The organism is Gemmatimonadota bacterium (assembly GCA_041390125.1).
GTDB lineage: Bacteria > Gemmatimonadota > Gemmatimonadetes > Longimicrobiales > Gaopeijiaceae > JAGQIF01.
In genome coordinates this window covers 1-57,671 of the sequence record JAWKQN010000009.1, presented here as the reverse complement: position 1 = coordinate 57,671, position 57,671 = coordinate 1, and the positions used below count along the sequence as shown (strand labels likewise).

The 57,671-nt window shown below is 71.6% G+C and carries 49 protein-coding genes and 1 tRNA gene (1 of these 50 running past the window's edge); 16 read left to right on the top strand and 34 right to left on the bottom strand.

Annotated features, from left to right (window positions below; translation table 11 throughout):
• The 3 genes in view from R3E98_10755 to R3E98_10745 are tightly spaced (at most 34 nt apart) and all read left to right on the top strand, a layout consistent with a single transcriptional unit that may run on beyond the window.
• On the top strand, nucleotides 1-1,088 hold the 3' portion of the coding sequence (locus R3E98_10755; GenBank protein ID MEZ4423883.1) for a fumarate reductase/succinate dehydrogenase flavoprotein subunit. It extends 724 nt beyond the left edge of the window; only the last 1,088 of its 1,812 coding nucleotides appear in the window; its start codon lies off the left edge, out of view; it ends in the stop codon at nucleotides 1,086-1,088.
• Nucleotides 1,089-1,122: 34 nt separating this feature from the next.
• On the top strand, nucleotides 1,123-1,872 hold the full coding sequence (locus R3E98_10750; protein ID MEZ4423882.1) for a succinate dehydrogenase/fumarate reductase iron-sulfur subunit: 750 nt from the start codon (nucleotides 1,123-1,125) through the stop codon (nucleotides 1,870-1,872).
• Between the two features lie 19 nt (nucleotides 1,873-1,891).
• Complete coding sequence (locus tag R3E98_10745; GenBank protein MEZ4423881.1) at nucleotides 1,892-2,392, top strand: hypothetical protein; 501 nt, start codon at nucleotides 1,892-1,894, stop codon at nucleotides 2,390-2,392.
• A gap of 95 nt (nucleotides 2,393-2,487) precedes the next feature.
• Here the strand turns inward: R3E98_10745 and R3E98_10740 are convergent, their stop codons facing one another.
• The 4 genes from R3E98_10740 to R3E98_10725 are packed head-to-tail and all read right to left on the bottom strand — an operon-like array spanning nucleotide 2,488 to nucleotide 6,240.
• Nucleotides 2,488-3,246: a ZIP family metal transporter gene (locus R3E98_10740; GenBank protein ID MEZ4423880.1), complete on the bottom strand. Its 759-nt coding sequence runs from the start codon at nucleotides 3,244-3,246 to the stop codon at nucleotides 2,488-2,490.
• Nucleotides 3,243-3,974, bottom strand: coding sequence for a ZIP family metal transporter (locus R3E98_10735; protein ID MEZ4423879.1), 732 nt, complete (start codon nucleotides 3,972-3,974; stop codon nucleotides 3,243-3,245). Before R3E98_10735 ends, R3E98_10740 begins: the two co-directional genes overlap by 4 nt.
• A gap of 5 nt (nucleotides 3,975-3,979) precedes the next feature.
• Nucleotides 3,980-4,726, bottom strand: a complete 747-nt coding sequence (locus R3E98_10730) for a hypothetical protein (protein ID MEZ4423878.1) — start codon at nucleotides 4,724-4,726, stop codon at nucleotides 3,980-3,982.
• On the bottom strand, nucleotides 4,723-6,240 hold the full coding sequence (locus R3E98_10725; protein ID MEZ4423877.1) for a D-aminoacylase: 1,518 nt from the start codon (nucleotides 6,238-6,240) through the stop codon (nucleotides 4,723-4,725). Before R3E98_10725 ends, R3E98_10730 begins: the two co-directional genes overlap by 4 nt.
• A 128-nt stretch (nucleotides 6,241-6,368) precedes the next feature.
• On the opposite strand from R3E98_10725, the gene R3E98_10720 reads away from it, so the two are divergent.
• Together R3E98_10720 and R3E98_10715 are read left to right on the top strand one after the other, a co-directional pair.
• Nucleotides 6,369-6,794 (top strand): hypothetical protein, encoded by a 426-nt coding sequence (locus R3E98_10720; protein MEZ4423876.1) that lies wholly within the window; start codon nucleotides 6,369-6,371, stop codon nucleotides 6,792-6,794.
• A gap of 173 nt (nucleotides 6,795-6,967) precedes the next feature.
• Nucleotides 6,968-10,381, top strand: coding sequence for a DNA polymerase III subunit alpha (locus R3E98_10715; GenBank protein MEZ4423875.1), 3,414 nt, complete (start codon nucleotides 6,968-6,970; stop codon nucleotides 10,379-10,381).
• Between the two features lie 181 nt (nucleotides 10,382-10,562).
• Here the strand turns inward: R3E98_10715 and R3E98_10710 are convergent, their stop codons facing one another.
• From R3E98_10710 to R3E98_10685, 6 genes are all read right to left on the bottom strand, one after another.
• Nucleotides 10,563-11,774 (bottom strand): zinc-dependent alcohol dehydrogenase, encoded by a 1,212-nt coding sequence (locus tag R3E98_10710; GenBank protein MEZ4423874.1) that lies wholly within the window; start codon nucleotides 11,772-11,774, stop codon nucleotides 10,563-10,565.
• Between the two features lie 284 nt (nucleotides 11,775-12,058).
• A complete protein-coding gene (locus R3E98_10705) occupies nucleotides 12,059-14,599 on the bottom strand; it encodes a serine/threonine-protein kinase (protein MEZ4423873.1) in 2,541 nt (846 codons plus the stop codon).
• A gap of 74 nt (nucleotides 14,600-14,673) precedes the next feature.
• Nucleotides 14,674-15,270, bottom strand: coding sequence for an ECF-type sigma factor (locus tag R3E98_10700; protein MEZ4423872.1), 597 nt, complete (start codon nucleotides 15,268-15,270; stop codon nucleotides 14,674-14,676).
• A gap of 133 nt (nucleotides 15,271-15,403) precedes the next feature.
• A complete protein-coding gene (locus R3E98_10695) occupies nucleotides 15,404-16,303 on the bottom strand; it encodes an MBL fold metallo-hydrolase (protein ID MEZ4423871.1) in 900 nt (299 codons plus the stop codon).
• A gap of 74 nt (nucleotides 16,304-16,377) precedes the next feature.
• Nucleotides 16,378-17,676 (bottom strand): citrate synthase, encoded by a 1,299-nt coding sequence (locus R3E98_10690; GenBank protein ID MEZ4423870.1) that lies wholly within the window; start codon nucleotides 17,674-17,676, stop codon nucleotides 16,378-16,380.
• A 98-nt stretch (nucleotides 17,677-17,774) separates the two neighbouring features.
• Nucleotides 17,775-17,858 (bottom strand) — tRNA-Leu (locus R3E98_10685).
• 180 nt (nucleotides 17,859-18,038) lie between these two features.
• Between R3E98_10685 and acnA the strand changes: the two genes are divergently transcribed.
• From acnA to R3E98_10670, 3 genes are all read left to right on the top strand, one after another.
• The gene (gene acnA / locus R3E98_10680) at nucleotides 18,039-20,780 is read left to right on the top strand and encodes an aconitate hydratase AcnA (GenBank protein ID MEZ4423869.1); all 2,742 of its coding nucleotides are present in this window, start codon (nucleotides 18,039-18,041) and stop codon (nucleotides 20,778-20,780) included.
• Between the two features lie 184 nt (nucleotides 20,781-20,964).
• Complete coding sequence (locus tag R3E98_10675) at nucleotides 20,965-23,220, top strand: 4Fe-4S binding protein (protein ID MEZ4423868.1); 2,256 nt, start codon at nucleotides 20,965-20,967, stop codon at nucleotides 23,218-23,220.
• The gene (locus R3E98_10670) at nucleotides 23,210-24,232 is read left to right on the top strand and encodes an FAD:protein FMN transferase (protein MEZ4423867.1); all 1,023 of its coding nucleotides are present in this window, start codon (nucleotides 23,210-23,212) and stop codon (nucleotides 24,230-24,232) included. The genes R3E98_10675 and R3E98_10670 overlap by 11 nt, the downstream gene beginning before the upstream one ends.
• Here R3E98_10670 and R3E98_10665 read toward each other — a convergent pair.
• Genes R3E98_10665 through R3E98_10650 form a run of 4 tightly spaced genes read right to left on the bottom strand, consistent with a single transcriptional unit; the run spans nucleotide 24,229 to nucleotide 28,057 of the window.
• Nucleotides 24,229-24,987: a hypothetical protein gene (locus R3E98_10665; GenBank protein MEZ4423866.1), complete on the bottom strand. Its 759-nt coding sequence runs from the start codon at nucleotides 24,985-24,987 to the stop codon at nucleotides 24,229-24,231. The two genes, R3E98_10670 and R3E98_10665, sit on opposite strands and share 4 nt — an antisense overlap.
• The gene (gene floA / locus R3E98_10660) at nucleotides 24,987-25,988 is read right to left on the bottom strand and encodes a flotillin-like protein FloA (protein ID MEZ4423865.1); all 1,002 of its coding nucleotides are present in this window, start codon (nucleotides 25,986-25,988) and stop codon (nucleotides 24,987-24,989) included. Before floA ends, R3E98_10665 begins: the two co-directional genes overlap by 1 nt.
• A 2-nt stretch (nucleotides 25,989-25,990) precedes the next feature.
• Nucleotides 25,991-27,319 (bottom strand): NfeD family protein, encoded by a 1,329-nt coding sequence (locus R3E98_10655; protein MEZ4423864.1) that lies wholly within the window; start codon nucleotides 27,317-27,319, stop codon nucleotides 25,991-25,993.
• Nucleotides 27,320-27,328: 9 nt separating this feature from the next.
• Nucleotides 27,329-28,057 (bottom strand): hypothetical protein, encoded by a 729-nt coding sequence (locus tag R3E98_10650; protein ID MEZ4423863.1) that lies wholly within the window; start codon nucleotides 28,055-28,057, stop codon nucleotides 27,329-27,331.
• Nucleotides 28,058-28,195: 138 nt separating this feature from the next.
• On the opposite strand from R3E98_10650, the gene R3E98_10645 reads away from it, so the two are divergent.
• From R3E98_10645 to R3E98_10635, 3 genes are read left to right on the top strand one after another with little or no spacing between them, the layout of a single operon-like run.
• Nucleotides 28,196-28,855: a TetR/AcrR family transcriptional regulator gene (locus R3E98_10645; GenBank protein MEZ4423862.1), complete on the top strand. Its 660-nt coding sequence runs from the start codon at nucleotides 28,196-28,198 to the stop codon at nucleotides 28,853-28,855.
• A 4-nt stretch (nucleotides 28,856-28,859) separates the two neighbouring features.
• Complete coding sequence (locus R3E98_10640) at nucleotides 28,860-29,660, top strand: enoyl-CoA hydratase/isomerase family protein (protein MEZ4423861.1); 801 nt, start codon at nucleotides 28,860-28,862, stop codon at nucleotides 29,658-29,660.
• Between the two features lie 2 nt (nucleotides 29,661-29,662).
• Nucleotides 29,663-31,111, top strand: a complete 1,449-nt coding sequence (locus R3E98_10635) for an aldehyde dehydrogenase family protein (protein ID MEZ4423860.1) — start codon at nucleotides 29,663-29,665, stop codon at nucleotides 31,109-31,111.
• A gap of 109 nt (nucleotides 31,112-31,220) precedes the next feature.
• On the opposite strand, the gene R3E98_10630 is transcribed toward R3E98_10635, so the two are convergent.
• The gene (locus tag R3E98_10630; GenBank protein ID MEZ4423859.1) at nucleotides 31,221-31,961 is read right to left on the bottom strand and encodes a carboxypeptidase-like regulatory domain-containing protein; all 741 of its coding nucleotides are present in this window, start codon (nucleotides 31,959-31,961) and stop codon (nucleotides 31,221-31,223) included.
• Between the two features lie 252 nt (nucleotides 31,962-32,213).
• Entirely contained in the window at nucleotides 32,214-32,831 is a 618-nt protein-coding gene (locus R3E98_10625; protein MEZ4423858.1) for a carbonic anhydrase, read from the bottom strand.
• Between the two features lie 149 nt (nucleotides 32,832-32,980).
• Between R3E98_10625 and R3E98_10620 the strand changes: the two genes are divergently transcribed.
• From R3E98_10620 to R3E98_10600, 5 genes are read left to right on the top strand one after another with little or no spacing between them, the layout of a single operon-like run.
• Nucleotides 32,981-34,180 carry a thiolase family protein gene (locus R3E98_10620; GenBank protein ID MEZ4423857.1) on the top strand — a complete coding sequence of 400 codons (1,200 nt, stop codon included), beginning with the start codon at nucleotides 32,981-32,983 and terminating at the stop codon, nucleotides 34,178-34,180.
• On the top strand, nucleotides 34,177-35,043 hold the full coding sequence (locus R3E98_10615; protein ID MEZ4423856.1) for a 3-hydroxyacyl-CoA dehydrogenase family protein: 867 nt from the start codon (nucleotides 34,177-34,179) through the stop codon (nucleotides 35,041-35,043). Before R3E98_10620 ends, R3E98_10615 begins: the two co-directional genes overlap by 4 nt.
• On the top strand, nucleotides 35,040-35,822 hold the full coding sequence (locus R3E98_10610; protein ID MEZ4423855.1) for an enoyl-CoA hydratase-related protein: 783 nt from the start codon (nucleotides 35,040-35,042) through the stop codon (nucleotides 35,820-35,822). Before R3E98_10615 ends, R3E98_10610 begins: the two co-directional genes overlap by 4 nt.
• On the top strand, nucleotides 35,819-36,022 hold the full coding sequence (locus R3E98_10605; protein MEZ4423854.1) for a hypothetical protein: 204 nt from the start codon (nucleotides 35,819-35,821) through the stop codon (nucleotides 36,020-36,022). The genes R3E98_10610 and R3E98_10605 overlap by 4 nt, the downstream gene beginning before the upstream one ends.
• Before the next feature lies 1 nt (nucleotide 36,023).
• Complete coding sequence (locus R3E98_10600; protein ID MEZ4423853.1) at nucleotides 36,024-37,481, top strand: sodium:solute symporter family protein; 1,458 nt, start codon at nucleotides 36,024-36,026, stop codon at nucleotides 37,479-37,481.
• A 61-nt stretch (nucleotides 37,482-37,542) separates the two neighbouring features.
• On the opposite strand, the gene R3E98_10595 is transcribed toward R3E98_10600, so the two are convergent.
• The 18 genes from R3E98_10595 to R3E98_10510 all read right to left on the bottom strand — a co-directional run.
• On the bottom strand, nucleotides 37,543-38,523 hold the full coding sequence (locus R3E98_10595; GenBank protein ID MEZ4423852.1) for a lytic transglycosylase domain-containing protein: 981 nt from the start codon (nucleotides 38,521-38,523) through the stop codon (nucleotides 37,543-37,545).
• Between the two features lie 74 nt (nucleotides 38,524-38,597).
• On the bottom strand, nucleotides 38,598-38,855 hold the full coding sequence (rpmA, locus tag R3E98_10590; GenBank protein ID MEZ4423851.1) for a 50S ribosomal protein L27: 258 nt from the start codon (nucleotides 38,853-38,855) through the stop codon (nucleotides 38,598-38,600).
• A 21-nt stretch (nucleotides 38,856-38,876) separates the two neighbouring features.
• Entirely contained in the window at nucleotides 38,877-39,188 is a 312-nt protein-coding gene (gene rplU, locus R3E98_10585; GenBank protein ID MEZ4423850.1) for a 50S ribosomal protein L21, read from the bottom strand.
• Between the two features lie 710 nt (nucleotides 39,189-39,898).
• Nucleotides 39,899-41,608: an Rne/Rng family ribonuclease gene (locus R3E98_10580; protein MEZ4423849.1), complete on the bottom strand. Its 1,710-nt coding sequence runs from the start codon at nucleotides 41,606-41,608 to the stop codon at nucleotides 39,899-39,901.
• Between the two features lie 135 nt (nucleotides 41,609-41,743).
• Complete coding sequence (locus tag R3E98_10575; protein ID MEZ4423848.1) at nucleotides 41,744-43,030, bottom strand: acyl-CoA dehydrogenase family protein; 1,287 nt, start codon at nucleotides 43,028-43,030, stop codon at nucleotides 41,744-41,746.
• An 80-nt stretch (nucleotides 43,031-43,110) separates the two neighbouring features.
• Nucleotides 43,111-44,589 (bottom strand): RecQ family ATP-dependent DNA helicase, encoded by a 1,479-nt coding sequence (locus R3E98_10570; GenBank protein MEZ4423847.1) that lies wholly within the window; start codon nucleotides 44,587-44,589, stop codon nucleotides 43,111-43,113.
• A 57-nt stretch (nucleotides 44,590-44,646) separates the two neighbouring features.
• Complete coding sequence (locus R3E98_10565; GenBank protein MEZ4423846.1) at nucleotides 44,647-44,898, bottom strand: hypothetical protein; 252 nt, start codon at nucleotides 44,896-44,898, stop codon at nucleotides 44,647-44,649.
• A gap of 2 nt (nucleotides 44,899-44,900) precedes the next feature.
• The gene (locus R3E98_10560; protein ID MEZ4423845.1) at nucleotides 44,901-45,668 is read right to left on the bottom strand and encodes an enoyl-CoA hydratase/isomerase family protein; all 768 of its coding nucleotides are present in this window, start codon (nucleotides 45,666-45,668) and stop codon (nucleotides 44,901-44,903) included.
• A gap of 40 nt (nucleotides 45,669-45,708) precedes the next feature.
• Nucleotides 45,709-46,083, bottom strand: a complete 375-nt coding sequence (locus tag R3E98_10555; protein ID MEZ4423844.1) for a hypothetical protein — start codon at nucleotides 46,081-46,083, stop codon at nucleotides 45,709-45,711.
• Nucleotides 46,083-47,462, bottom strand: coding sequence for an acyclic terpene utilization AtuA family protein (locus R3E98_10550; GenBank protein ID MEZ4423843.1), 1,380 nt, complete (start codon nucleotides 47,460-47,462; stop codon nucleotides 46,083-46,085). The genes R3E98_10555 and R3E98_10550 overlap by 1 nt, the downstream gene beginning before the upstream one ends.
• Nucleotides 47,459-49,105 (bottom strand): carboxyl transferase domain-containing protein, encoded by a 1,647-nt coding sequence (locus tag R3E98_10545; GenBank protein MEZ4423842.1) that lies wholly within the window; start codon nucleotides 49,103-49,105, stop codon nucleotides 47,459-47,461. Before R3E98_10545 ends, R3E98_10550 begins: the two co-directional genes overlap by 4 nt.
• A complete protein-coding gene (locus tag R3E98_10540; protein MEZ4423841.1) occupies nucleotides 49,102-49,521 on the bottom strand; it encodes a cobalamin B12-binding domain-containing protein in 420 nt (139 codons plus the stop codon). Before R3E98_10540 ends, R3E98_10545 begins: the two co-directional genes overlap by 4 nt.
• Before the next feature lie 13 nt (nucleotides 49,522-49,534).
• Nucleotides 49,535-51,250 (bottom strand): methylmalonyl-CoA mutase family protein, encoded by a 1,716-nt coding sequence (locus R3E98_10535; GenBank protein MEZ4423840.1) that lies wholly within the window; start codon nucleotides 51,248-51,250, stop codon nucleotides 49,535-49,537.
• 93 nt (nucleotides 51,251-51,343) lie between these two features.
• Entirely contained in the window at nucleotides 51,344-52,411 is a 1,068-nt protein-coding gene (gene meaB / locus R3E98_10530; protein MEZ4423839.1) for a methylmalonyl Co-A mutase-associated GTPase MeaB, read from the bottom strand.
• Entirely contained in the window at nucleotides 52,408-54,066 is a 1,659-nt protein-coding gene (locus R3E98_10525; protein MEZ4423838.1) for an AarF/UbiB family protein, read from the bottom strand. The genes meaB and R3E98_10525 overlap by 4 nt, the downstream gene beginning before the upstream one ends.
• The gene (mgtE, locus tag R3E98_10520) at nucleotides 54,063-55,430 is read right to left on the bottom strand and encodes a magnesium transporter (protein MEZ4423837.1); all 1,368 of its coding nucleotides are present in this window, start codon (nucleotides 55,428-55,430) and stop codon (nucleotides 54,063-54,065) included. Before mgtE ends, R3E98_10525 begins: the two co-directional genes overlap by 4 nt.
• Nucleotides 55,417-55,881, bottom strand: coding sequence for an rRNA maturation RNase YbeY (gene ybeY, locus R3E98_10515; protein MEZ4423836.1), 465 nt, complete (start codon nucleotides 55,879-55,881; stop codon nucleotides 55,417-55,419). Before ybeY ends, mgtE begins: the two co-directional genes overlap by 14 nt.
• The coding region (locus R3E98_10510) for an HDIG domain-containing protein (protein ID MEZ4423835.1) at nucleotides 55,878-57,671 on the bottom strand (1,794 nt) is incomplete at its 5' end. The genes ybeY and R3E98_10510, both read right to left, overlap by 4 nt.

The window sequence follows — 57,671 nt, the reverse complement described above, 5'->3', positions numbered from 1 at the left end:
CGCCGAGCGTGCGCGGCATCCTGGTCACGGAGGGTGTGCGGGGCGAAGGCGGCGTGCTCAAGAACTCGGAAGGGCGCCGCTTCATGTTCCAGAACATCCCCGAGCTCTACCGGAACCAGGTGGCCGACACCGAGGAGGAGGGCTGGCGCTACGTCCAGGGGGACCGTGACGCCCGTCGCCCCCCGGAGCTGCTCACCCGCGACCACGTGGCCCGCATGATCCTGCGGGAGGTGCGCGAGGGGCGCGGGAGCCCCCACGGCGGCGCCTTCCTGGACATCGCCTGGATCAAGGACCGCGTGTCCGGGGGAGCCGACCACATCCGGCGCAAGCTTCCGAGCATGTACCACCAGTTCAAGCAGCTCGCCGATCTGGACATCACCGAAGAGCCCATGGAGGTGGGACCGACCACCCACTATGTGATGGGCGGCATCCGGGTGGACGGGGACTCCCAGATGACGTCGGTCCCGGGCCTCTTCGCGGCCGGGGAGTGCGCCGCGGGTCTGCATGGCGCCAACCGGTTGGGCGGCAACTCCCTGTCCGACCTGCTCGTGTTCGGCGAACGCGCGGGTCGGCACGCCGCCACGTGGGCCGCGCAAGCGGCTCCCGTCACACTGGACGAAGGCACCATCCAGGACTGTGCCACCGCCGCGTTGGCTCCGTTCGAGCGGGCCGGGAACGGCACGGGCCCGTACGACGTGCAGTTCGCGCTCCAGGAGCTGATGCAGAACCAGGTGGGCATCATCCGCAACGCCGCGGATGTCGCGGACGCGGTGGAACAGATCGGGCGCCTGCGCGAGCAGAGCCGGCGCGCAGGCGCGGGCGGCAACCGCGAGTACAATCCGGGTTGGCACACCGCCTTGGACCTCCACAACCTGCTGACCGTGGCCGAGATGGTGGCCCGCGCGGCCGCCCTGCGGACGGAGAGCCGCGGCGCCCACACCCGGGACGATCATCCCGCGAAGGATCCGGCCTGGGGAGAGGTCAACCTGGTGGTGCGTCGAAGCCCGACCGGCGAGATGGAGATCGAGCGCCGCGCCATCCCGCCCCTGCCCGACGAGCTGCGCACGATCATCGACGAGATGGGCTGACGCCCGACCCTCACACCCGACGTCGGAGCCACGCATGCCGAAGGCGACGTTCCAGATCTGGCGGGGAGACACCACCGGAGGCGCGTTCCAGGCCTACGAGACCGAGTACGACAAGGGCATGGTCGTGCTCGACGTCGTGCACAAGATCCAGGCAGAACAGGCCAACGACCTGGCCGTCCGTTGGAACTGCAAGGCGGGAAAGTGCGGTTCGTGCTCGGCCGAAGTGAACGGCATGCCCAAGCTCATGTGCATGACGCGCATGAACACGCTGCCGGCGGACGAGCCCGTACGGATCGAGCCCTTGCGGGCATTCCCTGTCATGCGGGACCTGGTGACGGACGTGTCGTGGAACTACGACGCGAAGCGCAGCATCCGTCCCTTCCAGCCGCGCCCGCCGGACGCGCCCGACGGCACCTGGCGCATGAAGCAGAAGGACGTGGAGCGGGCCCAGGAGTTCCGGAAGTGCATCGAGTGCTACCTGTGCCAGGACGTCTGCCACGTCCTGAGGGATCATCACCTGCACGACCGCTTCGTGGGTCCGCGGTTCTTCGTGCACATCGGCCAGCTGGAGCTGCACCCGCTGGACACGGTCGATCGCAGTGAGGACCTGCGGAAGGCGCACGGCATCGGATACTGCAACATCACGAAATGCTGCACCAAGGTGTGCCCCGAGCACATCACCATCACCGACAACGCCATCATCCCCCTGAAGGAGCGCGTCGTCGACGACGCCTACGATCCGCTGCGGCGGGCGTTGCGCGTGCTGACGGGAAAGAAGAGGTAGCCACTCCGAGGAGGTCCCCGTGTTCGAGCTGAAGACGCTGTCCCCCGAAGGGATCGGTGCTGCCCTCAAGAAGGCCGTCCGGTACCGGCTCCTCAACGAGCCGTTCCTCGCGGAGAGCATCTGCCGCGACATCCTCGCCACGGCGCCCGACCACCAGGAGGCGCTGATCACGCTGATCCTGGCCATCACCGACCAGTTCGGCACCGAGGGCGGATCCACCCTGGCCGACGCCCGCACCCTGCTGCGGCGGCTCGAGCGCGAATACGACCGCGAGTACTACGCGGGCATGGTCTGCGAGCGGAAAGGCAAGTCCCACCTGCGGCGCCACAGCGCGGGCAGTGGATCGGTGGCCTACGACTGGCTCCGCCAGGCCATGGACCATTACGAGCGGGCCGAAGCGCTCCGTCCCGCCGGAAACGACGATCCGCTGCTGCGCTGGAACACGTGCGCCCGGCTCATCCAGAAGCACGCGCACGTCCGGCCGGGGGAGCCCCACGGCGTCCCTGCTCTGCTGGAGTAGCGCCGGTCCTTCCCCAGCCCACGCTTCGCGGTATCCCGCCCGGTCCACGGCGCGCCGAGGGCGTCGCGGAGCGCGGACCGCGGTGGCGCCCGCGACTACAACAGCTGCTGGAACAGGATCATCGCGAAGAGCGTGACGGAGACCACCAGGCCGATGGAGGCGCGGCGGCCGTCCTCGTACGCCTCCGGCAACAGCTCGTAGAGGACCATGAGCACCATCGCTCCCCCGGCGAAGCCCATCGCGTACGGCAAGGCCGGACGGAAGGCCTCCACGAAGAGGAAGGCCGGGACCGCCATCAGGGGCTGGGGCAACGACGAGAAGACGCTCCAGCCGGCGCAGGCCAGCACGCTCTGCCCCTGGGGCCGCAGCACGGCGGAGATGGCCAACCCCTCCGGGATGTTGTGCACCGCGATGGCGATGGTGATCAGCGTGGCCAGGGCCGCGCCTCCGGCGAAGGAGGCGCCCACCGCGACGCCCTCCGACACCGAGTGCACGGTCATCACCGCCACGATCAGCAGCATCTTGCGCGCACCCAACCCCTGAACGCGCCCGAACTCGACGTCGTGGCCCTCGAGCAGGCGGGAGAAGACGAGGACGAACAGCACGCCCAGGTTCGCGCCGGCGACCGCCTGGACGGCGCCGTACTCCGAGCCTTCGGCAAGGAGGCCGAAGCTGGCCCCGAGCATCAGCCCGGCGGCCACGGCGTTGGAGTAGGCCACCACCTGTGCCGAGATCGTGCGCAGGAAGAGGAAGGGCAGCGCACCGAGGCCCGTGGCCAGCGCGGTCACGAGGGCCAGCAGGAAGACGGTGACGGCCGGATGCGCCTCGGCCCAGGCGATCAGGGCCGGGCTCACGGTCCCAGCTCCAGGAGCACGACGACCACACCGACCGCGGCGCTCGTCAGCAGCGCGATGCTCGTGGGACCCGCTTCGCGGTAGGCCTCGGGGAGCAGCTCGACCAGCACCAGGTGGACGAGCGCACCGACCGCGAAGCCGGACACCCACGGCAGGGCGGCGGGCGCCGAGCCCAGCACGGCCAGCGTGACCACGGCCAGCAGGACCTGCGCCCCGTTGGAGAGGACCGCCAGGGTGGAGGCCATGCGCAGCGGAAGCCCGCGCGAGCGCAGCACCGCGAGGAGCAGGACCCCCTCGGCGATGTTGTGCACGGCCAGGATGGCGATCAACAGGAGACCGAGCCGCAGATCGAGCGCGGCGGCAGCGCCGATGGCCACGCCCTCCCACGCGGAGTGCAGCGACTGGACCATGAAGACGCGGTAGCCGTACACGGGGTCGGCTTCGCGTTGGCGATTCAGGTCCATCTCCTGCGTGCCGGTCCAGCGGTGGGTCGCGTAGACCACGGCCACCCCCACGAACGCGCCGGCCAGCGCCGGACCCACGGCGACGTCCAGGGTGCCGAGCAGGAGCGCGTAGGCCGCGCCGAACATCAAGCCGGCGGCGAGCGCGTTGGACCACCCCAGCCAACGAGCCTCGGCTTCGGAGCGCTGGACGAACACGACGCCCGCCAGACCGGCGACCACGGCGGCGCCGCTGCTCCACGTCAATACGGACAGGATGGGATCCACGACGCCTACTGCGGCACGGGCGGGCTGGGCCGCCAGGACTCCAGGATGACCAGCTTCTGCCAGATCTTCCCCGAGAGCCCGGTCGTGAGCGCCTCGACCTCGTTGACGGCGGCGAGCACGACGTCGTCCTGCAGGCTCTGGATATACAGGGCTGCGACCTTGCCGGTGAGCGAGAGCATCTCGGAGCAGTAGTCGAGATACCGTGCGAGGTCCGCGGGCTGCAACGTGCGCGTGGGGGACGACGCCGTGTCGGAGACGATCCGTCGGCCATGCGCAGGATCCTTGGTGAGCTGGTGCATGTCCACGATGTGCGCCAGCGAGCGCAGCTCGTGGATGGCCAGCAGCACGCGCCGACGCTTCAGGCGGCGCTCCAGCGACGTCAGGAAGTAGATGCCGAGTCCCACCAGCACCACGTCGTTGATCCCCGCCTCCAGGGCCTGCACGAACTCGTTCCAGGCGATGGGTTCCTCGGGAAAGGACAGGCCATATACGGTCACGAGGAGCCCGGCCACGATCAGCACGATGAGCGCCCCGGTCAGCGTGCGCAGTGCATAGTTGGGTCGCCGCAGCCACTCCTGGGCGTCGCGCGCCTTCGTGCCCAACCGCTCGAGTGTGCCACAGACGTCGGCCAGGCCGGCGCCCGGGAACCGCTCACGGATGCGCTGCTCCAGCAGATGGATGGTGGTCAGGATGTGCTGGACGTCGAGCGAGCCGTAGCGCTCCGCGGGCGGAGCCGGACGCGCGGCGCTCACCGGGCCGGCCGCCGCAGCACGCGGCCGGGACGCTCCCCCGTCGCTGCGCCGCCCTGCCACACCGTACGCCCGGCCACCCAGACCTGCACGATGCCGTCCGCGGGACGGTGCGGGTCTGCCGTCGTGGCGCGGTCGGTGACGGTCTCCGGATCGAACAGCACCAGGTCGGCGATCGCACCCGGGCGAAGCACGCCCCGGTCGGGAAAGCCCATGTGGGCGGCCGCGAGCCCGGTCATGCGGTGCACGGCCTGCTCCCACGACATCAGGTCGCGCTCGCGCACGGCCGCCAGCACACGGGGGAAGGCGCCCCAGCCGCGCGGATGGGCACCCGCCAGGGCACCGTCGGACGACACGTTGGAGTGCGGCCACCGCAACAGGGCATCCACGTCTTCGGGATCCATGCTGGTCGCCAGCACGCTCTCCGACGCGTCCCTTCCGGCCGCCCTCGCCTCCTCGCGCCCGGCCACGAGACGCATGTACGCGTCGACCGGATCCGTTCCCCAGCGCTCCGCCACCTCCGCCAGCGTGGCCCCCTCCACCGACGGGTCGGGCGCGTAGCGGGCCACGATCATGCCTTCGGGCGGGACCATCTCGTCCAGCGCGTAGGCGAAGGCCGTCCGGTCCGTGAAGTCCCGCTCCGTGAGCAGGACCGTCATGGTGGACTGCCAGAAGGTGTAGGGGTAGACGTCGGCCGTGACGTCGATCCCTTCGGCCCGCGCGCGCTCGAGGCGTTCCAGGACCCGGCCGGCCTGACCCCACAGCCCCTTCATGGCCAGCTTCATGTGCGAGACCTGGACCGGCATCCCCGTCTGCCGCCCGATCTCGATCAGCTCCTCGAGCGCGGCGTCCAGTGTGCGGTCCTCGCTGCGCAGGTGGCTGATGTAGCGTCCGCCCTCCTCGGCGGTGATCCGCGCGAGCGCCAGCACCTCGTCCGGATGCGCGTAGATGCCCGGATCGTACTCGAGCCCGGTCGACAGCCCGAGCGCGCCGGCCGCCAGGTCGGCGCGGAGCAGCGCGCTCATGCCCTCCACCTCGTCCGGCGTGGCCGCGCGGCGCCAGTCGTCGCCCAGCACGCGCTCGCGCAGCGTGTTGTGCCCGGTATAGGCCGCGACGTTGACCGCGACCGGCGCCTGCTCCAGGGCGTCGAGCCAGGGCCCGAGCGGATGCGGCGAGCCCCCGTCCTGGCCCACGACGATGGTGGTGATGCCCTGGCTGACGGCGCCTCGTGCTTCGGGCTCTTCGGGCAGACCGCGGTCGTGGTGGCTGTGGGTGTCGATGAAGCCCGGCGCCAGGAAGAGACCGGCCCCGTCGACGACGACCTCCCCGCGTCGGGGCTCCAGGTCGCCCAGCTCCGTGATCCGATCGCCCTCCCAGCGCACGTCGAGGAGGGCCGGGGGGCTTCCCGTGCCGTCGAGGACCCGGGCGCCGAGGACGAGCCCTCCGGGACCCGCGGAATCGCCCTCCGGGGCACAGGCGGCGAGCAGGAGGAGCGGAAGGAGAGGGAGGCGGCGCATGGGCTCCGTAATACCAGGGCTGCCCCCCGGCGGCAACGGCTCCCCGGACACTGGACAAACCGGCCCCCGCGGGCCTAAGCTGCCCGCCTTCAGGTGTGCGTCCCAGCCGTAATGGAGAGGAATCGGATATGGCGGAAGGCCAGCGGGTTCGAATCACGCTCAACTGGATCAAGCTGCTCGACAGCCTCGATACCGGCGACGAGGGGCAGTTCCGGTTCTCCGCGAAGGTCTCGAGCAGCGATCGCGGTGGCTTCTCGGAGGAGATTCGGTTCCCGGAGGAAGGATACTATCCCCTGTCCTCGAAGCCCGGCTGGAACTTCGTCAAGCTCGACCGCGTGCTGTGGGAGGGCGACATCCAGTCCGGGATGACCTTCGAGCTCGTGGGTGAGGAGCTGGACAAGCTCAGCTCCAGCGACTTCCTGGATCACTACTCGCGGACGTTCGCGGGCCCTCCGGCCAACTGGGCCGGCCGGTACCATCCGATGGACGAGGGCACGGACGACCCCGAGAACATGAGCAACTGGCGGATCGCCTACACGATCGACCTCGTGTAGCCGGCGCGTCTGCGCGCTCCGACCGGCCGCGCCTCCCACCGGGGGGCGCGGCCGGTCTGCGTTCCGGGGCAGGTCGGCCGGCATCCACGCGCCGGGGGGAGCGGCACGGGCGGTGGCGGTGTCCCTGGTTTCGGTTTATGTTCGGGTCCATGCCTTCCGGCGGATCCGGCTCCATGCGACACACCCCGCCCTACATCGAGCTCCATTGCCATTCGGCCTTCTCCTTCCTGGACGGCGCCTCCCATCCGGAGGAGCTGGTCCTGCGCGCCCGGGAGCTCGGCTACCCGGCCCTGGCGCTGACCGACCATGACGGGCTCTACGGCTCCATGGAGTTCGCACAGGTCGCGCGCGCCGAGGGGCTCCAGCCCATCACGGGCTGCGAGATCACCCTGGCCGACCCCGAGGGGCCTCCCCCGCCCCTGCTGGAGCGCTGGGATCCCGACGCCCCGCCCGACCCCGACGATCCGGGCGTGGGCACCGCCAGCGTCTTCCGGCCCCACCTGACGCTCCTGGCGGAGACGCCCACCGGCTACGCCACCCTCTGCCGGCTCATCAGCGAAGCGCGCGCCCACCACCGCCGCGACCCCTGGCTGCCGCTCGAATCGCTCCTGGCGCGCAACGAGGGGCTGATCGTGCTCAGCGGCTGCCGCAACGGCCCCCTGGCCCGGGCGCTCGAGCGCTCCGTCGCGGACGGGGAGGCCGTGGCCCGCCGCCTGCGCGACGCGCTGGGGCCGGACCGCTTCTTCGTGGAGCTGCAGGTCAACCAGGCCCGGGGAGAGGCGCCGCGCAACCGGGCGCTGGCCCGGCTCGCGGACCGGATGGGCCTGCCGGTGGTGGCCACGGGAAACGTGCACTACCACCACCCCGACCGGGCCCGCCTGCAGGACGTGCTGGTGGCCGTGCGCCATCGCACCACGCTGGACGGCGCGCACGCGGTGCGCCGTCCCAACCGCAACTACGCGCTCGCCGCTCCCGACGAGATGGCCTGGCGGTTCCGCGGACGCCCGGACGCGTTGGCCTCCACGCTGCGCATCGCCGAACGCTGCGCCGCGTTCGATCTGACCCAGGACCTGGGGTACAGCTTCCCGGATTTCGAGGGCAGCGAGCACGGCAGCGCCGCCTGGGTGCTGCACCAGGTCACGGCCGCCATGCTGGACGAGAAGTACCCACCCGGCTCCCGGCTCCGGGAGGAGGCCACCCGGCGCCTGGAACAGGAGCTGGCGCTCGTGGAGCGGCACGGGCTGAGCGGCTTCTTCCTCGTCTACCGCGACATCCTCAACCTGGGCCGGGAGGTGGCGGCGCGCGTGCGCGGCGCCGCGCCCCGCGCCACCTCCAATCTCCCGCCGGGCCGCGGACGGGGCTCGTCGGTCTCCTCCATCATCTGCTACCTGATCGGCCTCAGCCACATCGATCCGGTCGCCAACGACCTCTTCCTGGGCCGTTTCCTCAACGAAGCCATGAGCTCGGTGCCCGACATCGACCTCGACTTCGCGCGCGACATCCGCGAGGAGCTGATCCTGGCGGTCTACGCGAAGTACGGGAACGAGCATGCCGGGCTCGTGTGCACGTTTCCCACCTATCGGCTGCGCTCGGCGGTGCGGGACGTGGGCAAGGCGCTCGACCTGCCGCTCGGCGACATCGAGAAGGTGGCCAAGGTGGCGGAGCGCCACACCGCGCTCGAGGAGGAGTTCGAGCGCATCCCCGAGCTCAAGGACCGCAAGGACTCCCCGCTGTGGAAGCACCTGGCGGAGCTGGCCCGTCAGGTCAAAGGGCTTCCCCGCCACGTCTCCCAGCACGTGGGAGGCATGATCATCTCCAGCCGCCCGCTGGTGGAGATCGTCCCCCTGGAGCCCGCCGCCTGGGAGGGCCGCGTCCTCTGCCAGTGGGACAAGGACTCCTGCGACGACGCCCGCTTCATCAAGATCGACTTCCTCGCGCTCGGCATGTTGTCCCTGGTCGAGGAGTCCATGGACCTCATCGCGGAGCGCCACGGTCGGGCGCCCGACCTCTCCCGCATCGACTTCGCGGATCCGGTCGTCTACGACCGGATCTGCGCGGGAGACACGGTCGGGATGTTCCAGGTGGAGAGCCGTGCGCAGATCCAGATGCTGCGGCGCTCGCAGCCGCGCACGCTGGAGGAGCTGTCCATCCAGGTGGCGATCGTACGTCCGGGCCCCATCGTGGCCGGCGCGGTCAACCCGTACGTCCGACGCCGTGAGCAACTGCGCGAGAATCCCGACTTCAAGATCCCCTACGATCATCCCCTCCTGGAGGAGGCGCTCCACGACACGCTGGGTGTCATCATCTTCCAGGACCAGGTGCTGCTCGTCTGTCGGGCGCTGGCCGGCTTCACGGACGGACAGGCGGAGGGGCTGCGCCGGGCCATGAGCCGCAAGCGCTCGCGCGACGCCATGCGCAGCTACTGGGAAGCCTTCCGCGAAGGCGCCGCCCGCAGGGGCGTGGGAGAAGAGATCTCGCGCGCGGTCTTCCAGCAGGTGGTGGCGTTCTCCGAGTTCGGGTTCCCGAAGTCACACGCCGCCGCGTTCGGCCTGCTCGCGTACCAATCCGCCTGGCTGCGCCACTACTACGCGACCGAATACTACGTGGCGCTGTTCAACAACCAACCGATGGGCTTCTACTCGCTGGACGCGCTCGTGCGCGACGCGCGTCGCAACGGTATCCGCATCCACCTGCCCGACCTGAATCGCAGCGCGGTGGCCTGCACGGCCGAGGAGCAGGACCTGCGCGTGGGCCTGGGCTTCGTGCGCGGCTGGGGCGCCGATATCGCGGAGGCCGTGGTGCGGGAACGGGACGCGCGCGGTGCGTTCCGCTCCCTGGTGGACTTCCTGCGCCGCACGCCCTCGGCCCTCAAGCGCCCCGCCATCGAGAACCTCATCTGGGTGGGCGGGATGGACTCGCTCGGGCTCTCCCGGCGGGAGCTGCTCTGGCAGGTGGGCCTGTGGCTGGGCCCCGAGAGCGACACGCGTCGCACCACGGAGCGGGAGAACCATGCCCAGCTGGGCCTGGACCTGGACGATGCCGCCACCCGCCACCGGTTCGCGCAGGTGGACGACCGCGACCGGCTGCTGGCGGAGTATCGCATGCTGCGCTTCTCGACCGCGCAGCATCCCCTGCTGTTCGTCCGGGATGCGCTGCCGGCCGACCGGATGCTCGCCGACCGCTTCGACACGGTGCGCCAGCACGCCACGGTGACGGTGGCGGGCGTGGTGGTGGCGCGTCAGCGCCCCCAGACCGCGAACGGCTTCACGTTCATCCTGATGGAGGACGAGACCGGACCCATCAACGTGATCGTGCAACCGGACATCTACGAACGCGACCGCATGGTGGTCCGCATGGAGCCGTTCATCCTGGTGCGCGGTCGATTGCGGAAGGATGGCGCCAACACCAACGTGGTGGCGTACGAGGTGCGGAGCCTGCGGAGTGAAGGCGCCCGGGCGGATCTCCCCGAGGAAGGGCCGCCCACCCTGGAGTACTGGGGCGCCGCACCGTCCGCCTCCGGCCCGGCTCCCACCCGCTTCCTGAGCGCGTTGCGCTCCAGCCCCCCGGACGTGAAGAGCTTCGGCTGACGGGTGGAGCCACGGCCGAGCGGGTCCTCCGCCCCGTTCCCCGCTCCGCCGGATCGATGTGCAGGAAGGCCGCGATCTCCGGGATGCGCGGCCACGCAAGGAGGGAACGGCCGCGAGGTCGGCCGGAGCGACGTCCCCGGAACGTCGAGGGAACGCCGCCCCGACCCCGCGGAGTGGAGCGCTAGGCGGTCTCCAGCTCCACCTTGATCCAACCCCGCTCCCGCTGATCGAAGTGCTCGAACGCCTCGATGGCCGAGCCCAGGGGCTCGTCGTGCGTGAGGATCACGGTCGGATCCACCTCTCCGCTGGCCACCAGACGGACGAGGTCCGGGATGTACCGCCGATGATTGCAGTTCCCCATCTTGAGGGTGAGGTTCTTCATCATCGCCTGCCCGATCGGGAAGTGCTGCATCGTGGGCGGGTAGACCCCGATGATCGAGACGGTTCCCGCCTTGGCCACCGCCTCGACGGCCCAGCGCAGTACCTGGGACGGCCCCGAACCCGGTCGCCACAGGGCGCCATCGGGGTTCTGCTCCGGCGCCACCTCCTCCACCTCCTTCTGGAAGCGCGCCCGCGCTCCGTCGTCGTCGGGCGCGGCCGGGCCCTCCTCCGCGGTCTCCGCGTCCACCCCCACGGCGTCGATGACCCGATCGGGCCCGATCCCTCCGGTCAGCCGTCGCAACGTCTCGACCGGGTCCTCGCTCGAGAAGTCGATCGTCTCCGCGCCGAGCTCACGGGCCTTGTCCAGTCGCGAGGGTATGCGATCGACGGCCAGCACCCGGCCCGCCCCCAGGAGCTGCGCGCTCAGGATGGCGAACAGCCCGACCGGACCGCAGCCGAAGACCGCCACCGTGTCGCCCTCCTGGATCTCGGCCATTTCCGCCCCCATGTAGCCGGTCGGGAAGATGTCGGAGATCAGGATGGCCTGCTCGTCGATCACCTCGTCGGGAAGCTTGACCAGGCCGACGTTGGCGAAGGGGATCCGCGCCTTCTCGGCCTGCAGGCCATCGAACGGTCCGGTCGAGCCGGGACCGCCGAAGAAGGCCGTACCGGCCAAGGCTCCGTTCGGGTTGGCGTTGTCGCACTGGGCGTGGTAGCCGGCGCGGCAGTAGGAACACGAGCCGCAGGCGATGGTGCTCGGGATCACCACGCGATCCCCCACGCTCAGGTTGCGGACGTCGCTGCCCAGCGCTTCGACGACACCCACGCCTTCGTGACCGAGGATGGTCCCTTCCTTCATGCCCGTCATGGTGCCGCGGATCATGTGCAGATCCGTGCCGCAGATCGCGCTCATGGTGAGACGCACGACGGCGTCCGTGGGCTCCTGGATCGTGGGCTCGGCCACGTCCTCGAGACGGATGTCGCCGACGTCGTGGAATACGACAGCTTTCATGGTACCTCCGCAGTGGTGGAGTTTGCACCGACCCACAGGTCCCGGAGCGGCTCCGACGGCCCGCGGCCCACGCATTGGTCGGGTGGCGCACCGGTGGGATGAAGCGGTCGTGCGCGGGAGGTCCCTCGAAGCACGCGACGTGCCCGTGACCCAGCGTCGGGACTGCGCAGCGAGCGCGGGGCTGGCGCCCGCTGCCGCCGGCGGAGCGCCCGCACGATCGTGCGCGTACGGCGCGCTGCGAACACGAACCGCCGCGTCGTCCCCGCCGGGGCGACCGGCGCGCGTCAGCGTGCGGCGGCGATGGCACGGACGCGCCCGAGCGCGTCCTCGTAGCGGCGCTCCCCGGCCCAGGCCCGGAAGGGCGGACCCTCGACGCGCGCGATCTGATCGGTGCCACGTTCGACCGCTTCCGCGAAGCGGCGCCAGGCGTCCTCCGGGCGATCGAGGTACCACTCCAGCTCCGCGACGTTCAGGAGCGCCTCGAGCGTCTCCGGATGCGCGGGCCCCAGACGCGTTTCGTAGATGGAAAGCGCACGCAGGAAGAGGGGCTCGGTGCCCGCGAGGTCGCCGTTCATGGCGGTCGCGATCCCGAGGGTCTCCAGGGCGAAGCCGACCGTGGGGTCGTCCGGGCCCAACGCCTGCTCCCGCAGCTCCACGCTGCGACGCAGGAGCGGGATCGCTTCCTCGTAGCGGCCCAGTCCCGATAGCTCGCGCCCCAGGTTGTGGTAGCTGTAGGCCAGCGTGGGATGGTCGGGCGAGAAGACGCGGGAGCGACCCGCCAATACGCGGCGATGCAACGCGAGGGCGGAGTCCGGCTCTCCCGCGTTCGACAAGGAGAGGGCCAGGCTCTCCTGCGTGTCCAACGTGAACGGGTGCTCGGGTCCGAACGTGCGCGCAGCCTCTGCCACGGCGTCCCGCAGGAACGCGAGGCTCGCCTGCGGATCATCGCGGTGGTTCTGGATGACGCCCAGCCACCGGATCGCCTGGACCACGCCGCGCGCGTCGGGTTCGGGCATCTGGCGCCACAGGGACAGGGCCGCCTCGGTCCGCCGCTGCGCGTCGTCCAGCTCACCCCGCAGGGTCTGCACGGTCCCGAGCGCCGCCTGCAGCGGAGCCCGGGCGGAAGGGTCGGTCACGTCCGCACTGTCCAGCGTGTGCTCGGCCGCGGCGAGCAGCGCGAACGCGTCCTCCCACCGCCCCTGGCGCTGTCGGAGCAGGCCCATGTCGCGCAGGCTGGCCGCCTGATCCACCGCGTCGCGCGCCGGATCGAGCGCCCTGCGTTCCAGGGCACCCTGCAGGAGGGAATCGGCGGGCTCCAACAAGCCCAGCGCGGCATAGGCGCCCCCCAGGGCTCCCATGAGGTCGGCTTGCAGGCCGGGCCGCCCCTCCAGATCGAAGCGGATGCGTTCCGCACCCCGCGCCAGCAGCTCGCGGGCGGTGACGGTGCGACCGCGCGCCTCGCCGGGATCGTTGACGGAGAACACGTCGATGAGGAAGTCTCGGATCCGCAGCGCCTCCTCCGCCTCGGCGCGTGCCTCCGCCTCGGCGCGGCGGGCCGTCCGCTCGCCCGCGAACGCCAGCGCACTCCCCGTCCCCAGAGCGAGGACGATCGCGCAGGCGGAGGCGACGCCCCACCGATGTCGGCGCACGAACGTGCGCACCCGGTAGACGGGGCTGGGGGGTCCCGCCTCCACCGGGCGGTCGCTCAGATAGCGGCGTAGATCGGCGGCGAACCGCTCGACCGTCGGATATCGACGCTCGCGGTCGGTTTCGAGGGCGCGCAGGAGCACCCAGTCCAGCTCTCCGCGCAGACGCCGCCGCAGCTCGGGCAGCGTCGTGGCCCGGTCACGCGCAACCGTCAACTGGGTCCCTCCTAGCGCGGCCAGGCGTGCGCTCGGCCGCGGGACGCTGCGGTCGCGGGTGGAGCGCGACGGCGCCTCCCCGGAATCCGCCTCCGGCTCGTGCGGCAGCGCGCCCACCAGGAGCCGGTAGAGCACGACCCCGAGCGAGTAGACATCGGAGCGGATGTCCACGCCGCCCAGCGAGGGATCGGCATGCTCAGGGCTCATGTAGACCGGGGTCCCCGGTGCGCGCCCGGTCCGGGTGAGCTCGTCCAGCGGATCGACCGCGGCCTCCAGACCCTTGGCGATCCCGAAGTCGATCACCTTCGGTCGGGGCTTCCCGTCCCCCGTGGCCACCAACAGGTTGGACGGCTTCAGGTCGCGATGCAGGATGCCGCGCTGATGGGCGTGTTGGACCGCGTCGCAGACCTGGAGGAACAGCTCGATGCGTTCGCGTACCCCCAGTCGATGCTCGTCGCAGTAGCGCGTGATGGGCGCACCGCGCACGCGCTCCATGACGAAGTAGGGCCGTCCCTCGACCGTGGCGCCGGCGTCGTAGAGTCGCGCGATGTGCGGATGGTCCAGCCGCGCCAGCAACTGCCGCTCCATCTCGAAGCGGCGTAGGAGCTCTCCGCCGTCCACGTCCGCGGCCAGGATCTTGAGCGCCACTTCGCGCTCCACCGGCTCCTCCTGCACCGCCCGCCACACCACCCCCATGCCTCCGCGGCCCAGGAGGTCGACGATCCGGTAGGGGCCGATCCTGCCGCCGCCCGGAAGTGGAGCCGTGGCACCCCGGTGCGCGTCCAGCCTCCGCTCGATGGCCAGCGCGCCCGCGGCCTCCGCCGAGAGCATCTGCACGAGCTCGTCGTGCAGCGCGGCGTCGTCTCCGCAGGCGTGACGGAGGAAGGCGCTCCGCTCGGCGTCGGCGAGCTGGAGCGCTTCCTCGAAGAGCCGCTCCGCCCTCTGCCAGCGCTCAGCGTCCACCTCGCCTCCGCTCGACGAATGGTGCACGCCCGCATCCGCCTGCGGCACGTGCCATCAAGATCGCGACGGCCGCCTCAGGGAGCGGTCAGCGGGGGATCCAGCGCCAGGTCCTGCTGGACCTCCTTCCGCAGCCAGGCCCGAGCGGCCACCCAGGCGCGCTGGACGGTCTTGGGGGAGATCCCGAGGGCCTCGGCCGTCTCCTCCTGGGAGAGCCCCGCGAAGAAGCGATGCTCCACCACGCGGGCGCCTCGTTCGTTCACGACCTCCAGACGGGCCAGCGCGTCGTCGAGCGCCAGCAGCTCCTCGGCCTCCTCGACCGTCAGGAACTCCTCGACCGCGGAGAGCGGGAGGTCGGCCTGGCCGCCGCCGCGCTTCGCGCGCTTCTTGGTCCGCGCCCAATCCACCAGGACGCGGCGCATGGTGGCCCCGGCGATGGAGAGGAACTGGGCGCGGTCCTCGGCTGCGATCCGTCGCTGGCGGGACAGACGGAGCCACGCCTCGTGCACGAGCCCCGTGGCGGACAGCGTGTGGTCGGGTCGCTCCTGGCGGAGCTGATGCCCGGCCAAGGCCCGCAGCTCGTCGTACAGCAGGGGGATCACGGCCTCGAGCGCCTGCCCGTCCCCCGCGCCGAGGCGGCGTACCCACTCGGTGATGGCGGTATCTCTTGTCACGGTCCTTCGGCTGGCGACCCCGGTCGAGCTTGGCCCTGCGCGCGTCCGCAGGCAAGTCCTCCGGCTCCGCGTCCGCAGGCAAGTCCTCCCGCTCTACGCGCAATCCGGGAGCGCCCCAGGTCACGACGGCAACTCATGACGCGCCCTCCGCGCGGGCCCGGGCCAGCCGCTGGAGGTGCAGCACCACGCCGTTCCAGTCCGTCTCCGCCCGGAAGGCGTCGAAGTAGCGCTCCACGCGCTCCCGTCCGGTGAACGGCGCCAGACGGTCGCGGACCTCGCGCTCGTAGCGGGCCCCCGCCTCGGCGTCTCCCGTGCGCAGGGCGTGCTGGACACGCCCCAGCAGCGCGTCGAGCACCGCGGCAAGCTCCCGAGCCCGGCCGGCCGGATCGGCGTGGACCCCGAAGTGGGCCGCGGCCGCCCGCTCGGCGCCCAATGCGGCGAGCGCGCCCAGCGTCCGCTGCCAGGCCGCGGCGTCCAGGCTCGGGGGCGGCGTGGGTGGATGGACCGGCGCACCGGGCGCCAGGAGGATGCCCAGCGCGTCCCCGCTGTACAACGTCCCCGTTTCCTCGTCGAGCCAGGCCAGGTGATGCGCGATGTGCCCGGGCGAGGGGACGGCCCGCAGCGCTCCGACCGAGGGCCCTCCGGGGGCCCAGGCTCGGATCCGCTCCACCGGCACGGGGAGCACCTCCCCCCACAACCGATCGTGGGAGGCACCGAACGTGCGCCGGGTGCTGGCGACGAGGCGGTCCGGATCGACCAGGTGGGGCGCTCCCTCCTCGTGCACCACGACCTCCAGGCCGGGCACCCGGCGCACCAGGTGCCCTGTCACGCCGGCGTGGTCCAGGTGGATGTGCGTGAGGTACACACGGGCCAGGTCCGACAGCGTCAGACCACGCTCGGCCAGCCCCTCCTCCAGCCGGCCCAGGCACGTGGAGGGCCCGGGGTCGATGAGGGCGGGCTCCGGTCCTTCCAGGACCCACACGCCGATGGCGCCCTCGATGCCGTCCACCCGCAGGTCGATGGGGTCGATCATGTCGAGCTCCTCCGATGCGCGAAGGGGGCGACCCGGTGGGCCGCCCCCTTCGGTTCCTGCGCCGGCCGAACGGCTCAGCGCTTCTCGATGGGCACGAAGTCGCGCTCGCCCTCGCCCAGGTAGACCTGGCGCGGACGTGCGATGCGCTGCTCCGAATCCAGCAGCAGCTCCTCCCACTGGGCCAACCACCCCACGGCGCGCGGGATGGCGAAGAGCACCGGGAACAGCTCCACCGGGAAGCCCATCGCCTGATAGATGAGCCCGGAGTAGAAGTCCACGTTGGGATACAGGTTGCGCTCGACGAAGAAGTCGTCGTTCAGCGCGATGCGCTCCAGCTCCAGCGCGATGTCCAGGAGCGGGTTCCTCCCGGTGACCGCGAAGACCTCGTCGGCCGTGCGCTTGATGATCTTGGCGCGCGGGTCGTACGACTTGTAGACCCGGTGCCCGAAGCCCATCAGGCGCTCCTCGCGGTTCTTCACGCCTTCGATGAAGGAGGGCACGTTGTCCACCGATCCGATGCGCGTGAGCATCCGCAGCACGGCCTCGTTGGCGCCGCCGTGCAGCGGACCGTAGAGGGCGGCCATGGCGCCGGCCATGGAGGAGAACGGATCGGCGTGCGCGCTGCCGATGACGCGCATGGTGCTGGTGGAGCAGTTCTGCTCGTGGTCCGCGTGCAGGATGAACAGGATGTCCAGCGCGCGCTCGAGCACCGGGTTGGGCTTGTAGTCCCGCACGCCGATCCGGAACAGCATGTTCAGGAAGTTGGCCGTGTAGGACAGCTCGTTCTCCGGGTAGACGTACGGCAGCCCCCGATGGTGCCGATACGTGAACGCGGCCAACGTGGGCATCTTGGCGATGATGCGCACGATCTGGACCCAGCGCGTGGTCGGGTCGAAGATGTCCTTGGCATCGGGATAGAACGTGGAGAGCGCCGCCACGGCGGAGATCATCATCCCCATCACGTGGGCGTCGTACCGGAAGCCACCCATCAGCTCCAGGATGTTCTCGTGCACGTACGTGTGGAACGTCACGTCGTGGACGAACTCGTCGAGCTGGGCCTGGGTCGGCAGCTCGCCCTTGAGGAGCAGGTAGGACACCTCGAGGTGCGTGGCCTGCTCGGCGAGCTGCTCGATGGGATATCCGCGGTAGCGCAGGATCCCCTGGTCGCCGTCGATGTAGGTGATGGTGCTGCGGGTGGACGCGGTGTTGGTGAAGCCGGGATCGTACGTCATCATCCCGAAGTCGTCGTCCTTGACCTTGATCTGTCGCAGATCGAGGGCGCGGATGACGTCTCCCTCCTGGATGTCGACCTCGTACTCCCGGCCCGTGCGGTTGTCCCGGATGGTCAGGCTGTTCCGGGCGTCGTCCGTCATGTGCGTCCCCCTCGCTGGTCCACGTTCGCGTAGAGATCCCTCGCGGCTCCCAGAACCCCGCCGTGGGGTCCGGGTGCCGGTGCCGCTCCGAGGGTCAGTGCCGAGGGCGGGACTCGAACCCGCACGCCCGTGAGGACAACAGATTTTGAGTCTGCCGCGTCTGCCAATTCCGCCACCCCGGCCTCGAAGCGACGCCCCGAAACAGCCTGTTAACCTAACCCGGAGCGGCTGCCCGTCTCAACCTGCCGGCGTTGTACCGGGACCGGCCGATTCGATAGGTTGGAGGGCCCCATGGGCCGGATCCCTCTCCATCGCAGGAACCGCGCGCCGTCCGGCCCGGCGCGCCGCCCAGGAGACACGACGTGGCCCAACCCACCCCGGATGCCTTCGGCGCCCGCTCCCGAATCGACCTCGCCGAGGGCCCCACCACGGTCTATCGGCCCCAGGCCCTGGAGAAGCACGGCCTGGTCCAGTTCGACCGGCTGCCCTTCTCCATCCGCGTCCTGCTGGAGTGCGTGCTCCGCCATCAGGGTCATGGATACGTGTCGGAGGAGGATGTCCGGGCCGTGGCGGGCTGGAGCCCGACCACGTCCGGGGCGGACTTCCCGTTCATGCCCACCCGGGTGGTGCTGCAGGACTTCACCGGCGTCCCGGCCGTCGTGGACCTCGCGGCCATGCGCGACGGGCTCGCCCGCATGGGGGGTGAGGCCGCCCGGATCAACCCGGTCGTGCCGGCCGACCTGGTCATCGACCATTCGGTCCAGGTGGACTACTTCGGTCGGGAGGACGCCTACCGGCTGAACGTCGAGCGGGAGTACGAGCGCAACGGGGAGCGCTACCAGCTCCTGCGCTGGGCCCAGACCGCGTTCGAGGACTTCCGCGTCGTGCCGCCCGGCACCGGGATCGTGCACCAGGTCAACCTGGAGTACCTGGCGTCCGTCGTGCATCGCCGCACGGAGCGCGGCGAGTCCGTGGCCTACCCGGACACCTGCGTCGGCACCGACTCGCACACCACCATGATCAACGGGCTCGGGGTGGTCGGGTGGGGCGTAGGCGGCATCGAGGCCGAGGCCGTGCTGCTCGGTCAGCCCTACTACATGCTGCTCCCCGAAGTGGTGGGCGTGAAGCTCACGGGCGCGCTTCCCGAAGGCGCCACCGCCACCGACCTCGTGCTGCGCGTCACCGAGCTGCTGCGCAAGCACGGCGTGGTGGGCCGCTTCGTCGAGTTCTACGGGAAGGGGCTGACCAACCTGCCGCTGGCCGACCGCGCCACCATCGGCAACATGTCGCCCGAGTACGGCGCCACCATCGGCTTCTTCCCGGTGGATGCGGAGACGCTCCGCTACCTGCGTGCCACGGGTCGGGACGAAGCGCTCGTCGACCGGGTCGAGCGGGTCTCCAAGGAGGTGGGGCTGTTCCGCACCGACGAGACGCCCGACCCCGAGTACACGTCGAAGCTCGAGCTCGACCTCGGCACCATCGAGCCCAGCCTGGCCGGGCCCAAGCGCCCCCAGGATCGCGTCCGCCTGTCGGACATGAAGGCCACCTTCCAGCGCGACCTCCCCACCCTGCTACCGCAGGGCGCATCGCTGGGCGGGGGTGGCGGCACCGCCGTGGCCACCGAGACCCGGCGCGAGGTGGAGATCACGATGGACGGCGAGACCATGCCGGTCGGTGACGGCAGCGTGGTGATCGCGGCGATCACGAGTTGCACCAACACGTCCAATCCCTCGGTGATGGTGGGCGCGGGTCTCGTGGCCAAGCGCGCCGTGGAGCGCGGTCTACAGGTCAAGCCCTGGGTGAAGACCAGCCTGGCGCCCGGCTCCCAGGTGGTGACCGACTACCTCACCGCCGCGGGCCTCCTGCCCTATCTGGAGCAGCTCAAGTTCCAGGTGGTCGGCTACGGCTGCACGACCTGCATCGGCAACTCGGGCCCGCTGCCCGAGGCCATCGAGAACGCGGTCAAGGAGAACCGGCTGGTCGTCTCGGCCGTCCTGTCCGGCAACCGCAACTTCGAGGCGCGCATCCACCCGCACGTCCGCGCCAACTACCTGGCGTCGCCCATGCTGGTCGTGGCGTACGCGCTGGCCGGACGGGCGGATCTGGACCTCTACAACGAGCCGCTCGGCCACGACCGGGACGGCGCCCCCGTCTTCCTGGCGGACCTGTGGCCGTCTCCCATGGAGATCCGCGAGACGATCGCGGCCGCGCTCAAGCCCGAGATGTACCGCGACCGCTACGGCGAGGTCTTCCAGGGAGACGAGCACTGGCGCGCGCTGCCCCTGCCGGAAGGAGACGCCAACCTCTACGAGTGGGACCAGGATTCGACGTACATCCAGAACCCGCCCTTCTTCGAGGGCATGTCGCTGGACGTGCCCGACCTCTCCGATATCGACGGCGCGCGCGTGCTGGCGCTGCTGGGCACGTCGGTGACGACGGACCACATCTCGCCCGCGGGCTCCATCGCCAAGGATGGGCCGGCCGGTCGCTACCTGCAGGCCAAGGGCGTGCAGCCGGTGGACTTCAACACCTACGGCGCGCGCCGCGGCAACCACGAGGTCATGATGCGCGGCACGTTCGCGAACGTGCGCATCAAGAACCTGCTGCTGGGCGGCAAGGAAGGCGGATACACGATCCACTTCCCAACCGGCGAGGAACTGTCCATCTACGACGCGGCGATGCGCTACGTGGAGGCGGGCACGCCGTTGGTGGTCTTGGCCGGCAAGGAGTACGGCACCGGGAGCTCGCGCGACTGGGCGGCCAAGGGGACGTTCCTGCTGGGCGTGCGGGCGGTGATCGCCGAGTCCTTCGAGCGCATCCACCGCAGCAATCTCGTGGGGATGGGCGTGCTGCCGCTGGAGTTCGTCGGCGGCCAGAACCCGGAGTCGCTCGGCCTGACCGGTCGTGAGACCTTCGCGATCCGCGGCATCGCGTCCGGTCTGCGCCCGAAGGGCACGGTGCAGGTCGAGGCGCGCGCGGAGGACGGATCGGTGAAGACGTTCGACGCCCGGGTCCGTCTCGACTCCGACGTGGACGTCGAGTACTACCAGAACGGCGGGATCCTGCAGACCGTGCTGCGCAAGATGGCCAGCGGCGCCATGTAGGCCCGTCCGATCCTGACTGGGGCACACCGCCCGCGGTCCCGAGCGGGCCGCGGGCGGTCGTGTGTCCGGCACGGACCCCGATTGCCGCTCCGACCCCCCCTCCCCTATCCTGCCGCCTGACCGGGCGCGCGGCCCGCGGACGCGTCCGGCGTCCGCCCGCGCCCGGACGGTCCACGGAGGTCGGGTGTCGCGTCGCTGGCTCGGAGCCCTGGGGCTCGCGCTCGCGCTCGCCGGTCCCTCCCTCCTGAGCGCGCAGGGGTACGTCCCTCCCCGCTTGAAGGCCGCCGTCCTCCCCACGGCCGAGCGCTTCGACGAAGAGGCCTCCGGCGATCCGCCGGTCTACCGCGGCTGGGCCACGGGCCCGGACGGGCTCGAGCACGTCGTGGGCTACGTCTTCCACACGCCGGACGTGCCGCCCGAGCGGATGGGCTACAGCGGTCCCATCGAGACCGTTGTGGGGATGGACCTTGACGGCCGCATCACCGGCGTGCGCATCACGGACTACTGGGAATCCATCCGCAGCAGCATGGGGGACTTCCTGCGCGAGCCGGGCCTCCAGGAGCAGTTCGCCGGGAAGCCCATCGGAGACGCATTCCTGGTGGGCGAGGACGTGGACGGTGTCTCGCGCGCCACCATCAGCGCCCAGGCCCTGGCGCGGGGCGTGCGCGACGCCGCCCGGCGCGTCGCGGAGGCGTACCTGGCCACCGGGACCGCGGCGGACGACGAAGCCACGGACGACTTCGAGACCCTCTCGTGGCTGGAGCTGCGCCGCCGGGGCCTGGTGGAACGCATGGCGCTCACGGGCGCGGGGAACGCGACGGCGGAAGTGGACATCGCCTTCCTGGAGAACGACGCCTTCGGCGAGATCCTGGTCGGCCCGCGTGCCATGGCGATGGTCCGTCGGGGCCTGGACGCCGCACCCGGCAGTCGCGCCCTCCTCTACGGGCTGGACGGCACGCAGGTCCGGTTGTTCGCACGCACCGGGTGGGCCGTGGTCCAGGACGGGGACACGATCCCCGTGCCCGAGTCGGACGTCCGTCCGTTCGGGCTGGCCAGCGGCGGCCTCATGGCGGACGAGCTGATCACGACCGGGATGATGCTGCTTCCGCCTGCGGTCGACGCCGACCGGGCGTTCACCCTCGCGTACCGACCGGAGCCGACCGGTCGCGTCTTCACCGCGGATGTGCGCACGCAGGCGGCGCGTCTGGGTTCAGCCTCGGAGGGGGCGGACCGCACGCCGGCGTCGACAGAACCGGCCGGAACGCCTCCGAGGGTCGCGACCGGCGCGCCCGCGGAGCCCGGATCGGGCGACCCCGTGAGCGCGGCCGCGCCCCCGTCAACGACGGGCCGTGCGACGAGCGCACCGCGAGCCGAGCCCGACTCCGCTCCAGCCGGCGTCGCCCGGGGTGCGCCGCCCGCCCTCGCCGGAAGAGACGCGACGTCCGACTCCCCGTCCGCACGGCCGCCGAGCGGGGAGCCCGCGCCCACGGTCGGGGACGCGCCTACCGCCCCGGCCGCCCCGACCCCCGGCATCGAGGCGCCGCAGGACGCGCCCGAGCGGGTGCTCGTCGCCCGGGAGGACGAGACGCTCCTCGAGCGCGCGCTCGCCCGCACGCCCGCGCGCCGCGTGGCGGGTATGCTCCTGGCGCTCATGCTGGCCAGCGCGGCGCTCCTCACGAAGCGGCGCGTTCTGCGCGGCGCGGCGCTGACGTTCACCCTGATCTGGCTGGGAGTGATCGACGGAGGGTTCCTGTCGGTCTCGCACGTGACCAGCGCCATCTGGGTGGGACCCGGCGTCTTCCTGAACGACCTCCCGCTGCTGCTGCTCGTGGGCTTCACTCTGGCGACGACCGTGCTCTGGGGCCGCGTCTTCTGCGGCTATCTCTGCCCCTTCGGGGCGCTGCAGGACCTGCTGGACCGGATCGTGCCCCAGCGCTTCCGCCGCTCCCTTTCTCCGGCGCTGCACCGACGCGCGCTCTGGATCAAGTACGGCGTGCTGGCGCTCATCGTGGGATCGGCGCTGAGCGGCAGCCACCGCAGCCTCTATCCGTACTTCGAGCCGTTCGGCACGGTGTTCTTCGGCACCACGTCCCTGACGCTGATCGCGATCGCCGCCGCGTTCGTGCTCGCCTCGGCCGTGATCCCGCGCTTCTACTGCCGTTACGCCTGTCCGCTCGGTGCCGCGCTGGCCGTGGGCTCCGTGCTCACGCTCTTCCGCATCCCACGTGTCGAGCAGTGCACCGTCTGCAAGGTCTGCGAGCAGCGCTGCCCCACCGGCGCCATTGCAGCCGAGCGCGTCGACTTCAAGGAATGCGTCCGCTGCAACGTCTGCGAGATCCAGCTGCGCGAGCGCACCGGCGTCTGCCGGCACGACATGGAGACGGTACGTCCGCGCCTCGTCCAGCTCCGGCGTACGCGGGAGGGCGCGCATGTCGGTTGAGCGGCGGCCTCCGTCCCGACGCGACGCGCTCCGCATCACCGCCGCCGTCGGCCTGACGCTGGGCATGGGCGGCAGCGTGCTGCGCCGCGCCCGTCTGCACCGGGTCCGCGAGACGCGGCCCGCGCTCGGCACCCTGGTCACACTCACGCTCATCCACCCGGACCCGGACGAGGCCCGCACCGTCCTGACCGGCGCGTTCGCCGGCATCGACGCGCTGGAGGACGCGCTGAGCCGGCACCGACCCACGTCCGCGCTGGCCCGCCTCAACCGGACCGGCGTCCTGGTGGACCCGCCGCAGGCGCTCGTGCGCGTGCTCGAGTCCGCGCGCCGCTGGTCGGCGGAGACGGACGGCGCCTTCGATCCCACGGTCCTCCCACTGCTACGCCTCCATCAACGCTGCTACGGCGCGGGCCGGGCGCCGACGCATGACGAGGTGGCGGACGCCTGCGCCCGCGTCGATCACCGCGCGCTCGAGGTCACACCGGAGCGCGTGTCGCTCCTGCGGCCAGGCATGGCCGTGACGCTGGACGGGATCGCCAAGGGCTACGTCGTGGATCGGACGGTGGCGCGGCTCGTCGAGGCCGGGGCGGAGCGCGTGCTGGTGGACGCCGGAGGCGACATGGCCGGCGGCGGCGCTCGCCTGCGGACCGAGCCGTGGCAGGTGGCCGTGGCCGATGGGTCCGGCAGGGCTGCCGTGGACCGCATCGCGCTCGGGGAGGGCGCCGTGGCCACCTCGGGGGACTACCTGCAGGCGTTCACGGGCGACCGCTCGGCCCACCACATCCTGGATCCGCGCACCGGCCGCTCCCCGGCCGCGGTGAGCAGCGCGAGCGTCATCGCGCCCACCGCCCAGGATGCGGACGCGCTGTCGACCGCGGTGCTCGTGCTGGGTCCGGTGGAGGGCCTGGCCCTGCTGGCGCGCCTGCCGGGCGTCGAGGGCCTGCTGGTCACCAAGGGCGGCGAGGTCCGGCGGACCGCCGGCTTCGGACGCCGCGCGGGGGAGAGCGGCTAGCGCGCTCCGCCCTCGCCACCACCGTCCGCGTTGGCGCCCGGCGGCCCGACGCCCGTGTCCCGCAGCCCGAGCGGGGGCCCCAGCACCTCGCGCAGGATCATGGCCTTGCGGGCCGCGTCCGGATCGTGGAGCCCCAGCTCGCGATGCAACGCCGGGGCGTCCCGCCGCGGGCGCCGACGCCCGAGCGTGGGGATGCTCTCGACCTCGGGCAGGGGACGAGCGACCTCGGGGAGGCCGGTCGCGACGCCGCCGCGCGTCGGGAGCGGTCGCGGATCCAGCGGCTCCAGGGAGATCGCCTCCGGTAGCGCGTCGATGCTGCGCCCGCCCGACGGCGACGTGGGCACGGGCAGCGAGCGCGGCCGCGGGGACTTGGGGACCGGGAGTTTTCGCGGGCGGGCGGACTCCGGCACGGCCACCGGCGGCGGTGGAGGCAGGCGCACCGTCTCGGGCGGCGTCTCGGGCGCGGGTCGCGCCCTTCCCTGCGCCAGCGCCTCGATCTCCTCCCACAGGTCCTTGGGGATGAGGTCGCGGGCGCGACGGGGCGCGGGGGGCCCGTCCTCGCGCTCGCCCGGACGCACCGGCGGCCTTGGCTCCACCCGGGTGCGCGCCTGCGGCCGCGGCCGCGCCTCGGGCTCCTCCGCGCCGGGACGCGCGCCGCCCTGACGTCGCTGGCGCCGCTTCTTCTGGTTCCCCACGACCGCCATGATCCAGGCGATCGCGAAGAAGACGAGTGGGATCAGATCCTCGGCGGGCATCAACCGACCGGCGACGCCGGCCCGTCGTTGGAGTCCCCACCCGCGATGGCCGCGCGCATCTCGGTGTCGGCCTGGACGTTCCGGTAGCGCACGTAGTCCATGACGCCGAGGTTGCCGCTCCGGAAGGCCTCGGCGATCGCCAGCGGCACCTTGGACTCGGCGGCCACCAGCTCCGCACGCATCTCCTGCACCTTGGCGCGCATCTCCTGCTCCTGCGCCAGCGCCATGGCGTGACGCTCCTCGGCCTTGGCCTGCGCGATGCGCTTGTCCGCCTCGGCCTGATCCGTCTGCAGCTCGGCGCCGATGTTCTTGCCCACGTCCACGTCGGCGATGTCGATGGAGAGGATCTCGAACGCCGTGCCGGAATCGAGGCCCTTGGCCAGCACGGTCTTGGAGATGTTGTCCGGGTTCTCGAGCACGGCCTTGTGGGACTCGGCAGAGCCGATGTTCGACACGATGCCCTCGCCCACGCGGGCGACGATGGTCTCCTCCCCTGCACCGCCGACGAGGCGGTTGATGTTGGCGCGCACCGTGACGCGCGCGATGGCGATGAGCTGGATGCCGTCCTTGGCCATGGCGGCCACGCGCGGCGTGGTAATCACCTTGGGGTTCACGGACACCTGCACGGCCTCGAAGACGTCACGGCCCGCGAGGTCGATGGCCGCGGCCTGCTGGAAGGACAGGTCGATGTTGGCCTTGTCGGCGCTGATCAGCGCCCGCACCACGCGCTCGACGTCGCCCCCCGCGAGGTAATGCGCCTCGAGCTCGTGCGAGTTGAGCGGCAGCCCGGCCTTGGTGGCCGAGATGAGCGGGCGCACCACCGCGGCGGGGTTCACCCGCCGGAGCCGCATCCCCACCAACTGGCCGATCCCGACGCGCACGCCGGAGAAGATGGCCTCCAGCCACAGCTTCACCGGGATGGCCCAGAACAGGATCGCCACCAGGACGACCGCCGCCACGGCGGCGAGGATCGTCGATGCGAAGAACAGCTCGTCGCCCATCGTTACTCCGTGATCCCGCGTACCACGTGTCTGTAGCCCTGGGACTGGACGACGCGGATGCGTCCGCCCCGGGGGATCCATCCCGTCTCCGAAACCACGTCGATGCGCTCGTCCCCGAACAGACCGGCGCCGGTGGGGCGCAGATCGGTGTCGGCCACGCCCTCGCGTCCGATCAGGTCGGCGCGCACGGCCGCCGAGATGTAGCCGAGCGAGCGGTCGGTCTCCGTCTCGAGCAGGATGCCGCGCCGGGCCAGGCGACCGCTCGTCGGGATACGGCGCAGGAGCGCCCACCCCGTCACGACCATCATGATGACCGAGGCGCCCAGCACGCCGGTGGCCTGCGCGAGGTCCGCCGTGGTGGGGAAGGAGCCCAGCATGCTCATGTAGAGCCCGGCGGCCACCCCACCGATGCCCAGCACCCCGAAGATCCCGAAGCCGGGCAGGACGAACGCTTCGACGGCGAGCAGCACCACGCCCAGCCCGAACACCAGCATGTCCTCCCAGCCGGCCAGCCCCAGGATGAGGTGCGAGCCGAAGAACAGCGAAAGCGCCAGGAAACCCGCCGCCCCCCCGAGCCCCAGACCGGGCGTCTTGATCTCGACCAGGAGGCCCAGGAACCCGATGGACAGCAGGAAGGGAGCGACGGCGGGGTGCGTCAGCACGCGCACCAGCTTCTCCGCCCAATTGGTCTGGACGTCCTGGACCGGGGTCGTGGCCGAGCCCCCGACCGCGACGACCAGGGCGTCCCAGCTCTCCACCTGCTCCGCGTAGCCCAGGGCCTCCGCCTCGGCCGTCGTGAGCGTGAGCAGCTTGCCGCGCTCGATCACGCCCTCGATCTCGATCTCCTCGTCCACCATGGCCTCGGCCACGCGCGGGTCCAGCCCGTGCTCCTCCGCCAGCGCGCGCATCTCGCTACGCATGGCCGAGACGATCTTCTCGGGAGCCTTCTCGCCCGTGCCACCGACGGGCGTCGCCGCCCCGATGACGGAGCCCGGCAGCATGTAGACGCGGTCGGTCGCCAGCGCGATCAGGGCGCCGGCCGAGAAGGCACGGCGATTGACGAACGCGTAGACGGGCACCTCGGTGTCGCGCACGGCATCGGCGATGCGCTCGGCCGCGTCCACGCGGCCGCCCGGGGTGTCGATGTCCAGCACGACGGCCCGGGCGCCGGCGGCCTCGGCCTCGTGGACGGCGCGTTCGATGAACGGCGCCAGCCCCAGCTCGACCGTACCGGTCACGGGAACGCGGACGACGGCCTGGGCCTGGAGAGCGGGTGCGGCGACTGCGCCCGCCATCAGGAGGAGAAGCGGGAACGCCGTGGAGCGTGTCATGGAAGTCTTCTACCGGGGCCCGGAGCCCGGCCCGGGCGGACGGCTGAGCAGCCGGCACCCGTACCAGGCCCTGCGGACCGCCACCTGGAGGTCACCCTCGGCGAGCGCCTGCCGCGCTCCGGTCTGGAGATGCAGGGCCCGCGTCTGCCATATCTCCGGATACGCACCAGGGCCGGCGTTTCTTCTCGGGGCCGCGGCCGGGCACGTCAGGAGCCCCTCCGTCAGCGCGGGGAGCGGCACGCTCAGGAGCCGGTCCGAGGCCTCCAGGACGCGCTCCAGGGCCTGGACCCCCTCCACCTGCTCGGACGCCCCCACACGGGCGTCGACCGCCGACAGGTGGTCCTCGAGCGCCGACGCGTCCCCCAGGAGCCCGCGAAGCTCCGCGGTGGCGGAGCGGAGCTGGGCGCGGTCCGCCGTCAGCTGGAGCGCGTCGCGCCCGGCGGCCGCCCGATCCGCCACGATCCGCCGCGCCTCGGCCCGGAGCCCCTCGGGGTCGGCCGCGCCGGCCCCCCAGGAGTCCGCCCAGAGGGCTCGGGCCCGGGCCAGGTCGGGCGCCTCGCCCAGCTCGGCCGCCACCGTGGGAAGGGTCGGGATCGGGAGCGGGAATGCCGCCAGACCCTCCCCATCCAGGCCCGGGGCGGTCGCGTCGGCGCACCCCGACGCCAGGAGGGCCGCCGCCAGGAGCGGCAGCAGGATCCAACGGCACCGGGCCGCACGGGGTCTCCCGTGGATCGACATGCGTGGCAAGATAGCGCGCCGCCGGCCCCGGGGCCTCCCCGGCGCCCCCCGCCGCCCGCGTCGGGCATTTCGCTTGACCGCCGCCCCGGGATCGGCCACGTTCGTTCGGACGATCGTCCGAAACCCTGCCGGAGCCGCGTGGACGCCCGCACCCGCTACGACGACAAGCTGGCCCACATCCTCCACCGCTCGGCGGAGGTGTTCGCCGGGAAAGGGTTCCACCAGGCCTCCATGCGCGACGTCTCCGCCGCCACGGGCGTCAGCCTCTCCGGGCTCTACTACTACTTCCGGAGCAAGGAGGAGCTGCTCCTCCTCATCCAGACGCACGCCTTCGAGACGTTGCTGGCCCGACTGGAGGAGGACCTGGAGGCGCCGCTGCCCCCGCGGGACCGGCTGGCGCGGGTGGTCTCCAACCACGTCCGCTTCTTCGTCGACAACATGGCGCAGATGAAGGTGCTCTCCCACGAAGCGGACGCGCTGCCGGCGGCATCGAGCGCTCCGGTCCGCGCGCTCAAGCGCCGCTACGTGGCGCTCGTGGGCGAGTGCCTGCAGGCCCTGGCGCCCGAGCGGGGGCCCGAGGCGATCCGTCTCGCGACCTTCGCGTTGTTCGGCCAGCTCAACTGGATCTACACCTGGTATCGCCCCGACCGCGATCCCGACGGCGCCACGCTGGCGGAGCAGCTGCTCACGCTGTTCCTCCAGGGCTTCCTGGGCCCCGACGAGGTCCCGACGCCGGAACGCGGTGGGGTATCAAGCGCAGCTTTCTTCCACGCCGACGCTCGGCACCAACAGGACTGAGGGAATGAGCGACAAGACGCTGGTCCATTACGAAGCCAAGGACGGGGTCGCCCTGCTGACGCTGGACGACCCGCCGGCCAACACCTACACGCACGAGATGATGCGCCAGCTGGACGAGGCCATCGTGCGTGCGCGCTTCGACGACTCGGTCCAGGTGATCGTGATCACCGGCAAGGGCGAGAAGTTCTTCAGCGCCGGCGCCAACATCCAGATGCTGTCCGAGGTCACGTCGGGCTTCAAGTACTGCTTCTGCCTGCACGCGAACGAGACGCTCAACCGCCTCGAGCACACGCCCAAGCTCACCATCGCCGCGCTGAACGGGCACACCGTGGGCGGCGGACTGGAGATCGCCATGGCGGCGGACCTCCGCATCGCGCGCAAGGGCGCCGGCAAGTGCGGCCTGCCCGAGGTGACGCTGGGCGTGCTGCCCGGCACGGGTGGCACCCAGCGGCTCGTGCGCATCGTCGGGAAGTCGCGCGCCATCGAGCTCATGGCCACGGGCGAGACCTTCGACTTCGAGAAGGCCGAGCAGCTGGGCCTCGTCAACCAGGTCTGGGAGACGGAGAGCCACGCGGACTTCATGGAGAAGATCATGGAGTACGCGAAGCAGTTCACGCCGCCCAACAAGGCCTCGAAGGCGGTGGGCAACATCAAGCGCTCCGTCCAGACCGGCGCCGAGGTGCCCTTCGAGCTGGCCCTGGCCCTCGAGCGCGAGCTGCAGCAGCAGCTCTTCCAGAGCGAGGACGCGCGCGAAGGCCTCAACGCCTACGTCCAGAAGCGCACGCCGCAGTTCCAGGGCCGCTGAACATGGAGGGTGTGCGCACGCAGCTCTGGATCGGCGGGGAATGGTCGGACGCCACCGACGGTTCCGCCGTCGCGGACGTGAATCCGGCCACGCACGAGGTCATCGCCGAGATCCAGTTCGCGGGTGCCGCCGACGTCGACCGCGCGGTGCAGTCCGCGCGGTCGGCGCTCGGACCCTGGGCGGCGCTGAATCCTCACGAGCGCAGCCGTCTGCTGTGGCGTCTGTCGGACCTCATCGAGGCAAACGCGCAGGAGCTGGCGCGCCTGGAGACGGCCGACAACGGAAAGCCGCTGTTCGAGTCGTTGAAGGTGGACCTGCCCAGCATCGTCGAGAACTTCCGCTACTTCGCGGGACTCGCGGACAAGGTGCAGGGGGCCACCATCCCTGTGGCGGGGCCGTTCCTCAACTACACGCTACGCGAGCCCGTCGGCGTGGTGGGCATCATCGTGCCGTGGAACTTCCCGCTGTCGCTCGCGGCGTGGAAGGTGGCCCCGGCCCTGGCCTGCGGGAACACCGTGGTGCTGAAGCCGGCCGAGGAGACGCCGCTCACGGCGCTGCGCCTGGGCGAGCTGGCCCACGAGGCGGGCTTCCCTCCCGGCGTGCTGAACGTTTTGGCCGGAGACGGCGAGACGGCCGGAGCGGCGCTGGTCGCGCACCCGGACGTGGACGCCATCGCCTTCACCGGCTCCACCGAAGTGGGGCGGATCGTGATGCGCTCGGCGGCGGACACGCTCAAGAAGGTGTCGCTCGAGCTCGGCGGGAAGAGCCCCAACATCGTCTTCGCGGACGCGGATCTGAAAGCGGCCGTGCGCGGCGCCTCCACCGGCATCTACTACGGCAAGGGCGAGGTCTGCGCCGCCGGCTCCCGCATCCTCGTGCAAGCGTCGGTCTACGACGACTTCGTCGAGGCCTTCGCCGCCCGCGCCGCCTCGATGACCATCGGCGATCCGATGGACTCCAAGACCCGGGTGGGCGCGATCGTCAGCGAGCGGCAGCTCGAGCGCGTGCTGGGGTACGTGGAGGCCGGCAAGCGGGAAGGCGCGCGTCTGGTGTGCGGCGGAGAGCGCGCCACGGTCGACGGCCGGGGCAACTTCGTGACCGCGACCGCGTTCGCGGACGTCGATCCCGGGATGACCATCGCGCGCGAGGAGATCTTCGGCCCCGTGGCGTCCATCCTGCGCTTCGAGGACGTCGAGGACGCCGTGCGCATCGGCAACGAGACCATCTACGGCCTCGCGGCCGGCGTGTGGACCCGGGACGTGGGTAAAGCCCACCGCGTGGCCCGTGAGCTCCAGGCGGGCACCGTGTGGGTCAACACCTACAACCAGTACGACTCGGCCTCGCCCTTCGGGGGCTACAAGTCCAGCGGCTTCGGTCGCGATCTGGGCTATCAGTCCGCGCTGGAGAAGTACACGCAGACCAAGAGCGTCTGGGTGGCGGTGGACGGCTGAGCGCCGTCCGCGGCGTGCAGCACGACCGCGAACACACCCCAGCAGGATGCAGAACGGGGGCCGGCACGGATGTGCCGGCCCCCGTCGCATTCCCTGCGGAACGGACCGATCAGCAGAACCCGAAGCCCAGGGGTGGCACCGTGAGCCGGCGCCGCGCTGCGCGGGCCATGAACTGCTCCGTGTACACGCGGATGTGGGCACCCCGGCGATAGACCTCCACCATGTGGAGCTCCTGCGGCGGGATCATGCGCAGTTGATCCGCTCCGCCGAGCAGCGGGGCTTCGTCCAGGCACACGGTGATCTCGGTGGGACGGCCGCGCACCACGGCACAATCGAACGACGCGAAGCGGAACGCACCCCCGGCCGGGCAGGGTGTGGTGAAGACGCCGGCGCGGCCGCGGATGAAGTCGAGCAGGTCGGCCGCACCCGAGAACAGCAGCTCGTCCCGCTCGATCGTGTTCACCGAGTACGCATAGGCGTTGCGTCTCCGCTTGAAGCGGTCTGCCACCACGGTGAGGCCTTCGAGCACCAGCGGGTCGGGATCCATGTCGATCCGCACCGGCGCGCCCGGCGCGATCTCCACGACCCGCCGTGCGTATCCGAGCATCTCGACGTCGTAGAGCGCCGGTCCCTGGCGCACGTCCGGCAGATGGAAGCGACCGTCCTCCCGGGTGTAGGTCCCCCAGTCCTCGCCCCGCGGTCCGATCCAGGCGCCGAGCAGGGGCGTGCCGGTCTGCCCGTCCACGATGGTGCCGATCAGCGGCGCGGGGCCTTCCGCGGCCTGCTGTGCGGTCAGGCCGACCCCGGAGGCCAGGAGAAGCAGGAGAGCGAGGGACAGGCTTCTCTGCACGGGACCCTCCGTCGTCGAGAGGAGCAACGCCGACCCGCGGGCTTCGGGGGCGTTCGCGCGGTGTAGGCGCAACGGCCGGGAGCCGAGGGTCGGCTTCTGGTTCATACGACGGGTCGGCTCCGCGGTTCCACGCCGTGGGGCCCGCGCCCGTACGCGCGGTGGCCCCCGAGGCGTTCGCGGCGGCGGCAGCGCCTTGGCAGGCGGCCGGGTCTCCCCGCCTTCACGGTGGCCGGGCGGACGCGGGCGCCCCCCCTACCCCGGCGGGTCCGCGCTGCCGGCCCGGCTGGCGTGCAGGTCGTGCAGCAGGCCATCCCGCACGTCGTAGATCCACCCGTGCAGGTGGAGCATCCGGCCCTGGGCCCACGCCTGCTCCACCCAGGGCGTGGCCGCCAGCGCCTCGACCTGCGCGAGCACGTTGAGCTCGCACAGGCGTCGCCAGCGCGTCCCGTCCTCCGGCAGCGCCTCGAGCTCGGCCCGGTGTCGGGCCCGCACGGCCCGGAGCGGCTCCAGCCAGCGATCGATCGGCCCGTGCAGCGGGCGTTCCCGCAGCGCCGCCTCCACCCCGCCGCACCCGTAGTGGCCGCACACGATGACGTCCCGCACCTGGAGCGTCTCGATGGCGTACTGGACCGCGGCTTCCAGGTTCACGTCTCCGCTCGGGACCAGGTTGGCCACGTTGCGGTGCACGAACACCTCGCCCGGATCCAGCCCCACGATCTGGTTGGCCGGCACGCGGCTGTCCGAGCAGCCGATCCACAGATAGCGCGGCGCCTGCTGCCGGGAGAGACGGGTGAAGAAGTCGGGATCGGCGTCCGTGCGGCTGGCGGACCAGGCACGGTTGGCCGCGAAGAGGTCGGGCAGGAAACGCACGGGTTCGTCCGTGGGAGGGAGCGGCCACACCCCATGCGCCGCCCCGCGAACAGGAGGGGACGGCGCCACCTTGCTCCGGCCCCCGGGCGCGGGTAGCCTAGGGCTCGCCCGTCCCCGGGCCAAGCCCCTCACCCACAGCACACGGCTTCATGCCCCGAGACGTCTGGATCGTCGACGCCCTTCGCACGCCCATCGGCCGCCATGGAGGCGCGCTCGCGCCGGTCCGCCCGGATGACCTGGCGGCCGTCACGCTGACCGCCCTTCTCGCGCGGACCGGCCTCGACCCCGCCCTCCTCGACGACGTGATCTTCGGCTGCACCAACCAGGCGGGCGAGGACAACCGCAACGTGGCGCGCATGGCCCTCCTGCGGGCCGGGCTGCCGGTCACGGTGCCCGGCGTGACGGTCAACCGCCTCTGCGGATCCGGCATGCAGGCGGTCCACCAGGCCTTCCACCAGATCCGCGCCGGCGAGGGCGAGGTGTTCATCGCGGGCGGTGTGGAGAGCATGAGCCGGGCGCCGTGGGTGACCCTCAAGCCGGACACGGGCTGGCCGCGGGGCGCGCCCGAGGTGGCGGACACCGTCCTGGGGTGGCGCTTCACCAATCCGGCGCTCCCCGCACAGTGGACCATCGGGCTCGGCGAGACCGCCGAGGTGGTGGCGGACGAATTCGGCGTCACGCGGGAAGCGCAGGACGCCTTCGCGTTGGAGAGCCAGCGGCGGGCCGGAGCCGCGCTCGACGCGGGCCGCTTCGTGGACGAGATCGCGCCCGTGAGCATCCCCCAGCGCAAGGGGGACCCCGTGGTGGTGGACACCGACGAGCACCCGCGGCCGGACACCACGGCCGAGGCGCTCGCCCGCCTGCGTCCGGTCTTCAAGACCGGAGGGACGGTCACGGCCGGCAACTCGTCCGGGCTGAACGACGGGGCAGCGGCCCTCCTGGTCATGGAGGCCGAGCGGGCCCGGGCCCTGGGGCTCTCCCCGCTGGCCCGGGTGGTCTCCACGGGCACGGCCGGCCTGGAGCCGCATCGCATGGGGATGGGGCCGGTCCCGGCCAGTCGCACCGCCCTGACGCGCGCGGGTCTGGCCGCACCGGACGTGGACCTCGTGGAGCTGAACGAGGCGTTCGCCGCGCAGGCGCTGCCCTGCATGGCGGAGCTCGAGCTGGATCCGGCGCGCGTGAACGTGAACGGCGGCGCCATCGCCCTGGGGCATCCGGTCGGCTGCTCCGGCGCGCGCATCCTGGTGACGCTCGTGCACGAGATGAAGCGGCGCGGCAGCGGCAGCGGCCTCGCGAGCATGTGCATCGGCGTGGGCCAGGGCATTGCCACCGTCGTGGAGGGCGCATGAACATCGAGCGCGTGGCCGTGCTCGGAGCCGGCACGATGGGCCACGGCATCGCCCAGGTGGCCGCGCAGTCCGGCTTCACGGTGGTGCTGAACGACGTGACCGCCGAGGCGGTCGACACGGGTCTGGCGCGCGTACGCGCGAACCTGGACAAGGGCGTCGCGCTGGGGAAGGTGGCCGCGGACGCGCGCGACGCCACGCTCGGCCGCCTGTCGGGCTCGCAGCGCGTCGCGGACGCCGTCGCGGACGCCGACCTCGTCATCGAGGCCATCCCCGAGCGTGCGGACCTCAAGCGGGCGCTCTTCGCGGAGGCGGTCGCCGCGGCACCGGCCGGCGTGCTGCTGGCCACCAACACGTCCTCCCTGTCGATCGCGGAGCTGGCCGACGGCGTTCCCGATCCGGGTCGCTTCCTCGGGCTGCACTTCTTCAATCCCGTGCACATCATGGCGCTGGTGGAGGTCGTGCACGGCCCCCGCACCACGCCCGCGACCACGGAGGCCGGGGTGGCGTTCGCGCGCGCGCTCGGCAAGGAGCCCATCGTGGTCAAGGATTCGCCCGGCTTCGCCTCCTCGCGCCTGGGTGTGATCCTGGGCCTGGAGGCGATGCGCATGGTGGAGGAAGGCGTGGCCAGCGCCGCCGACATCGACAAGGCCATGGAGCTCGGCTACCGCCACCCCATGGGCCCGCTGAAGCTCACCGACCTGGTCGGGCTCGACGTGCGTCTGGGCATCGCGGAGTACCTGCACGGTGCGCTCGGTGCGGAGCACTTCCGCCCCCCGGCGCTGCTGCGCCGCATGGTGGAGGAAGGGCGGCTGGGCAAGAAGTCCGGCCAGGGCTTCTACGACTGGAAGGACGGAGCGCGATGAGCGACGAACCGAGCGTCGTGGTCACGGTCGAGCCGCCGCTCGCCTGGATCCGGATCAACCGACCCGACAAGCTCAACGCGCTGAACGAGGACGTGCGCCAGCGCATCATGGCCGCAGTGGACACGTTGGCGGACGACGACCGCGTGAAGGTGGCCATCCTCCACGGCGCGGGCGACAAGGCCTTCGTGGCCGGAGCCGATGTCGCCGAGTTCGCGGCGCGGGAGCCGGTGGAGCAACGCCGCATGTACGAGCTGCGCCGCGTGTACGACGCGGTCGCGGAGTTCCCCAAGCCCATCATCGCCGCCGTGCACGGCTACTGCCTGGGCGGGGGCTCCGAGCTGGCGCTCGCCTGCGACGTGCGCGTGGCGGACCGCACCGCCTCGTTCGCCCAGGCCGAGATCCGGCTGGGCCTGATCCCGGGCGCGGGCGGCACGCAGCGCCTGGCGCGCCTCGTGGGCCCGGGCCAGGCGATGCGCATCGCGCTCACGGGCGACCCGATCGACGCGGAGGAAGCGCACCGCATCGGACTGGTGGAGATCCTCGTCGACGAAGGCCAGCACCTGGAGCGGGCCCGCGAGCTGGCCGGGCGCATGGCGCGCTGGAGCCCGGTCGCGCTGGCCCTGGCCAAGCGCGCGGTGGGCGCCGCGTCCCAGATGCCGTTGACCGAAGGCCTGGCTCTGGAGAAGGAGCTCTTCCTCACCGCGTTCGCGAGCGACGACGGTCGCGAAGGGGTACGCGCCTTCATCGAGAAGCGCCGGCCGGAGTTCAAGGGATCGTGAGGGTCAAGGTCACGATCGTCTACCTGGTGCTGATGGCGCTGGCCACCACCTGGCCGGGTGCGCTGATCGCCAATCGCGTGCGCCCCCACGTGTTCGGCATCCCGTTCAACTTCGCGTGGTACGCCGCCTGGATCGTGGGCGCGTTCGTGGTCCTGCTCTGGCTGGACGCGGACCAGCAACGGCGCGAGCGGGACGGCTAGCGTGGAGCGCTGGGTCGTCGTCACGACCATCCTGGTCATCTACCTGGGCGTGACGCTCGGGATCGGGCTGAAGGCCGGCCGTCGGGCCAGCCACAGCGTGCAGGGCTACGTGGCGGGAGACCGCTCGTTCGGTCTGTTGGTCATGTACTTCGTGACCGGCGCCAGCGTCTTCTCCGCGTTCGCGTTCCTGGGCGGGCCGGGATGGGCCTATTCGCAGGGTGCGGCGGCCTACTACATCCTGGCCTACGGCGTCCTGGGGATGGGCTGGTGGTACTGGTTGGGTCCCCGGGTCGCGGACGTCGGGCGCCGGCGGGGCTTCGTCACCCAGGCACAGTTGCTCGCCGGCCGCTTCCCCTCACGCGGGCTCTCGGCCACGCTGGCCGTGCTGGCCGTGCTGGCCTTCATCCCGTACGTGACGCTCCAGATGTCCGGTGCGGCCATCGTCATCCAGGCCGTCACCGAAGGGCACGTCCCCATCTGGTTGGGTGCGGCGCTGTCCTACGGCGTGGTGGTGCTGTACGTGCTGCTGGGCGGCGTGGCGGCGGTGGGGTGGACCAACACGTTCCAGGGCATCTTCATGCTGTCGATCGCCTGGACGTTGGGGCTCTACCTGCCGATCCACATGTATGGCGGGGTGGCCGAGATGTTCGCGCAGATCGAGACCGCCCGTCCCGACCTGCTCGCGCTCCCCGGGCTGACGGCCAGCGGGGCGCCGTGGAGCTGGGGCGGGTTCTCCAGCGCGATCCTCGTCAGCGCCGTCGGCCTCATGATGTGGCCCCACCTCTTCATGAAGGCGTTCACGGCCAAGGACGATCGTACCATCCGCCGCACGGCCGTGCTCTTCCCCACCTTCCAGCTCTTCCTGATCCCGGTCTTCCTGATCGGCTTCGCGGGGGTGCTCTATCCGGGCTCACCGCCGCGCGCGGACTTCATCCTGCCCTATCTGATCCTGGAGTCCAACCTGTCCCCGCTGGTCGTGGGACTCTTCTGCGCGGGTGCGCTGTCGGCCTCCATGTCCACGGGGGACGCGCTGCTGCACGCGGCCGCGTCCGTCGCGGTCGAGGACGGCGTCCATCCGTTCGCGCCCCGGCTGGGCGAAGAGACCCGTCAGCTCTGGATCAAGGTGGGCGTGGTGCTGGTGGCGCTGGTGGCCTATGCCTTCGCGATCTCGGGCAACCAGTCGCTGGTGGTGTTGCTGCTCACCGCGTACGGCATCATCTGTCAGTTCGCCCCGCCGGTCGTCGCGGCGCTCTACTGGCGCCGCGCCACCACGCCGGGCGTGTTGGCGGGGTTGCTGTCGGGATCGGCCACGGCGTTGTTCTTCTACTTCAACGGCAACCGGCCCTGGGATCTGCACGAGGGCCTGCTCGGCCTGTTCGTCCACATCCCGGTGCTCATCGGTGTGAGCCTGGCGACACCTCGGCAGGACGACGCGCACGTCGACCACTTCGTCCGGTAGGTGATCCGGGCCGGGACGCCCCGACCGCCCACCCCGCCAACCCGATCGGGTCGGAGAGGGATCAGGTCGTGCCCGGGCGGCGGGCGGAGGTGAGCGTAGCCACGACCTCGGATCCACGACCGGCGGGCACCCGCACGGGATAGGCGCTACCGGGCGGGGTGACGCCCTTCAGGAAGTGCGGGTTCAGGTCGCGCAGCACCGGATACTCCACACCGATGCGCTGCGACACACGCCAGAGCGAGGTGCCGGCCGGGACCAGCACGCGGTCGAACGCGTAGGGGGCATGGTAGTCCACCTGCAGCCCCAGCTCCGGCGCCCGCTGCGCCAGCGTCCGCGCCGCCAGGATGCGCGGCACGTACTCCCGCGTCTCACGCGGCAGGTGCTGCACCACCTCCCAATAGATGCGCGCGTCGGCCTCGGGCCCATGACGTCGCAGCAGACGCGCCACGCGCGTGGGCCCCGCGTTGTACGCGGCGGCGGCCAGCGGCCAGGAGCCGAAGCGATCGTGCAGGTGCTGCAGGTAGTCGAGCGCGGCGTTGGTGGCGCGCACCGGATCGCGACGCTCGTCCACCCACTCGTCGACGCGCAGGCCGAACTCACGAGCCGTGGCTTCGCGCAGCTGCCAGATCCCGAGCGCGGAATCCGGCGACATCACACGCGGACGAAGCCCCGATTCCACCATCGCCAGATACAGCAGGTCTTCGGGCATGCCGCGCTCGCGCAGACGCGCGCGGATCATGCCGGCGTACGCGCCCTGGCGTGACAGGAAGCGGTTGAGCGTGATCGGGTCCGTGGCCAGGAGACGATCCGTCCACTCCGTGACCTGGGCTTCGAGCTCGGGAGGAAGCTGATCCCAGGGCTCGAAGGCGACGAGCTCGGGACGTTCGACCTTCGGCGCCTCGCTACGGGGAAGCAGCGTGGGACGTCCGAAGGCGGTCACTCCGAGGAGCAGGGCGCCCCAGACCAACAGGGTCGCTCCGCGGGATGGACGCACCTCGCCCCGGGGGGAGCGAGGGGGATTGGACTCCGTACTCATGTCCATGAGGTACGGCTCCTGGATGCGGAAAGATCCGCCCCCGCGGGTGCGGGGGGCGGATCTTCAGCAGTGATCGAAGCTTACGATGCGGCCGGGTAGACGGACACGATCTTCCGCCCGTGGCGGCGCTCGAACTTCACCTCACCATCGACGAGGGCGAACAGCGTGTCGTCGCCGCCGCGGCCGACATTGCGGCCGGGACGGATGGGCGTACCGCGCTGACGGACGATGATCCCGCCGGCCCGGATGGCCTCGCCGCCGTACGTCTTGACGCCGAGATACTGGGGATTGGAGTCGCGGCCGTTGCGGCTCGAGCCGACTCCCTTCTTATGAGCCATGGTCCTCTCCTCGAGCGGCGATCAGAGAGCGACCGAGTCCACGCGGATCTCGGTGAAGCCCTGCCGGTGACCCTGCTTCTTGCGGTAGCCTTTCCGGCGCTTGCGCTTGAAGACGATGATCTTCTTGTCGCGGCCGTGGCCGATGACCTCCGCCTTGACGGATGCACCGGAGACGACCGGCGTGCCGACGGAGACCGAGTCGCCGTTGGACGCGACCAGGACGTCGTCGAACGTGACGCTGTCGCCGGGCTCGGCGTCGAGCGTGGGAACCCGGAGGGTAGCCCCCGGCTCCGCCCTGAACTGCTTGCCCCCGGTGCGGAAGACGGCGTACATGGTGTCCTCTTTGTAGGTCAGATCTGAGCCTGGTAAGGTAAAATCCGGGCTGCGGGGCTTCAAGGGTCGGGCGGGAAACGCCGTCAGGACGGGCCGGAGGAGCCCCGGTGGGACCGGCGGCGGCCCGGTCGAGCGGCGACGGAGTCGCGGGCTGCCCGTCGCCCGGCCCTCGGCGGACCGGCGACGGAGGCGGCGGCCCGACCAGGCGGGAACGGAGGGACGATCCCCCCCGCCGGACGGGCGGGAACGGACGGACCCTCCCTCCCGCCGGACCGACGAAGGCCCGGGGCGGACGCTGGGTCCACCCCGGGCCTCCTGGACTGCCCGGTGGCATCGCCTCCTCCATCGGGCGGAACGCCGGCCGTTTTCTGCGGCTCCGGCCACGGGGTCGGCTCCGTGGCCCGTCCCGGGCGAGGACGTGGGCCGCACCCTCCGCTCCATGCCGCGCCACCTTCGGCATGCCTCCATCCGGAGGCGCGGGGGACCTGCGGGCCTGCGGGGCCCGCCGGTGGCTCCACCATCGTGGCCGGGCGTCCGCGCGGCCCATGGATCGGAGAGCTATCTGCTCGATACACCCGGACCCGCGGCCGGGCAAGCCTGGCGTGGACGGCCCACGTCAGGGCGTGACCGGACGGGCTGCGGCACCGGCGACGGGGGATGTGGCTCAGGCCCCCGGGCCTGTACGAGGGACGGGACGAGGGACGGGACGCCTAGTTCCCGTTCCCCGGGTCGCCGTCCATCACGTACTTCTGCGTGACGTCGGTCTCGGCCGGGCCCACCAGGAGGCGGAATTCGTCCTGGTTGAGGAGCGGATCGTCCCGCACGTCCACCTTCAGCCGGGTGCGCCGCTGGATCCGCTCCACGAAGTCGGGCTCGGACTCCATCATGTGCAGCACCACCTCGGGGTGGGTGCGCACGACCACCGTGCGTTCCTTCCCCTCTGCGTGGATGCGGCCGAGCGCGCGCTCGGTGGCCCGTAGCACGGAGCTGGGCGTGTACACCCGTCCCTTGCCCCCGCACTGGGAGCACATCTCGGTGAGCGCCGTGAAGAGCGGCGGCCGCACGCGCTGGCGGGTCATCTCGATCAGACCGAGCGCGGACAGCTCGAACGTCTTGGTACGGGCGCGGTCGCGCCCCAGGTGGGAGCGCAGCTCGTGCAGCACCTTGTCGCGGTGCTTCTGCTGCTCCATGTCGATGAAGTCGCAGACGATGATGCCGCCCACATCCCGGAGGCGCAGCTGACGCGCGATCTCGCGCGCGGCGTCCAGGTTGGTCTTGAGGATGGTCTCCTCGGGGTCCTTCTTGCCCTTCCCCGTGAAGCGACCGGTGTTGACGTCGATCGAGACCAGCGCCTCCGTGGGCTCGATGACGATGTAGCCCCCCGACGGGAGATCCACCCGGCGCTGGAAGGCGCCCTGGATCTCCTCCTCGATGCCTTCCTTGTCGAAGAGCGATTCCTCGCCCTGGTAGAGCTTCACGCGGCCCACGAGGTCGGGATCGACGCTGCTCACGTACGAGCGGATCTCGTCGTAGACCTGCTTCGCATCCACGGTCAGCCGCTCGAAGCGGTCGCTGAAGAGGTCGCGGATGATGCCGCTCACGAGGTGCGCACCCCGGTGCACGCGCGCGGGCGCCTCCGCCTCCTTGGCCGCCGCCTCGATCTGGAGCCACGTGCCGCGCAGCTCGTTGAACTCCGCCTGGAACGTGTCGCGGTTGAAGTCCTCGCCCACCGTGCGGACGATGATCCCGCCCTGGTCCTTGGGCAGGATCTCCTTGGCGAGCGAGCGCAGGCGGCTCCGCTCCGCGCGGTCGCCGATCTTGCGGCTCACGCCCACCCGCGACGAACCCGGCATGTAGACCAGGAAGCGGCCGGGCAGCGAGATGTGCGTGGTGAGGCGGGGGCCCTTGGTGCTGATGGGCTCCTTGGTCACCTGGACGATGACCGTCTGGCCCTTGGAGATGTATTCCTGGATGGGCGGGAACTTGCGGGCCCGTCGGGGCGGGCGGCCGTTGGAGCGGCCGCTGCGGCCGTTGCCGCCGCCGTTCCCGTTCCCGCTGTCGTCCCCGGAGGGGGTCTCCTCGCCGTCGGAGGCGTCCTCCCCTCCGCCGCCTCCCCCGCCCTTGCGGCCTCGGCGTCCGCGCCGGCCGCCCTTGGCACGCGGCTGGGGCTCCGGCTCGTCGTCCTCCTCCTCCTCGGGCGCGATGTCCGAGACGTGGAGGAACCCGGCCTTGTCGGTCCCGATGTCCACGAAGGCCGCCTGGATGCCCGGCAGCACGGCTTCGACCCGCCCGAGGAAGATGTCGCCGACCATGCGGCCCTGGTCGGGCCGGTCGAACATGAACTCCACGAGCTTTCCGTTCTCGAGCAGCGCCACCCTCGACTCGTGCGAGGACGCGCTGATCAGGATCTCTCTACGCACTCCTGGTTCCGGTGTCTCCCGGAGGACCGCCGTCGCCGCGCTCGTTCTGCGACCCCGGGCTCGTCCGGGCGTGGCCGCCTGCGGGACGAGCACCGGCCGTCGCGCGTCGCGCGCTCGGGCCTCCTCCGAACGGGTCTAACGGGCCAGCGCGCCCACACGGGCCTCCGCGGTCTCCGGCTCGGAGACGGCGTCCCAGGGCTCCGCCAGCAGGTCTTCCAGCACTTGCTTCTGGAGGAAGCGACCGATCACGAGCTTCTGCACCTCGCTGGTCCCTTCCCCGATCTCGCAGACCTTCGCGTCGCGCAGCATGCGCTCGACGGGGTGGTCGCTCGAATACCCCGCGCCTCCCAGGATCTGCACGGCCTGGATCGTGGCCTTCATGCAGAGCTCGGACGCGTACAGCTTGGCCATCGCGGCTTCCTTCGTGAACGGCTGCCCCTGGTCCTTGAGCCAGGCGGCGTGATACGTGAGGTGGCGCGCGGCCTGGAGCTCGGTGGCGAGCTCCGACAGACGGAACTGCACCGCCTGCAGGTCGAAGATCTTCTTGCCGAATTGCTCCCGCTCGCGGGCGTAGGCCAGGGCCACGTCGAAGGCGCCCTGCGCGAGGCCCAGCGACAGCCCCGCGATGCCGATCCGACCCGCGTCCAGGGTCTTCATGAAGTTGATGAAGCCCTGCCCTTCCTCGCCGAGACGATTGGCCTCCGGCACGAACACGTCCTCGAGCAGCAGCTCGCGCGTGTCCGAGGCCCGCCATCCCATCTTGTCCTCCTTCTTCCCGGCCTTCACGCCGTCCAGGAAGGGAAGGTCCTCCACGTGTCCCATGCCGACCCGACGCGCGCGCTCCACGTCCACGGTGGGCTTGGTGACCACGAAGCTGGTGATCCCGCGCGCGCCGGCCTCGGGGTCGGTCACGGCGGTCACGGTGAAGATCTCGCCCACGCCGGCGTGGGTGATGAAGATCTTGGCGCCGTTCAGGCGATAGCCGTCCCCTTCCCGCACGGCCCGGGTCCGGGTGCCGCCGGCGTCGGAGCCCGCGCCCGGCTCGGTCAGGCCGAACCCACCCAGGACACGGCCGGAGGCCAGGAGCGGCACGAAGCGCTCCTTCTGGTCCTCGGTGCCGAAGGTGAGGATGGGGGAGGTGCCCAGCGTGGTGTGGGCCGAGATGGTGATGGCGTGGCTGGCGCAGAACTTGGCCAGCTCCTCCACCACCAGGATGTAGCTCCGGTAGTCCAGGCCCATGCCGCCGAGCTCGCGCGGCACCGGCACCCCGAGCCATCCCCGCTCCGCCATCGCGCGCACGTTCTCCCAGGGGAACTCGCAGCGCTCGTCCAGGTCCCGGGCCACGGGGACGATGGCTTCCAGGGCGAAGTCTCGGACGGCGCGCTGTAGCGCGCGGTGCTCGTCGGTCAGGTACGGTTGCATGGGCTCCGGATGTACGCACGGGGCCGCAGGCGGCCGGTGGCCCGCCGAGTACGGCCCCGCGTCCCCAGGTCGAGGCACGGTTACCCGCCTGTGCGGCCGAGGGTCCGGCGCCACACCGCCGTGCGCGCGCAGCGGTCGCAGGCCTCGCATTCGCTGGGTGCGGACTCCCCGAACCAGCCCAGGAGGACCCGTCGCCGGCAGCCCCGGGTCCGCAGGAACCGCTCCGCGGCCGCCAGCCCATCCACCCCCTGGCGCCGGAGCGCCCGGACGGGCCCGAGGTCCAGCGGGCCCTCGTGGATGTGCAGGAGGCCGTCCTCCCGGACGCTCAGACCGCCCGCGGCCTCGAGCCCCCGCAGGGCCGCGGGGCCGGCCTGCCCCGCCCAGGCCGGGGCCAACCCGGTGCGGAGGCGGTCCGGCCGGACGGGGCGCCCCGGCCCGAAGACCCGGAGGAGCACCGCGTGGAGCTCGGCCAGGCGGTCGGGTGGCGGGCGGGAGCTGTCCAGCAGCCCGCGCCGCAGGTCCCGGTCGGCGGGGGCGTCCAGGGCCAGCACCCGGGCCGGGCGGCCGTCGCGGCCCGCGCGTCCGGCTTCCTGGTAGTAGGCCTCCAGGGAGGCGGGGACGCTGTGGTGGGCCACGAGGCGTACGTCCGGCCGGTCGATCCCCATCCCGAACGCGTTGGTGGCCACGAGCACGGGGTGGCGGGCCTCCAGGAACCAGCGCTGGGCCTCCAGCCGGAGGGGGGCGTCCAGCCCGGCGTGGTAGGGGCGCGCCTCCAGGCCCGCCCGGGCCAGCTCGGCGTGGACGGCCCGGACGGCGCGCCGGGTCCCCGCGTAGACGATGGCCGAGCTCCAGGGCGCCTCGGCCAGCGCCCGCCGGAGCGCCGGGAGCAGCACGTCCCGCTTGGCGCCCGGTCCCGCGCAGCGGACCACGGTCCAGGACAGGTTGGGGCGGTCGAACGACAGCACCACCTGCTCCGGGGTGCGCAGGTCGAGCACGCGGGCCACGTCCAGCCGGACCGCCGGGGTGGCCGTGGCCGTCAGGGCCAGCACGGGGAAGGTGCGGGGCCGGGCCAGCGCCTCGCCCAGGCGCCGGTACGACGGCCTGAAATCGTTCCCCCACAGGGAGATGCAGTGCGCTTCATCCACCACCACGAGAGACACCGTCCCGGCCCTGAGGAGGCGCCGGACGGGCTCCTGCTCCAGCCGTTCCGGGGCCAGGAACACGAGGTCCAGCTCCCCGCGGGCGGCCGCCTCCAGCGCGGCCCGGTTGCGCCCCGGAGCCCGGGTGGACCCGAGGCCTTCGGCCCGGAAGCCCAGGGCGCGGGCGCGCCCCACCTGGTCGTCGATGAGGGACAGCAGCGGGGTGACCACCACGGACAGCCCACCGCGCGCGGCGGCCGGGACCTGGTAGCACAGGGACTTCCCGCCCCCGGTGGGCAGTACGCCCAAGGCGTCACGGCCCGCCAGGACCGCTTCGATGAGCGGGCGCTGACCGGGCCGGAAGGCGGGCAGGCGGAAACGGTCGCGCAGGAGGCGGTCGAGGTCGGGCGGCGCGTGCATGAGGCACGATCGCGCGACGCCCGGGGCGGGTGGAGGGTGGGTTGGGCCCGGTCGGGCTCAGCCGGCCGGAGGCGCCGTCTCCTCGTCCTCGCCGGCATCGCCGGGGGCGCCTTCGGGACCTGAGGTGACGCTTCCGGCGGTGAAGCGCAACAGGAAGGCCACCAACAAGATGGCGATCGCGACCCAGACCAGGATCCGGGAGGGCAGCACCATCCCCACGACCGCGCACCCCCCGCCCAGCACGAACAGCGCCCCGCGCGCCACCAGGAAACGGCCGGGGCCGGCCGAGCGTGAGGGGCGAAACGCCATCGCTACCGGCGCTGGCCGGCCAGGAAGGCGCGCACGCCGGCCTTGAAGCTGTCGGTGGAGCGGGCGCGGGCGTTGACCTGGGCGCCCAGGGCGATGCCCTCCGCGAACGACCGCCCGTCCTGGTCGTACAGGAGCGCTTTGGTGGTCCGCACGGCGTCGGTCGGTTTGGCAGCCAGCCCCCGGGCCAGCTCCACCACGGCGTCGTCGAACGCCTCGTCCGGGAAGACCCTGGAGACCAGGCCGAGCGCGTGGGCGCGCTCGGCGCCGATCCGCTCGCCGAGGACCGCCAGGTCGAACGCGGCCGCCTCGCCCACCTTCCGGCGCAGGATGGCCATGACCATGGCCGGCACGAAGCCCAGGTTGACCTCGGGGTATCCGAACTGCGCGCCCGCGCTGGCCACGACCAGATCGCAGGCCGTGGCCAGCCCGCAGCCCCCGGCGAGCGCCCGCCCCTGCACCGCCGCGATGACGGGGACCGGGTGCGCCCTGAGCGCCAGGAACAGCCCGCCCAGGCGGTTGGCGTTCTCCAGGTGGGCGTCGGGGCCGTCGTCCAGGGTGCGCTCGAGCTCGGCCAGGTCCGCCCCGGCCGAGAAGTCCTTGCCCGCCCCCCGGAGCAGCACGACCCGCACGTCCGGACCGGAGGTGGCCCGGTGCAGGGCTTCGGAGAGCGCCGCGACGAGGGTCGAGTCGAGCGCGTTGCGCTTGTCGGGCCGGTTCAGCGTCAGCGTGAGGACGCCGGCCTCGAGCGACTGGAGCAGGACCTCGCTCATGCGCCCGTCCCCTCGCGGAGCCCGGGCCGGCGCACCGGACTCACGCCCCGGTCCCGGACGGCAGCCGCCCGCGACCACGGGTGGCTTCGGCCACCGCCTCGGGCACTTCGACCTCCATGCGCAGCAGCGCGGTGGAGAAGACCTTGCCCTGAGCGTCCGTCAGGAGCGAGACCGTGCCGCCCCCGCCCAGCGCCCCGTGCAGCAGGAAATTCAGCGCGTGCAGGTTGGGCAGCTCGTACCGCTCGACCTTGCCCTGGACGCGCTCGCCGAAGAACGCCTTCACCCGCTCCGGGGTGAGCTGCTCCACCAGCACCGGGTAGTCCTCGGGGCGGTAGGCGATCACCCCCACGTTGGCGGTGTCGCCCTTGTCGCCCGAGCGGGCATGCGCGAGCTGGACCAGCGGGACGCGGACCATCAGACCTCCAGCACGTCGACGGCGAGATGCGGCTCGACCGCCTCGCGGCGGATGAGCGCCGGCCAGTAGGCCACGATCTCCTGCACGGCGGGACGCCCGCCCGCGAAGCCGGTCACGGACGGCGGACCGGTGAGCACCAGCGGAGCGATCTCGCGCGTGAAGCGCTCGACCGCCGCCCGGTCCTGACCCCGGACGCCGATGCGGAGCTGCACCTCGGGCAGGTCCGCCGGGGGATCGCCCGCCAGGTGCCCGTGGGTGGCGTCCCAGCCGACCAGCTCCGTGCGGATCTCGTCGAAGCGGAGGCCCAGGCGGTCCAATCGGGCGCGGAGCACCCGGTCCGCCTCTCGGGCCTTGGCCACCGCGTCCGGCCAGGCGTAGACCAGCGTCCCCACCGCCTTCCAGCCGTCCGCATAGGCGATCGAGACCTTGAGAAACTCGGTGGGGTGGGAGCCCTTTACTCCATGTACGGCAACACGATCGCCGCCCTGGTCATCCAGGTGGATGGTGGTGAAGTCCGCCACCACGTCCGGCGTGATGTACGTGCGGGGGTCGCCCATCTCGTAGACGATCTGCTCGGTCACGGTGGCGCGGCTGATGCGGCCGCCGGTCCCGCCGTGCTTGGTCACCACGAACGTCCCGTCCGGGCTGGCCTCCACGATGGGGAAGCCCACGTTCTCCAGGTCGGGGACGGTCCACCAGTCGATCAGGCAGTTGCCGCCCGAGCACTGGGCCCCGCACTCGTTGATGTGGCCGGCGACCACGCCGGCCGCAATGCGATCGTAGTCCGCCCAGTCCCACCCGAAGGCGTGGATCATGGGCGCGTACGTGAGCGCCGTGTCGGTGGAGCGCCCGGTGACGACCACGTGGGCGCCCTTGCCCAGGGCCTCGACGATGGGGCGGGCTCCGATGTAGACGTTGGCGCTCTGCACCCGGTCGCGGATGCTCTCGAGCGGGGCGCCGCTCTCCATGTTGGCCAGCGCATGGCCTTCGGCCAGGAGCGCATCGAGGCGCTCCATCAGGTCGTCGCCGGTCACCTTCCCCACCCGGGCCCGACCGGCCACCCCGGCCTCGCGCCCGGCGGCCACCAGGGCCTCGGCGCACCCGTCCGGGTTCACGCCGCCGGCGTTGGTGACCACGCGCACGTTGCGCTCCACACAGGCGGGGAAGATCCGCTGCATGAGCGGGATGAAGTCGCGCGCGTACCCGGCGTCCGGGTTCCGGCTGCGCTGCTTCTGCATGATCGACATCGTGACCTCGGCCAGATAGTCGAGCATCAGATAGTCGATGGGGCCGCCTTCCACCTGCCGGACGGGCGCCTCCAGGTCGTCTCCCCAGAAGCCCTGTCCACTCGCGATGCGGATCCGCTCCGGCGCGCTCACGCGACACCTCCCGCCTGGCCGTGGGGCAGCGTGAACGGTCCCAGGTGGGGACCGGGGTTGGAGAGTCCGGAGCGCAGCAGGAGCTCCAGCGCGTCGTGCAGCTCCTCCGGCAGGACGATCGCGTCCACGAAGCCACGGGCGGCGGCGAAGCGCGCATCGAGCTGGCGGTCGTACTCGGCGCGCACGGCGTCCATGCGCGTGGTCAGATCCTCGTCCGGCACCTGCCCGGCCTCCTTGAGCTTCTCGAGCTGCGCGCTGAAGAGCGCCATGACCGCGCTCTCCCCTTCCATCACGCCCATGCGGCCGCTGGGGAGCGAGAGGATGAAGTCGGGATCGAAGCCCTGCCCCGCCATGGCGTAGTAGCCCGCGCCCGACGCGTGGTTGAGCGTGAGCACCAGCTTGGGCACGGTGGCGGTGGCCATGGCCTCCACGAACTGCGCGCCCGCACGGATGATCCCGGAGTGCTCCGCCGCGGGGCCCACCATGAACCCGGAGACGTCCTGCACGAACAGGATCGGTGTGCGGTGCCGGTTCATGGTCTCGATGAAGTACGCGACCTTCTCCGCGCTCTCGGTATAGACGATCCCCCCGAAGCGGGGCGGCCCGGAGCGCGCGTCCTTGACCATCCCGCGCGCGTTGGCGATCACGCCCACCGGGAGGCCGCGGATGCGGCCGGTGCCACAGACCATCTCGGCCGCGTAGTCGGGCTGGAACTCCAGCCAGGTGTCGGCGTCCAGCAGGACGTCCAGCACGGCGTGCGCGTCATAGGGCGCGCGGTGGTCGTCGGGCAGCAGATCGTAGAGCCGCTCCGCGCGTCCGTCGGGACCCGACACCGGGCGGGCCGGCAACGCGCCCGGCGGCGGGGGCAGCTCGCCGATCAGACGGCGCAGCAGGTCCAGACCGGCGTCGTCGTCCTGGGCGCGGTAATGCGCCACCCCGCTCACGGCGGTGTGCACGCGCGCGCCGCCCAGCTCCTCGGACTCCACGACCTGTCCGGTGGCGCCTTTCACGAGGTTGGGTCCGCCGAGCCCCATGAAGCTCGTGCCCTCGATCATCACGATGACGTCCGACAGCGCGGGCAGGTACGCACCGCCCGCGATGCACGGTCCCATCACGGCGGCGAGCTGGGGCACACCCAGGTAGCGCCGCATGATCGAGTTGTAGTAGAAGATGCGCGCCGCGCCGTACTGTCCCGGGAACACGCCGCCTTGATACGGCAGGTTCACGCCGGCGGAATCCACCAGGTAGACGATCGGGATGCGGCAGCGCATCGCGATCTCCTGCGCGCGCAGGATCTTGGTGATGGTCTCCGGCCACCAGGAGCCCGCCTTCACGGTGGCGTCGTTGGCGACCACGACCACCTCGCGGCCGCGGGCGCGTCCCACCACGGTCACCACGCCGGCCGCAGGCGCCTGGCCGTCGTAGAGGTCGTGGGCCACCATCAGCCCGATCTCCACGACGGGCTCGCCTTCGTCCAGCAGGCGGGTGATGCGCTCGCGCGCGGTGAGCTTGCCCTGGGCGTGCTGGCGGGCGCGGCGTTCGACGCCGCCCCCTTCCTCCAGCGTGCCGCGCAGCTCCTGGAGCTCCGCCGCGAGCGCGCGGAGCCGGGTCTCCTTCCCGGTGGGCGCGGCGGGCGCGCTCACGTGGAGAGCGCGTCCTCGCTCCGCGACGCCGCCCAGTCGCGGATGTACTGCACGGCTTCGCTGGTGGGAGAGCCGGGGCCGAAGAGCCTACCGATGCCCCGCGCCTCGAGCGCGTCGCGGTCCTCCTCGGGGATGATGCCGCCGCCCGTGAGCAGGATGTGGTCGGCGCCTTCCGCCTTCAGCAGCTCCTGCACCCGCGGGAACAGCGTCATGTGCGCGCCGGAGAGGATGGACATGGCCACCACGTCCACGTCCTCCTGGACGGCGGCCGCGACGACCATCTCGGGCGTCTGGTGCAGCCCCGTGTAGATGACCTCGAAGCCCGCGTCGCGGAACGCGCTGGCGATGACCTTGGCTCCCCGATCGTGCCCGTCCAGGCCGGGCTTGGCGACGAGCACACGAATCTTCCGGTCCATAACCCTGCTTTCGCTAGAAGAACACCGGTTCCTTGTAGCTGCCGAACACACGCTCCATGGCGTGGCGGATCTCGTACAGCGTGGCTTCCGAGCGCGCGCACTCCAGGATGTAGGGGACGAGGTTGTCGTCCCCGCGTGCGGCCTGCTCCAGCGCGGCCAGCGCGCGCTCCACCCGGTCGCCGTCCCGACGGGCGCGCAGGTCGGCCATGCGCGCGCGCTGCCGCTCCTCCACGTCGGGGTCGATCTTGAGCGTGTCGATGGACACGTCCTCGTTGCCTTCCTCGAACTCGTTGACGCCGACGATGACCCGCGCGGCGGCCTCGATCTCCTGCTGCTGCTGCAGCGCCGAGCGGGCGATCTCGGCCTGGAACCACCCCTGGTGGATCCCCGGCACCACGCCGCCCAGCTCGTCGATGCGGTCGAACATGGCCTCGGCGTCCGCCTCGAGCTCGTCGGTGAGCGCCTCCACGTAGTACGAGCCCGCCAGGGGGTCGATGGTGTTGGGCACGCCGGTCTCGTAGGCCAGCACCTGCTGGGTACGCAACGCGATGCGCACGGCCTTCTCGGTGGGCAGCGCGAGCGTCTCGTCCATGGAGTTCGTGTGCAGCGACTGCGTGCCGCCCAGCACGGCCGCCAGGGCCTGGTAGGCCACGCGCACGATGTTGTTCTCCGGCTGCTGCGCCGTGAGCGTCACTCCGGCGGTCTGGGCGTGCGTGCGCAGGCGCCACGACTCCGGATTGGTGGAGCCGTACTTCTCGCGCAGCGTGCGGGCCCAGATGCGGCGGGCGGCGCGGAACTTGGCGATCTCCTCGAAGAAGTCGTTGTGCACGTCGAAGAAGAACGACAGGCGCGGCGCGAAGTCGTCCACGTCCAGGCCACGCGCGATGCCGCGCTCGACGTACTCGAACCCGTTGCGCAGCGTGAAGGCCAGCTCCTGCGCCGCCGTGGCACCCGCCTCGCGGATGTGGTAGCCGGAGATCGAGACCGGGTTGTACTTGGGCGCGTTCGTGGAGCACCACTCGAACATGTCGACGATCAGGCGCAGCGCCGGCTCCGGCGGATACACCCAGGCGTGCTGCGCCTGGTACTCCTTGAGGATGTCGTTCTGCACGGTGCCGCGCAGCACGGACGGGTCGATGCCCTGACGCTCGGCGGCGGCCACGTAGAAGCAGAACAGGATGACGGCCGGACCGTTGATGGTCATGGAGACCGACACCTGGTCCAGCGGGATGCCTTCGAACAGCCGCTCCATGTCGGCGAGCGAGCTGATGGCCACACCGCACACGCCCACCTCGCCGAGCGAGCGGGGGTGGTCGGAGTCGTAGCCCATGAGCGTGGGGAAGTCGAACGCGACGGACAGCCCCGTCTGGCCGTGGGCCAGCAGGTACTTGTAGCGCGCGTTGGTCTCCTCGGCGGTGGCGAAGCCCGCGAACTGCCGCATGGTCCACAGCCGGGTCCGGTACATGGTGGAGTACGGACCGCGCGTGAACGGGTACTCGCCCGGCAGGCCGAGCTGGTCCGCGTAGGGGTCGCCGCCCCCATCCAGCGGCGTGTAGAGCGGGGCGACCTCGCGGCCGGAGACCGTGGTGAACGGGATGTCCCGCTTGGGGGCCGCCTCGTACCGGTCGTACCAGGTGGCCAGCTCGCTGCGCAGGCGCCGTACCTCGGCCTCGTGCTCGGCGAGCTCCGACTCCAGACGCGCCAGCGCGTCGTTCTCCACGATCGACATCCGTTCCTCCCTGAAACGCCAGCGAGCCCCACGCACGGATGCCGCCCTGCTCCGGCGACCCCCGCGCGCCTCCTGGGCCCGGTACGGCTCGGCTTACCCCTTGGGGGCGAGCATGTTCTGGACCACGGACTCCGCCACGGAATACGGCGTCGCGGCCCCCGATTCGATCCGGTCGAGGCCGTCCTGGAGGATGTCCTGGGCTCCCGGCCGACTCCACGCCAGGCGCCCGAGCTGGCGCTCGACCACGTCCACCACGCGGCCCTCCGCCCGGGTCCGGCGGCGCCGGCGCAACTCGCCCGTGGCCTCCAGGTGGTCCCGGTGCCGGTCGATGGCCTCCAGCAGCTCCGGGAGCCCTTCGCCGGTCTGCGCGACCGTCTTCAGCACGGGGATCTGCCAGCCCTGCGGCTCGGCGGGGGCCTTGGCGCGGGTCCTGTCCTTCCGGACCGCGTCCAGTTGCACGCCGTGATGGGCGGGCACGTCCTTGAGGGCTTCCCCGGCGCGCAGGTGGATGGCGAACGACAGCTCCTTGGCCAACCGGTCGGCACCGGGCCGGTCCGCCTTGTTGACCACGAAGATGTCGGCGATCTCCATGAGGCCCGCCTTCATGGCCTGGATGCCGTCCCCCGACTCGGGGACGAGCGCCACGAGCACGGTGTCGGCGGCCGACTGGATCTCGAGCTCGGTCTGACCCACCCCCACCGTCTCGACGATCACCCGGTCGAAGCCGAACCCGTCCATGAGGTCGATGACCTCCTCGGTGGCCATCGCCAGACCGCCGAGCGAGCCGCGCGTGGCCATGGAGCGGATGAAGATCCCGGGATCCGTGGCCAGGTCGTTCATGCGGATGCGGTCCCCGAGCAACGCGCCACCCGAGAACGGCGAGGTGGGGTCCACGGCCACGATGCCCACCGTCTCTCCCCGCGTGCGGAAGTGCGTGGCCATCTGCGCCACCAGGCTGGACTTCCCCGCCCCGGGCGGCCCGGTCACCCCGATGCGGCGGCCCTGGAGGCCTTCACGGGTCACGGCGTGCAGCAGCGCCTGGAAGCCGGGTCGCTCGCCTTCGACCGCGCTGATGGCACGGGCCAGACCCAGGCGTGCGCCGGAGCGGAAACGTTCCAGCACGTCCTCCAGGGCGGGCGTGAGCGCCTCGAGCGGGGTCAACGGGAGCCTCCGGGACGGATGCCGCGGGCGTGCCGCAACGGGTTCTCCAGCAGATGCGTGGGGATGAAGAGCACGAGCAGGAACAGGAAGAGGGACGCGAGGAGCCCCCCGGCCAGGAGCCAGAGGTTGCGGACGGCCACGAAGAGCACCGCCGAGATCATGGCGGTGACGGACGCGAAGATGGACAGGAGCAGCCGGCGCGCCTGCAGGTGCAGGAAGCGCTCCTGGGCCTGCACGTCACGCGGATGGAGCCGCACGCGCAGTTCCTCGCGCTCGGCGCGCTCCAGCAGCTGGCGCACCGCCCGCATGACCTGGGACACCTCGCCCACGGCGTCGCGGGCGATGGCGACGGGCTCCCGGCGCGTCGTGTCCAGGATCTGGCGGCGCAGCGCCTTGACCACGCGGCGCACCAGCCCCAGGCCGTCGAAGCCGCGGTCGTACAGGATGCCGATCCCCTCCAGCAGCACCGAGGCGCGGAAGAAGTAGACCAGCTCCTGCGGCAGCATCAGCGGCCAGGTGTAGAACGTGTCGTAGATCTGCGTGACGATGTGCTCGATGCGCTCGCGGTTCGAGCCCTGGGCCCGCTCCACGATGCGCAAGATCTCCATGGCCGCCTCACGCACCTCGCCGCGCGACACCTCGGGGCTGATCATCCCGAGCTGGTACATCTCGTTGATGATGGCGTCCAGGTCCTCGCGCTCGACCGCGAGCGCGATGTGCAGGATGGACTCGCGCGTCCAGCGCGGCACCTCCAGCACCATGCCCCAGTCCAGCACCACGATGGTGCCGTCGTCCTGGACCAGCAGGTTGCCCGGGTGCGGATCGGCGTGCAGGAAGCCGTCCACCATCATCATGCGCAGGTAGAGACCCGTCAGGTTCTCCATGACCTGCTGGAAGTCCAGACGGCCATCGTCGAAGTGGTCCTGGAGCCGGTCGATCTTGGTGCCGCGCGCGTACTCCATGACCAGCACACGTCGGCGCGTGAAGCGCGGCAGCACGGCCGGCGCGCGGAAACGTGGATCAGCGTCGAAGAAGCGGTGGAAGCGGTCCATGTTCTCCGCTTCCTTCCGGAAGTCCATCTCCTCGCCCACCTTCACCGAGAACTCGCGCACCGTGGCCGTGAGCGCGCGCACGTGGTGGTTGGGGAAGAGGATGTTGAGCCAGTAGAGCAGCCGGAAGGACACGTCCAGGTCCAGGGCCACCAGCTCCTCGACGCCCGGGCGCAGCACCTTCACCACCACGTCGCGCCCTTCCACGCGGGCCCGGTGCACCTGCCCCAGGGACGCGGCCGCCACGGGCTCGGCCTGGAAGTCCTGGAACAGCTCCGTGACCGGCTGCTCCAGCTCGGCCTCGATGACGCCGATGATGGCCTGCGACTTCGACGGCGGCACCCGGTCCTGCAGCCGCGTGATGGCCGACAGGTAGGGCTCGGGCAGGATGTCGGCGCGGGCGCTCAGGAGCTGCGCCAGCTTGATGAAGGTGGGTCCCAGGTCGGCCAGCGTGGCGCTCAGGCGATCGGCCCGCCGGGCGTGCTGCTCCTCCGTGCGGAGTGCGGGCCGCCCCACCACGAACCAGCGCCGCCGGTCGCGCAGGAACGCGAAGGCGAAGGGCAGCAGTCGGCGCGCGACCCCGAACGTGCGGCCGAAGCGCGTCATAGCAGCAGGGCGCTGGCCAGACCCAGCAGGAGCATGAAGCCGCACAGGTCGGTGAAGGTCTGCACGAACACCGACGACGCGACGGCGGGGTCGACCCCGACCCGGCTCAGGAACGTGGGCACGAAGGCGCCCGCGAAGCTGGCCACGACCAGGTTGCCCCACATGGCCAGCAGGACCACCAGCCCCAGGCTGGGCCGGTCGAACCACAGCGCGCCCACCGCGGCGGCCAGGCCGCCGATCAGCACGCCGTTGGTCAGCCCCACCAGCACCTCCTTGCCCACGGCGCTCCAGGGTCGCTCGCCCAGGTCGCCTTCGGCCAGCGTGATGCGGCGCAGCGTCACCGCGAGGGACTGCACACCGGCGTTGCCGCCCAGCGCCGCGATGATGGGCATCACGAAGACCAGGGCCACGTCGCCTTCGATGACGTCGGCGAACAACCAGATGACGGACGCCGCGAGCGAGGCCGTCACCAGGTTGAGGCCCAGCCAGGGCAGACGCGAGCGCACGGCGTCCACCCAGCCGCCGCGGATCTCCTCCTCGTCGCCGACGCCGGCCAGGCGCAGGAGGTCTTCCGTCTGCTCCGCTTCCAACACGTCCAGGACGTCGTCGAACGTGATGCGGCCCAGCAGGTGTCCACGCTCGTCCACGACGGGCACGCTGACGAGGTTGTAGCGGGCCATGAGGCGGCCCACCTCCTCCTGGTCGGTGTCGGCGCTCACCTGGACGGGCACCGGCACCACCAGCTCGGCCACCTCCTCGGCGGGCTCGGCCAGGATGAGGTCGTTCAGCGGCACGGTGCCCAGCAGGCGCCGCGCCTTGTCCACCACGAAGACGGCGTAGAAGTCGCCGATCTCGCGCCCCTGCCGGCGCACCTCGGCGATCGCCTCGCCGGCCTGCAGCGTGGAGACGATCGAGACGAAGTCCGTGGTCATCAGACCACCGGCGGTCTCCTCGTCGTAGCGCAGCAGGCCGCGCAGCTCGACCGCCTCGTCCGCCGGCAGCTCGGCCAGCACGCGCGCCTGGTCGGGCGGGTCCAGCTCGGCGATCAGGTCGGCCGCGTCGTCGACCTCCAGCTCGGACAGGAGCGCGGCCCGCGTGGCGGGCGCGAGCGCGGCCAGCAGCTCGCCGCGGTCCTCGCCCTCCTCCATCTCCGCCAGCGCCTCGGAGGCCAGCTCGAGCGGCAGGGCCCGCACGATGGTGAGCTTGAGCTCCTCGCGCTCGACGGATTCCAGCAGGTCGGCGATGTCACTCGGGTGCAGCTCGTCCAGCAGCTCCAGGATGCCGGGCTCGTCCCCCGCCTCGGCGCGCGCCACGAGCGCGTCGAGCAGGCCCTCGTCGTCGCGCGGCCACTCAGGCGCGGCCATGATCCACCCCTCTCTCCAGGCACTCCGCCACGAGCGCTTCCTGCCGCTGGAAGAACGGGCTGCCGGCCCGCTCGTCCGCCGCGTCCGGATGGTCGTGGCCCAGCAGGTGGAGCGTGCCGTGCACCGCCAGGCGCACCAGCTCCTCGGCCAACGGCACGCCATGCTCCGCGCTCTGCCGCTCCGCCTGCTCCCACCCGACGTAGACGTCCCCCAGCAGGGGCTCACCGTCCCCGTGCAGCGCGAACGACAGCACGTCCGTGGTGCGGTCGTGCGCGAGCCAGCGGCGGTTCAGGTCCTGCATGGCGGGATCGGCGAGCAGGGTGAGCGAGACCTCGCCCTGGTCCACGCCTTCGCGGGCCAGCACGTGGCGCACGGCCTGCTCCAACCGGTCCGCGTCCACGGCGAACGCCTCCGGATTGACCTGCACCCGGAGCACGGGCTCCGAGCTCACCGCGCCACCGGGCGCGCCTCGGCCGGCGCGTCCGTCAGGTGCTTGGTGGCGGGATAGTCGATGCGCTGGTGGTACATGCCCTCCAGCACCTTGATGATCTCCTCGCGTACGCGGGTGATCTCGCCCAGCGTGAGCGGCGCCTCGTCCAGCTGACCGTCGCGGATCTTGGTGTCGAAGATGGTGACCACCAGGTCGCGGATGCGCTCGCGGGTGGGATCCTGCAGGGCGCGCGCGGCGGACTCCACGGAGTCCGACAGCATGAGGATGGCGGTCTCGCGCGTCTGGGGCCGGGGGCCCGGGTACCGGAACAGCTCATCCGGGAGATCGGCGTCCGGACCGTTCTCCTCCCGCGCCTTGTTGCGGAAGAAGCCGATCTCCTGCGTGCCGTGGTGCTCGAGGATGAAGTCCAGGATCACGGGCGGCACGCGCGCTTCACGCGCCAGGCGGTGCCCCTCGGTCACGTGCTCGCGCACCAGCGCGGCGGACGTCTCGGGCTTCAGGTGATCGTGGGGATTGCGCGTGCCCGGCTGGTTCTCGATGAAGTACTGGGGCTTGAGCATCTTGCCCACGTCGTGGTAGAACGCCCCCACCCGGCAGAGCAGCCCGTCCGCATCGATGGAGTTGGCCGCGGCCTCCGCCACGTTGGCCACCGAGATGGTGTGCGCGTACGTGCCCGGCGCCTCGCGGGCCAGGCGCCCGAGCAGCGGCCGCGTGGGGTCCGCCCACTCCAGCAGCGTCTGCGGCGTGGTGATGCCCGTGAACCACTCGAACACCGGCAGGAAGCCCATGGCCAGGATGGCGCTACCAGCCGCGCCCAGCGCCGCCCACGGCAGCGCGGTGAGCGCCGAGCCCTCCCCTTCCATCAGCCATACCGCGAGCAGGCTGAGCGAGTGGGCCACCGCGATGATCAGCATGAAGGCCCAGAACTGCGAGCGGCGCCGCACCACGCGCACGGACAGCGCGCCCGCCGCGCCCGCCACGAGCAGCGTGGGCGTGAGCATCAGACCGTCGAAGGGCCGGAGCGCGCCCGTCATGACGGCCAGCACCACGGTGAAGATCAGGGCCATGCGGCCGTCCCAGAGCACGGCCACGGTGAGCGCCACGAACGGGACCGGCAGCAGCTCGGGCGGCAGTCCGCGCGAGCCGATCACGGCGGCCGTGCCGAAGTACGCGGCCGTGAGCGCGGTGAGCACCAGCAGCCAGCGGTAGTTGCGGTAGACCTGGTCGCGGAAGAAGTAGAGCAGCCCGCCGAAGACCAGCAGCAGCAAGGAGTGGAACAGCACGCTGCCCAGCAGCCCGCTCCAGCGCCAGCCGGCCGCGTCGCCCACCCCCAGCGCGCGCTGCGCCTCCGCGTAGGCGTCCAGGCGCTCCATCTCGTCCTGGCTGATCAGCTCGTTGGCGCGCACGATGGCCTCGCCCATCTGCACGTTGGACTTCACGAGCTGCACCGCGCTCTGCGCCTGCGAGCGCTCCTCGCGGGTGAGCATGGCGTTGAAGACCAGCGACGGCCGCATGTGCCGGATGAGGATGAGCCGGAGCGCGCCCTGCGCATCGGGATGAGCCCACCCGACCGGCAGACGACGGGCGGCCGCGTCGAAGAAGTCCCCGACGGACATGACCGAGCTGCGCTCGACGGTGCGGTCGCTGTCGCGGTCGCGCAGACGGAGCAACTCCGCGCCGGCCAGCTCCGGGTCCAGCGGTTCGTGGACGCCGTTCTGGATCAGGTCCTGCACGGCGCGCACGGCGGTGGTACGCAGCGCCTGCCGGCCCTGCGGATCCAGCAGGACGGC

Bases quoted from the DNA above. Each gene is read 5' to 3' on its own strand.
- R3E98_10535 (MEZ4423840.1), bottom strand. From the start codon at position 51,250: ATGTCGATCGTGGAGAACGACGCGCTGGCGCGTCTGGAGTCGGAGCTC.
- R3E98_10665 (MEZ4423866.1), bottom strand. From the start codon at position 24,987: ATGCCCGCCGAGGATCTGATCCCACTCGTCTTCTTCGCGATCGCCTGG.
- R3E98_10575 (MEZ4423848.1), bottom strand. From the start codon at position 43,030: ATGCAACCGTACCTGACCGACGAGCACCGCGCGCTACAGCGCGCCGTC.
- R3E98_10640 (MEZ4423861.1), top strand. From the start codon at position 28,860: ATGAGCGACAAGACGCTGGTCCATTACGAAGCCAAGGACGGGGTCGCC.
- R3E98_10620 (MEZ4423857.1), top strand. From the start codon at position 32,981: ATGCCCCGAGACGTCTGGATCGTCGACGCCCTTCGCACGCCCATCGGC.
- floA (MEZ4423865.1), bottom strand. From the start codon at position 25,988: ATGGGCGACGAGCTGTTCTTCGCATCGACGATCCTCGCCGCCGTGGCG.
- R3E98_10655 (MEZ4423864.1), bottom strand. From the start codon at position 27,319: ATGACACGCTCCACGGCGTTCCCGCTTCTCCTCCTGATGGCGGGCGCA.
- R3E98_10615 (MEZ4423856.1), top strand. From the start codon at position 34,177: ATGAACATCGAGCGCGTGGCCGTGCTCGGAGCCGGCACGATGGGCCAC.
- R3E98_10610 (MEZ4423855.1), top strand. From the start codon at position 35,040: ATGAGCGACGAACCGAGCGTCGTGGTCACGGTCGAGCCGCCGCTCGCC.
- R3E98_10635 (MEZ4423860.1), top strand. From the start codon at position 29,663: ATGGAGGGTGTGCGCACGCAGCTCTGGATCGGCGGGGAATGGTCGGAC.
- R3E98_10650 (MEZ4423863.1), bottom strand. From the start codon at position 28,057: ATGTCGATCCACGGGAGACCCCGTGCGGCCCGGTGCCGTTGGATCCTG.
- R3E98_10690 (MEZ4423870.1), bottom strand. From the start codon at position 17,676: ATGACGGACGACGCCCGGAACAGCCTGACCATCCGGGACAACCGCACG.
- R3E98_10750 (MEZ4423882.1), top strand. From the start codon at position 1,123: ATGCCGAAGGCGACGTTCCAGATCTGGCGGGGAGACACCACCGGAGGC.
- R3E98_10715 (MEZ4423875.1), top strand. From the start codon at position 6,968: ATGCGACACACCCCGCCCTACATCGAGCTCCATTGCCATTCGGCCTTC.
- rpmA (MEZ4423851.1), bottom strand. From the start codon at position 38,855: ATGGCTCATAAGAAGGGAGTCGGCTCGAGCCGCAACGGCCGCGACTCC.
- R3E98_10670 (MEZ4423867.1), top strand. From the start codon at position 23,210: ATGTCGGTTGAGCGGCGGCCTCCGTCCCGACGCGACGCGCTCCGCATC.
- R3E98_10710 (MEZ4423874.1), bottom strand. From the start codon at position 11,774: ATGAAAGCTGTCGTATTCCACGACGTCGGCGACATCCGTCTCGAGGAC.
- R3E98_10720 (MEZ4423876.1), top strand. From the start codon at position 6,369: ATGGCGGAAGGCCAGCGGGTTCGAATCACGCTCAACTGGATCAAGCTG.
- R3E98_10555 (MEZ4423844.1), bottom strand. From the start codon at position 46,083: ATGGTCCGCGTCCCGCTGGTCCAGCTCGCGCATGCCCGCTCGGGCGAC.
- R3E98_10695 (MEZ4423871.1), bottom strand. From the start codon at position 16,303: ATGATCGACCCCATCGACCTGCGGGTGGACGGCATCGAGGGCGCCATC.
- R3E98_10565 (MEZ4423846.1), bottom strand. From the start codon at position 44,898: ATGGCGTTTCGCCCCTCACGCTCGGCCGGCCCCGGCCGTTTCCTGGTG.
- rplU (MEZ4423850.1), bottom strand. From the start codon at position 39,188: ATGTACGCCGTCTTCCGCACCGGGGGCAAGCAGTTCAGGGCGGAGCCG.
- R3E98_10525 (MEZ4423838.1), bottom strand. From the start codon at position 54,066: ATGACGCGCTTCGGCCGCACGTTCGGGGTCGCGCGCCGACTGCTGCCC.
- R3E98_10540 (MEZ4423841.1), bottom strand. From the start codon at position 49,521: ATGGACCGGAAGATTCGTGTGCTCGTCGCCAAGCCCGGCCTGGACGGG.
- R3E98_10560 (MEZ4423845.1), bottom strand. From the start codon at position 45,668: ATGAGCGAGGTCCTGCTCCAGTCGCTCGAGGCCGGCGTCCTCACGCTG.
- mgtE (MEZ4423837.1), bottom strand. From the start codon at position 55,430: ATGGCCGCGCCTGAGTGGCCGCGCGACGACGAGGGCCTGCTCGACGCG.
- R3E98_10595 (MEZ4423852.1), bottom strand. From the start codon at position 38,523: ATGGACATGAGTACGGAGTCCAATCCCCCTCGCTCCCCCCGGGGCGAG.
- R3E98_10570 (MEZ4423847.1), bottom strand. From the start codon at position 44,589: ATGCACGCGCCGCCCGACCTCGACCGCCTCCTGCGCGACCGTTTCCGC.
- R3E98_10725 (MEZ4423877.1), bottom strand. From the start codon at position 6,240: ATGCGCCGCCTCCCTCTCCTTCCGCTCCTCCTGCTCGCCGCCTGTGCC.